At 53.9% G+C, this 57,671-nt stretch carries 48 protein-coding genes and 3 pseudogenes (1 of these 51 running past the window's edge); 36 read left to right on the top strand and 15 right to left on the bottom strand.

From position 1 onward, the window contains the following. From topA to acnA, 6 genes are all read left to right on the top strand, one after another. Positions 1-1,604 carry the 3' portion of a type I DNA topoisomerase gene (gene topA, locus EHN07_RS14190; protein ID WP_124024744.1) on the top strand. Its footprint begins 994 nt before the window's first position, so only the last 1,604 of its 2,598 coding nucleotides appear in the window; its start codon lies beyond the left edge, outside the window; its stop codon occupies positions 1,602-1,604. Positions 1,605-1,793: 189 nt separating this feature from the next. Continuing rightward, positions 1,794-2,768 (top strand): HTH-type transcriptional regulator CysB, encoded by a 975-nt coding sequence (gene cysB, locus EHN07_RS14185; protein WP_124024743.1) that lies wholly within the window; start codon positions 1,794-1,796, stop codon positions 2,766-2,768. Between the two features lie 317 nt (positions 2,769-3,085). Next, on the top strand, positions 3,086-3,247 hold the full coding sequence (locus EHN07_RS14180; protein WP_124024742.1) for a YmiA family putative membrane protein: 162 nt from the start codon (positions 3,086-3,088) through the stop codon (positions 3,245-3,247). A gap of 2 nt (positions 3,248-3,249) precedes the next feature. Then, positions 3,250-3,420: a hypothetical protein gene (locus EHN07_RS20490; protein WP_167467312.1), complete on the top strand. Its 171-nt coding sequence runs from the start codon at positions 3,250-3,252 to the stop codon at positions 3,418-3,420. 162 nt (positions 3,421-3,582) lie between these two features. Then, the gene (gene ymiC / locus EHN07_RS20780; RefSeq protein WP_279630500.1) at positions 3,583-3,681 is read left to right on the top strand and encodes a small membrane protein YmiC; all 99 of its coding nucleotides are present in this window, start codon (positions 3,583-3,585) and stop codon (positions 3,679-3,681) included. 180 nt (positions 3,682-3,861) lie between these two features. After that, entirely contained in the window at positions 3,862-6,537 is a 2,676-nt protein-coding gene (acnA, locus tag EHN07_RS14175; protein ID WP_124024741.1) for an aconitate hydratase AcnA, read from the top strand. 36 nt (positions 6,538-6,573) lie between these two features. On the opposite strand, the gene ribA is transcribed toward acnA, so the two are convergent. Then, positions 6,574-7,167, bottom strand: coding sequence for a GTP cyclohydrolase II (gene ribA, locus EHN07_RS14170; protein WP_124024740.1), 594 nt, complete (start codon positions 7,165-7,167; stop codon positions 6,574-6,576). 206 nt (positions 7,168-7,373) lie between these two features. On the opposite strand from ribA, the gene pgpB reads away from it, so the two are divergent. The 5 genes from pgpB to yciH all read left to right on the top strand — a co-directional run bounded on the left by pgpB (position 7,374) and on the right by yciH (position 11,018). After that, entirely contained in the window at positions 7,374-8,138 is a 765-nt protein-coding gene (pgpB, locus tag EHN07_RS14165; protein WP_124024739.1) for a phosphatidylglycerophosphatase B, read from the top strand. A gap of 140 nt (positions 8,139-8,278) precedes the next feature. Next, the gene (locus EHN07_RS14160) at positions 8,279-8,584 is read left to right on the top strand and encodes a LapA family protein (protein ID WP_124024738.1); all 306 of its coding nucleotides are present in this window, start codon (positions 8,279-8,281) and stop codon (positions 8,582-8,584) included. Between the two features lie 6 nt (positions 8,585-8,590). Beyond that, a complete protein-coding gene (gene lapB, locus EHN07_RS14155; RefSeq protein WP_124024737.1) occupies positions 8,591-9,760 on the top strand; it encodes a lipopolysaccharide assembly protein LapB in 1,170 nt (389 codons plus the stop codon). Between the two features lie 194 nt (positions 9,761-9,954). Next, positions 9,955-10,692 (top strand): orotidine-5'-phosphate decarboxylase, encoded by a 738-nt coding sequence (gene pyrF, locus EHN07_RS14150; RefSeq protein WP_124024736.1) that lies wholly within the window; start codon positions 9,955-9,957, stop codon positions 10,690-10,692. Next, positions 10,692-11,018, top strand: a complete 327-nt coding sequence (gene yciH / locus EHN07_RS14145) for a stress response translation initiation inhibitor YciH (protein ID WP_124024752.1) — start codon at positions 10,692-10,694, stop codon at positions 11,016-11,018. The genes pyrF and yciH overlap by 1 nt, the downstream gene beginning before the upstream one ends. A 202-nt stretch (positions 11,019-11,220) precedes the next feature. On the opposite strand, the gene EHN07_RS14140 is transcribed toward yciH, so the two are convergent. After that, positions 11,221-11,526, bottom strand: coding sequence for a hypothetical protein (locus tag EHN07_RS14140; protein ID WP_124024735.1), 306 nt, complete (start codon positions 11,524-11,526; stop codon positions 11,221-11,223). A gap of 190 nt (positions 11,527-11,716) precedes the next feature. Here EHN07_RS14140 and EHN07_RS20695 point away from each other — a divergent pair. Next, positions 11,717-11,958, top strand: a pseudogene (locus tag EHN07_RS20695) (acyl-CoA thioesterase); the annotation flags it as partial. A gap of 45 nt (positions 11,959-12,003) precedes the next feature. Here the strand turns inward: EHN07_RS20695 and EHN07_RS14135 are convergent. From EHN07_RS14135 to EHN07_RS14120, 4 genes and pseudogenes are all read right to left on the bottom strand, one after another. After that, positions 12,004-12,147: pseudogene (locus tag EHN07_RS14135) on the bottom strand (aldehyde dehydrogenase family protein); the annotation flags it as partial. Positions 12,148-12,230: 83 nt separating this feature from the next. Continuing rightward, positions 12,231-14,360 carry a virulence factor SrfC family protein gene (locus EHN07_RS14130; protein ID WP_124024734.1) on the bottom strand — a complete coding sequence of 710 codons (2,130 nt, stop codon included), beginning with the start codon at positions 14,358-14,360 and terminating at the stop codon, positions 12,231-12,233. Further along, on the bottom strand, positions 14,357-17,329 hold the full coding sequence (locus EHN07_RS14125; RefSeq protein ID WP_124024733.1) for a virulence factor SrfB: 2,973 nt from the start codon (positions 17,327-17,329) through the stop codon (positions 14,357-14,359). The genes EHN07_RS14130 and EHN07_RS14125 overlap by 4 nt, the downstream gene beginning before the upstream one ends. A gap of 3 nt (positions 17,330-17,332) precedes the next feature. After that, a complete protein-coding gene (locus EHN07_RS14120) occupies positions 17,333-18,637 on the bottom strand; it encodes an SrfA family protein (protein WP_124024732.1) in 1,305 nt (434 codons plus the stop codon). Positions 18,638-19,090: 453 nt separating this feature from the next. Between EHN07_RS14120 and EHN07_RS14115 the strand changes: the two genes are divergently transcribed. From EHN07_RS14115 to EHN07_RS14060, 12 genes are all read left to right on the top strand, one after another. Next, positions 19,091-19,591, top strand: a complete 501-nt coding sequence (locus tag EHN07_RS14115; RefSeq protein WP_208646998.1) for a GNAT family N-acetyltransferase — start codon at positions 19,091-19,093, stop codon at positions 19,589-19,591. A gap of 3 nt (positions 19,592-19,594) precedes the next feature. Next, positions 19,595-20,365 carry an alpha/beta fold hydrolase gene (locus EHN07_RS14110; RefSeq protein WP_124024731.1) on the top strand — a complete coding sequence of 257 codons (771 nt, stop codon included), beginning with the start codon at positions 19,595-19,597 and terminating at the stop codon, positions 20,363-20,365. A gap of 51 nt (positions 20,366-20,416) precedes the next feature. Next, positions 20,417-20,650, top strand: coding sequence for a DUF2526 family protein (locus EHN07_RS14105; RefSeq protein WP_124024730.1), 234 nt, complete (start codon positions 20,417-20,419; stop codon positions 20,648-20,650). Between the two features lie 235 nt (positions 20,651-20,885). Continuing rightward, complete coding sequence (atzF, locus tag EHN07_RS14100; RefSeq protein ID WP_124024729.1) at positions 20,886-22,682, top strand: allophanate hydrolase; 1,797 nt, start codon at positions 20,886-20,888, stop codon at positions 22,680-22,682. 10 nt (positions 22,683-22,692) lie between these two features. Beyond that, positions 22,693-26,313 (top strand): urea carboxylase, encoded by a 3,621-nt coding sequence (gene uca / locus EHN07_RS14095; RefSeq protein WP_124024728.1) that lies wholly within the window; start codon positions 22,693-22,695, stop codon positions 26,311-26,313. After that, positions 26,310-26,990: a GntR family transcriptional regulator gene (locus EHN07_RS14090; RefSeq protein WP_124024727.1), complete on the top strand. Its 681-nt coding sequence runs from the start codon at positions 26,310-26,312 to the stop codon at positions 26,988-26,990. Before uca ends, EHN07_RS14090 begins: the two co-directional genes overlap by 4 nt. A 21-nt stretch (positions 26,991-27,011) precedes the next feature. Continuing rightward, positions 27,012-28,283 (top strand): urea ABC transporter substrate-binding protein, encoded by a 1,272-nt coding sequence (gene urtA / locus EHN07_RS14085; RefSeq protein WP_124024726.1) that lies wholly within the window; start codon positions 27,012-27,014, stop codon positions 28,281-28,283. Positions 28,284-28,339: 56 nt separating this feature from the next. Beyond that, positions 28,340-29,905 carry an urea ABC transporter permease subunit UrtB gene (gene urtB / locus EHN07_RS14080; RefSeq protein WP_124024725.1) on the top strand — a complete coding sequence of 522 codons (1,566 nt, stop codon included), beginning with the start codon at positions 28,340-28,342 and terminating at the stop codon, positions 29,903-29,905. Continuing rightward, positions 29,905-30,978, top strand: a complete 1,074-nt coding sequence (gene urtC / locus EHN07_RS14075; protein WP_124024724.1) for an urea ABC transporter permease subunit UrtC — start codon at positions 29,905-29,907, stop codon at positions 30,976-30,978. Before urtB ends, urtC begins: the two co-directional genes overlap by 1 nt. After that, positions 30,978-31,775: an urea ABC transporter ATP-binding protein UrtD gene (gene urtD / locus EHN07_RS14070; RefSeq protein WP_124024750.1), complete on the top strand. Its 798-nt coding sequence runs from the start codon at positions 30,978-30,980 to the stop codon at positions 31,773-31,775. Before urtC ends, urtD begins: the two co-directional genes overlap by 1 nt. A 49-nt stretch (positions 31,776-31,824) precedes the next feature. Next, on the top strand, positions 31,825-32,523 hold the full coding sequence (gene urtE / locus EHN07_RS14065; protein ID WP_124024723.1) for an urea ABC transporter ATP-binding subunit UrtE: 699 nt from the start codon (positions 31,825-31,827) through the stop codon (positions 32,521-32,523). Between the two features lie 86 nt (positions 32,524-32,609). Next, positions 32,610-33,782, top strand: a complete 1,173-nt coding sequence (locus EHN07_RS14060) for a GNAT family N-acetyltransferase (protein ID WP_244202406.1) — start codon at positions 32,610-32,612, stop codon at positions 33,780-33,782. A gap of 3 nt (positions 33,783-33,785) precedes the next feature. Here the strand turns inward: EHN07_RS14060 and EHN07_RS14055 are convergent, their stop codons facing one another. After that, a complete protein-coding gene (locus EHN07_RS14055) occupies positions 33,786-34,991 on the bottom strand; it encodes an MFS transporter (RefSeq protein WP_124024721.1) in 1,206 nt (401 codons plus the stop codon). Between the two features lie 187 nt (positions 34,992-35,178). Between EHN07_RS14055 and eamA the strand changes: the two genes are divergently transcribed. After that, the gene (eamA, locus tag EHN07_RS14050) at positions 35,179-36,072 is read left to right on the top strand and encodes an O-acetylserine/cysteine exporter (protein WP_124024720.1); all 894 of its coding nucleotides are present in this window, start codon (positions 35,179-35,181) and stop codon (positions 36,070-36,072) included. A gap of 37 nt (positions 36,073-36,109) precedes the next feature. On the opposite strand, the gene marB is transcribed toward eamA, so the two are convergent. From marB to EHN07_RS14030, 4 genes are all read right to left on the bottom strand, one after another. Then, complete coding sequence (gene marB / locus EHN07_RS14045) at positions 36,110-36,325, bottom strand: multiple antibiotic resistance regulatory protein MarB (protein ID WP_124024719.1); 216 nt, start codon at positions 36,323-36,325, stop codon at positions 36,110-36,112. Positions 36,326-36,376: 51 nt separating this feature from the next. Further along, on the bottom strand, positions 36,377-36,751 hold the full coding sequence (gene marA / locus EHN07_RS14040) for an MDR efflux pump AcrAB transcriptional activator MarA (protein WP_124024718.1): 375 nt from the start codon (positions 36,749-36,751) through the stop codon (positions 36,377-36,379). 20 nt (positions 36,752-36,771) lie between these two features. Then, a complete protein-coding gene (marR, locus tag EHN07_RS14035) occupies positions 36,772-37,206 on the bottom strand; it encodes a multiple antibiotic resistance transcriptional regulator MarR (RefSeq protein ID WP_124024717.1) in 435 nt (144 codons plus the stop codon). Positions 37,207-37,494: 288 nt separating this feature from the next. Continuing rightward, on the bottom strand, positions 37,495-38,688 hold the full coding sequence (locus EHN07_RS14030) for a sugar transporter (protein WP_124024716.1): 1,194 nt from the start codon (positions 38,686-38,688) through the stop codon (positions 37,495-37,497). Positions 38,689-38,852: 164 nt separating this feature from the next. On the opposite strand from EHN07_RS14030, the gene EHN07_RS14025 reads away from it, so the two are divergent. From EHN07_RS14025 to EHN07_RS14010, 4 genes are all read left to right on the top strand, one after another. Then, the gene (locus EHN07_RS14025) at positions 38,853-39,647 is read left to right on the top strand and encodes a PhzF family phenazine biosynthesis protein (protein ID WP_124024715.1); all 795 of its coding nucleotides are present in this window, start codon (positions 38,853-38,855) and stop codon (positions 39,645-39,647) included. Between the two features lie 157 nt (positions 39,648-39,804). Next, positions 39,805-40,731: a glutaminase B gene (gene glsB / locus EHN07_RS14020; RefSeq protein ID WP_124024714.1), complete on the top strand. Its 927-nt coding sequence runs from the start codon at positions 39,805-39,807 to the stop codon at positions 40,729-40,731. Between the two features lie 150 nt (positions 40,732-40,881). Beyond that, positions 40,882-42,300: a GGDEF domain-containing protein gene (locus EHN07_RS14015; protein WP_244202405.1), complete on the top strand. Its 1,419-nt coding sequence runs from the start codon at positions 40,882-40,884 to the stop codon at positions 42,298-42,300. Between the two features lie 168 nt (positions 42,301-42,468). Continuing rightward, positions 42,469-43,920: a tagaturonate reductase gene (locus tag EHN07_RS14010; protein ID WP_124024712.1), complete on the top strand. Its 1,452-nt coding sequence runs from the start codon at positions 42,469-42,471 to the stop codon at positions 43,918-43,920. A gap of 81 nt (positions 43,921-44,001) precedes the next feature. Here EHN07_RS14010 and dsbG read toward each other — a convergent pair whose 3' ends face one another. Next, positions 44,002-44,772 (bottom strand): thiol:disulfide interchange protein DsbG, encoded by a 771-nt coding sequence (dsbG, locus tag EHN07_RS14005; protein WP_124024711.1) that lies wholly within the window; start codon positions 44,770-44,772, stop codon positions 44,002-44,004. A gap of 143 nt (positions 44,773-44,915) precedes the next feature. Between dsbG and EHN07_RS14000 the strand changes: the two genes are divergently transcribed. From EHN07_RS14000 to EHN07_RS13990, 3 genes are all read left to right on the top strand, one after another. Then, positions 44,916-45,197 carry a VF530 family protein gene (locus EHN07_RS14000; protein ID WP_124024710.1) on the top strand — a complete coding sequence of 94 codons (282 nt, stop codon included), beginning with the start codon at positions 44,916-44,918 and terminating at the stop codon, positions 45,195-45,197. A gap of 129 nt (positions 45,198-45,326) precedes the next feature. Further along, positions 45,327-45,602, top strand: a complete 276-nt coding sequence (locus tag EHN07_RS13995) for a hypothetical protein (RefSeq protein ID WP_124024709.1) — start codon at positions 45,327-45,329, stop codon at positions 45,600-45,602. A gap of 306 nt (positions 45,603-45,908) precedes the next feature. Further along, complete coding sequence (locus tag EHN07_RS13990) at positions 45,909-46,361, top strand: SgcJ/EcaC family oxidoreductase (protein WP_124024708.1); 453 nt, start codon at positions 45,909-45,911, stop codon at positions 46,359-46,361. 67 nt (positions 46,362-46,428) lie between these two features. Here the strand turns inward: EHN07_RS13990 and arsC are convergent, their stop codons facing one another. The 3 genes from arsC to EHN07_RS13975 are packed head-to-tail and all read right to left on the bottom strand — an operon-like array spanning position 46,429 to position 48,527. Continuing rightward, positions 46,429-46,857, bottom strand: coding sequence for a glutaredoxin-dependent arsenate reductase (arsC, locus tag EHN07_RS13985; protein ID WP_124024707.1), 429 nt, complete (start codon positions 46,855-46,857; stop codon positions 46,429-46,431). 12 nt (positions 46,858-46,869) lie between these two features. Beyond that, entirely contained in the window at positions 46,870-48,159 is a 1,290-nt protein-coding gene (locus EHN07_RS13980; protein WP_124024749.1) for an arsenic transporter, read from the bottom strand. 47 nt (positions 48,160-48,206) lie between these two features. Continuing rightward, positions 48,207-48,527, bottom strand: a complete 321-nt coding sequence (locus EHN07_RS13975; RefSeq protein ID WP_124024706.1) for a metalloregulator ArsR/SmtB family transcription factor — start codon at positions 48,525-48,527, stop codon at positions 48,207-48,209. A gap of 884 nt (positions 48,528-49,411) precedes the next feature. Between EHN07_RS13975 and EHN07_RS13970 the strand changes: the two are divergent. The 4 genes and pseudogenes from EHN07_RS13970 to EHN07_RS13955 form a co-directional block, all read left to right on the top strand. Further along, a pseudogene (locus tag EHN07_RS13970) lies at positions 49,412-53,062 on the top strand (peroxidase family protein); the annotation flags it as partial. A 10-nt stretch (positions 53,063-53,072) separates the two neighbouring features. After that, positions 53,073-54,812, top strand: a complete 1,740-nt coding sequence (locus tag EHN07_RS13965) for a type I secretion system permease/ATPase (protein WP_124024705.1) — start codon at positions 53,073-53,075, stop codon at positions 54,810-54,812. Positions 54,813-54,814: 2 nt separating this feature from the next. Then, positions 54,815-56,149, top strand: coding sequence for an HlyD family type I secretion periplasmic adaptor subunit (locus EHN07_RS13960; protein ID WP_124024704.1), 1,335 nt, complete (start codon positions 54,815-54,817; stop codon positions 56,147-56,149). A 159-nt stretch (positions 56,150-56,308) separates the two neighbouring features. After that, positions 56,309-57,631 carry a glycoside hydrolase family 10-like protein gene (locus EHN07_RS13955; protein ID WP_425267191.1) on the top strand — a complete coding sequence of 441 codons (1,323 nt, stop codon included), beginning with the start codon at positions 56,309-56,311 and terminating at the stop codon, positions 57,629-57,631. The last annotated feature ends 40 nt before the right edge of the window (positions 57,632-57,671 follow it).

Below are 57,671 nucleotides of genomic sequence, written 5' to 3'. Positions count from 1 at the left end.
TGAGTATGGTGCGTGGCTATATCGAAGAGAGTTTCGGTAAGAAGTATCTTCCGCCAGCGGCTAATCAGTACTCCAGCAAAGAAAACTCTCAGGAAGCGCACGAAGCGATTCGTCCATCTGATGTGAGTGTCGTTGCTGATTCGCTGAAAGATATGGAAGCCGATGCGCAGAAACTTTACCAGTTGATCTGGCGTCAGTTCGTGGCGTGTCAGATGACGCCTGCGCAATACGATTCCACCACCTTAACGGTGCAAGCGGGTGACTTCCGCCTGAAAACGCGCGGTCGTACGCTGCGCTTCGATGGCTGGACTAAAGTCATGCCTGCGCTGCGCAAAGGCGATGAAGACCGTACATTACCTGCCGTTGAGCAAGGTGATGAACTGGCTCTGGTTGAGATCATTCCAGGGCAGCATTTCACTAAACCACCGGCTCGTTTTAGCGAAGCCTCGTTGGTTAAAGAACTGGAAAAACGCGGCATTGGCCGTCCGTCTACCTATGCGTCGATCATTTCCACCATCCAGGATCGTGGCTATGTGCGGGTAGAAAACCGCCGCTTCTACGCTGAAAAAATGGGTGAAATTGTTACCGATCGCCTGGAAGAGAACTTCCGCGAGCTGATGAACTACGATTTCACCGCGCAGATGGAAAGCAGCCTTGACCAGGTGGCCAATAATCAGGCCGAGTGGAAAGGGGTGCTGGATAACTTCTTTAGCGATTTCAGCGAACAGCTTGGTAAAGCTGAGCTGGATCCGGAAGAGGGCGGTATGCGTCCAAACCAGATGGTTCTGACCAGTATCGATTGCCCGACCTGCGGTCGTGAAATGGGAATTCGTACCGCCAGTACCGGTGTGTTCCTGGGGTGCTCCGGCTACGCATTGCCAGTTAAAGAACGCTGCAAAACCACCATCAACCTGGTGCCGGAAAACGAAGTTCTCAACGTGCTGGAAGGCGATGACGCGGAAACCAACGCGCTGCGCGCCAAACGCCGCTGTGCTAAATGTGGCACCGCGATGGACAGCTACCTTATCGATCCAAAACGTAAGCTTCACGTTTGCGGTAATAACCCGACCTGTGACGGTTACGAAATCGAAGAGGGCGAGTTCCGCATCAAGGGTTATGACGGCCCAATCGTTGAGTGTGAAAAATGTGGTTCTGAAATGCACCTGAAAATGGGGCGTTTCGGTAAGTACATGGCCTGTACCAATGACGATTGCAAAAATACCCGTAAGATCCTGCGCAATGGCGAAGTGGCGCCTCCTAAGGAAGATCCGGTTCCATTGCCAGAGTTGCCTTGCGAAAAGTCAGACGCTTACTTCGTGCTGCGTGATGGTGCGGCAGGTGTGTTCCTTGCGGCAAACACCTTCCCTAAATCTCGTGAAACGCGTGCGCCGCTGGTGGAAGAGCTGTACCGCTTCCGTGACCGTCTGCCAGAGAAACTACGTTATCTGGCCGATGCGCCGCAGCAGGATGCTGAAGGCAATAAAGCGGTAGTGCGCTTTAGCCGCAAGACTAAGCAGCAGTATGTTTCGTCTGAAAAAGAGGGCAAAGCCACCGGCTGGTCAGCATTCTTTGTTGATGGCAAGTGGGTTGAAGGGAAGAAATAATTTTCCTTAAGCTAACGGGCCGGGGCAACTGCTCCGGCTTTTTTGTGAGCGCTTATATAACCTGATTATTATTTTTTCTTTCAAACTATACATAGATGATATAACTGATATAGTGGCTGCAGATATTTCACCTTGCCTGAATCCCTGTCACCACGCGTGTCGGGGCTGTTTTTACCGGGATGGAACGCCATGAAACTACAGCAGCTTCGTTATATCGTCGAGGTGGTCAACCACAACCTCAACGTCTCGTCGACGGCAGAGGGGCTTTACACTTCTCAACCGGGGATCAGTAAACAGGTTCGTATGCTGGAAGACGAACTGGGGATTCAGATCTTTGCGCGTAGCGGCAAACACCTGACCCAGGTGACGCCTGCCGGTCAGGAAATTATTCGCATCGCCCGCGAAGTGCTGTCGAAAGTCGAGGCCATTAAATCGGTGGCCGGTGAGCATACCTGGCCTGATAAAGGCTCCCTGTATGTCGCGACAACCCATACCCAGGCGCGTTATGCGCTGCCAAATGTGATTAAAGGCTTTATTGAACGCTATCCGCGTGTCTCTTTGCATATGCATCAGGGATCGCCTACGCAAATCGCTGAAGCAGTTTCTAAGGGCAATGCCGATTTTGCCATTGCCACCGAAGCGCTGCACCTGTACGACGATTTAGTGATGTTACCGTGCTACCACTGGAACCGCTCGATTGTCGTCACGCCCGATCATCCGCTGGCCTCGAAAGAATCCGTCTCGATTGAAGAGCTGGCGCAGTATCCGCTGGTGACCTACACCTTTGGCTTCACGGGGCGTTCCGAACTCGATACCGCTTTTAATCGCGCGGGCTTAACGCCGCGTATTGTCTTCACCGCAACCGATGCTGATGTGATTAAAACCTACGTCCGTCTGGGGTTAGGCGTTGGGGTTATTGCCAGCATGGCAGTCGATCCGGTAGCCGATCCCGATCTGGTTCGCATTGAAGCACAGGGTGTTTTCAGCCACAGCACGACGAAAATCGGTTTCCGCCGCAGCACCTTCCTGCGCAGCTACATGTATGATTTTATTCAGCGTTTCGCCCCACACCTGACGCGAGATGTGGTCGACACCGCCGTGGCATTGCGCTCGAACGAAGATATTGAAGCGATGTTTAAAGATATTAAATTACCTGAGAAATAATATCGCCAGGTATCTTTCCTGTGGGAAAGATACCTTTTCTCATTCGTATAAAGAATTCGCTTTATTCCCCGCCAAATTAATTACCCGCACCAGTTTTAATTACCCATATCAATAAGATGGTTAATCTGTCGCAATTAAGCGACAAACGTAGATAATAATTAACCAATCTGCAAATTTAGCGTTTCAATTATTTATTTGAGGTCAAAAGATTAAATCTTTTCGTGCCGTCGGGAAGCAATTTCGCTGGCTTTTGTACTAGAGTTTCTTTAGGATTAATCCCAGCTGGCGATTAATTATACCGATTGTTTTTAGATTTTATGATAAGTGGTGCCGATTGTATGAGGTTAGCAATGCCTTCAGGAAGTACAGAATCGCAAAAGGAAGCAGGGCTTAAACGCAAAGCCTGGATGGCGGTATTTCTGGTGTCAGGCCTGTTCTGGCTGGTTGTTGCCGTGGCTGCCTGGCATTTCTGGGGGTAGCGATGACAACGCTGAACCAGGCACCAACGCCGAAAACGGAAGGTTTGCAGGAAGAAGAACCACAGCCAGAGGCGAAATCTGGTACCGTTCAGGTCCCCGAGTCGTGGCAGCTGACAGCGCAACAAAAAGATTTTATCGAGCTGTTTTCCACAGACGATGATATAAAAAAATAAGCATGATTTTTATTTACCGTTATTTAACTTGCGGTCAATCACACTTTTTATTCAAGCGGATAATCAACACGCTCTTTAAGTAATCACTACACGCGGCAATACTCAAACCGACTGATTAATGATTCAGTCATAGTGTTTACCACCAAATAAAGAGAGTGGCCTATGAATACTCACTGTAGCGTCAAGTACTGGTCGTGGCTGACGGCATTTACCGTTTCGTTTGCCTTCTGGGGGCAAATGCTCTGGCTGCTGGCGCGCTAATTATTCCCGCTACCCTGGCCGCCTGGTCGGGGTAGCATTCAAGATAGGTCCTCCCGTTTCCACTCCCGATTTACCTCTTTGAGTTGTTATCAAATCGTTACGACATCTTTGTGTTATCTTTAATACTGTCCCCGATCTTAGTCAGGGATACCGCTATCCTAAGAAATTTAAGGAGGAGCTATGTCGTTAACCCTACGAGAAGCCAGTAAGGACACGTTACAGGCGCTGGGTAAAACCTATCATTATTACAGTTTGCCGCTGGCTGCAAAGGAGCTTGGGGAGATCACCCGTTTGCCCAAGTCGCTAAAAGTGCTGCTCGAAAACCTGCTGCGCTGGCAGGATGAGGAGTCCGTAACTCAGGATGATATTCATGCCCTGGCAGGCTGGCTTAAAGATGCCCATGCCGAACGCGAGATTGCCTATCGTCCGGCCCGCGTGCTGATGCAGGATTTTACCGGCGTGCCGGCGGTGGTGGATCTAGCCGCCATGCGTGAAGCGGTAAAACGGCTGGGCGGCGATGTTGCTAAAGTTAACCCGCTCTCCCCGGTAGACCTCGTTATTGACCATTCTGTTACCGTTGACCATTTCGGCGATGACGATGCGTTCGAAGAGAACGTTCGCCTGGAGATGGAGCGCAACCACGAGCGTTACGTCTTCCTGCGCTGGGGGCAGCAAGCCTTCAGCCGCTTTAGCGTCGTGCCGCCGGGTACCGGGATCTGCCACCAGGTAAACCTTGAGTATCTCGGGAAAGCGGTGTGGAGCGAAATGCAGGGCGATGAGCTGGTGGCTTACCCTGACACGCTGGTGGGCACCGATTCCCACACCACGATGATCAATGGCCTCGGCGTATTAGGCTGGGGCGTTGGGGGCATTGAAGCTGAGGCGGCGATGCTTGGCCAGCCCGTTTCGATGCTGATCCCGGACGTCGTCGGCTTTAAGCTTGATGGCAAACTGCGCGAAGGCATCACGGCAACCGATCTGGTGCTGACGGTCACGCAAATGCTGCGTAAACATGGGGTGGTGGGCAAGTTTGTTGAGTTCTATGGCGATGGGCTGGACGCGTTGCCGCTGGCTGACCGTGCGACTATTGCCAATATGGCACCTGAATATGGCGCAACCTGCGGTTTCTTCCCGATCGATGCCGTGACGCTGGACTATATGCGCCTGAGCGGACGCACTGAAGATCAGGTTGCGCTGGTTGAAGCCTATGCAAAAGCGCAGGGCATGTGGCGAAACACCGGCGATGAGCCGGTATTCACCAGCATGCTGGCGTTAGATATGAATACGGTCGAAGCCAGCCTGGCCGGGCCGAAACGCCCGCAGGATCGCGTTGCGCTGGGAGATGTGCCAAAAGCGTTTAACGCCAGTAATGAGCTGGAACTTAATACGGCTCATAAAGATCGCGCCCCGGTTGATTACATCATGGGCGGACGTGAATACCAGTTGCCTGATGGCGCGGTGGTGATCTCCGCCATCACCTCCTGTACCAACACCTCGAACCCCAGCGTTCTGATGGCGGCGGGCCTGCTGGCGAAAAAAGCGGTAACACTGGGTCTGAAGCGCCAGCCGTGGGTGAAAGCCTCACTGGCGCCGGGTTCAAAAGTGGTTTCGGATTATCTGGCGAAAGCGCGTCTGACGCCCTATCTTGACGAGCTGGGTTTTAACCTGGTGGGCTACGGGTGTACCACCTGCATTGGTAACTCGGGGCCGCTGCCCGAGCCTATCGAAAATGCGATCAAGAAAGGGGATCTTACCGTTGGCGCGGTCCTGTCCGGAAACCGTAACTTTGAAGGGCGTATTCACCCGCTGGTGAAAACTAACTGGCTGGCGTCACCGCCGCTGGTGGTGGCTTATGCGCTCGCCGGAAATATGAACGTTAATCTCACCACCGATCCTCTTGGGCACGATCGCAAAGGCGACCCGGTTTATCTGAAAGATATCTGGCCGAGCAGCCAGGAGATTGCCCGCGCGGTCGCGCAGGTTTCCACGGAAATGTTCCATAAGGAGTATGCCGAGGTCTTTGAGGGGACGCCTGAATGGCAGAACATTGAGATCGATCGCTCAGATACCTATGGCTGGCAGAGCGACTCCACCTATATTCGGCTATCGCCATTCTTTGATGATATGGAAGCCACGCCGAAACCGTTGCAGGATATCCATGGCGCGCGCGTGCTGGCGATGCTTGGCGATTCGGTCACCACTGACCATATTTCCCCCGCCGGGAGCATCAAGCCCGATAGCCCGGCTGGCCGTTATCTGCAAAATCATGGCGTTGAGCGCAAAGACTTTAATTCCTATGGTTCGCGCCGGGGTAACCATGAGGTGATGATGCGTGGCACCTTCGCCAATATTCGTATCCGTAATGAAATGGTGCCTGGCGTAGAAGGGGGAATGACGCGGCTGTTGCCGGGTAACGAAGTTACCTCCATTTATGACGCAGCAATGAAATATCGCGATAAAGGGATTGCGCTCGCGGTGTTTGCCGGCAAAGAGTATGGCTCAGGTTCCAGCCGTGACTGGGCGGCGAAAGGGCCGCGTTTGCTTGGGGTCCGTGTGGTTATTGCTGAGTCATTTGAGCGTATCCACCGTTCCAATCTGATAGGGATGGGGATCCTGCCGCTGGAGTTCCCGCTGGGGGTGACGCGAAAAACGCTGGGGCTGACCGGTGAGGAGCTTGTTGATATCAGCGGGCTGAACGACCTGACGCCTGCGGCGACGGTTCCGGTTTCATTAACCTTTGCGGACGGGAGAAAAGAGGTGGTGGAGTGCCGGTGCCGCATTGATACCGGCAATGAGCTGACGTACTTTAAAAATGACGGCATCCTGCATTATGTTATTCGCAATATGCTGAACTAGCGAAAATTCTCCCCCAGCGATGGGGGAGAATACCCCTTAATCTTCCGACAGCAAATGCCCCATCTTAGCGGCTTTGGTGTCCAGATAATGGGCGTTTTTCGGGTTGCGCCCGACGATCAGCGGCACACGCTCAACGATGTTAATTCCCGCTTCGCTGAGGATCTCCACCTTACGCGGGTTATTGGTCAGCAGACGCACGCCATCAACGCCCAGTAATTTAAACATATCGGCACACAGGGTGAAATCACGCTCATCGGCGGCAAAACCAAGCTGATGATTAGCTTCAACCGTATCGTAGCCTTTATCCTGCAGCGCGTAGGCGCGAATTTTATTCAGCAGGCCAATGTTGCGCCCCTCCTGGCGGTGATACAACAGCACGCCGCAGCCTTGTTCGGCAATCTGCGTAAGCGCCGCCTCAAGCTGAAAGCCGCAATCGCAGCGCAGGCTAAACAGGGCGTCGCCCGTCAGGCACTCAGAATGTACGCGTGCCAGAACAGCATCATTCCCGCTAATCTCACCAAAAACCAAAGCCACGTGATCCTGGCCGGTTGCCAGTTCTTCAAAGCCCACCATCAGGAAGTCGCCCCATGGGGTTGGCAGTTTGGCTTCTGCCACACGTTTAAGCTGCATGTGATTCTCCAGGTACTTATCGTGGCACTCAGCGTGCCTGCCAGCGGTCTGGCTTGTTAAATTATTACAGGCTATTTTGCCACAATGGCGGGCACTTCACCTAATTGACTGACGTGCGTCTATTTTTACGCTTCGTGAAACATCACGTTTTCCCATCGGTGCGCTATTCAGGTATTCTTGCTGCTCAAATTGCATAAGGATAAGTGATGCGGGCAATAGCGAAGCGAACGACAATGGGGGCCGGGCTGCTGTTAATCATGCCGTTAGCCGTATGGGTTTCCGGGTGGCAATGGGTGCCTGGCGGGCACGGTGGCTGGCTTAAAATGATGTACTGGGTGACGGAAACCGTGACTAAACCCTGGGGCATCATCACTCATGTTTTGCTATGCGGCTGGTTTTTATGGTGCCTGCGATTTCGCTTAAAAGCCGCGCTGATGCTGTTTGCCATTCTCGGCGGCGCTATTCTTATCGGGCAGGGCGTTAAATCGGTCATTAAAGACAAAGTTCAGGAACCGCGTCCTTTCGTGGTGTGGCTTGAAAAAACACAGCATATTCCGACAGATGAGTTCTACAATTTAAAACGTAAACAGCGTAGCGAACTGGTTAAAAGCCAGCTTGCCACGCGCGCTGAAGTGCCCGGCTGGCTACGACAACACTGGCAAAAAGAGACCGGCTTTGCGTTTCCGTCAGGGCACACGATGTTTGCTGCAAGCTGGGCATTACTCGGTGTTGGACTGCTGTGGCCGCGCAGACGCACCTGGGCGATTGCGGTGTTATTGGTCTGGGCAACCGGCGTGATGGGGAGCCGGTTAGTGCTCGGCATGCACTGGCCGCGCGATCTGGTAGTGGCAACCCTTATCTCGTGGGTGTTGATCACCGTGGCAACCTGGCTTGCGCAAAAACTGTGCGGCCCGCTGTCGCCGCCGCCGCAAGAAGTTGACGAAATAGCCGAACGGGATGCCGAACCTTGAGATTATTGATTTAATCCCCATTTCTTATCAACTGGACGGCGCTAATGGATTCCCCGAACTGCCGGGAAATGGTAGCTTATACCGTTGGAAAAGCATTAGCGCATAATTTAGTCGCGTAAGACCACATGACGGGAAGCAATGTGAAATACTTATTCATTTTCTTACTGGTGCTAGCGATTTTTGTGATTTCTGTCACTTTGGGCGCGCAAAACGATCGGGTAGTCAATTTCAACTATCTGCTGGCACAAGGCGAATACCGCGTTTCCACCTTACTGGCGACTCTTTTTGCCGCAGGTTTTTTACTGGGCTGGCTGATTTGCGGCCTGTTCTGGCTGCGTATGCGTGTGCTACTGGCGCGTGCCGACCGTAAGATTAAGCGTCTTGAGCAGCAAATAGCTGCTGGCTCTGAGACCACCACAGTCGCAGTACCGGCTGTGAAGGAATAACCTGCGATGCTGGAATTGTTGTTTCTGCTGCTTCCTGTTGCTGCCGCTTACGGCTGGTATATGGGGCGCAGAAGCGCGCAACAGGATAAACAACAAGAGGCCAACCGCCTGTCGCGTGACTACGTGGCAGGGGTGAACTTCTTATTGTCAAACCAGCAGGATAAAGCCGTCGACCTGTTCCTTGATATGCTCAAGGAAGATACCAGCACCGTTGAAGCCCACCTTACGCTGGGTAACTTGTTCCGTTCTCGCGGTGAAGTGGACCGCGCCATCCGAATTCACCAGTCGTTAATGGAAAGTGCCTCGTTAAGCTACGAGCAGCGCTTGCTGGCTGTGCAACAGCTGGGTCGTGACTATATGGCCGCGGGGTTGTATGACCGGGCTGAAGATATGTTTGCCCAACTGATTGATGAAACCGATTTTCGCATTGGCGCGCTGCAACAGCTGCTGCTGATCCATCAGGCCACCAGCGACTGGCAAAAAGCCATTGAAGTGGCAGAACGCCTGGTGAAGCTTGGTAAAGATAAGCAGCGTACCGAAATTGCCCATTTCTATTGTGAACAAGCGGTGCAGCTGATGGGCAGCGACGATCTGGATCGTGCGATGTCGTTGCTAAAGAAGGGCGCGGCGGCAGATAAAAACTGTGCCCGAGTCTCTATCATGATGGGCCGTATTTTCATGGCGCGTCACGAATACGCTAAGGCCGTTGAGTCACTACAGCGCGTTATCGATCAGGATAGCGCGCTGGTTAGCGAAACGCTGGAAATGCTCCAGACCTGCTATCAACAGCTGGATAAAACTGAGGAGTGGGAAGCGTTCTTAAAACGCTGCGTGGAAGAGAATACCGGTGCGGGCGCCGAGCTGATGCTGGCCGAGATCCTTGAGCAAAAACAGGGAGCTGAAGTCGCACAGGTCTATATTAACCGCCAGCTCCAGCGTCATCCGACTATGCGTGTCTTCCATCGCCTGATGGATTATCACCTGCAGGACGCAGAAGAAGGGCGTGCGAAAGAGAGCCTGATGGTGCTGCGCGATATGGTTGGCGAGCAGGTGCGTACAAAGCCGCGTTATCGTTGCCAGAAATGCGGCTTCACCGCTTTTACCCTTTACTGGCACTGCCCATCCTGCCGGGCATGGTCAACGATTAAGCCCATTCGTGGCCTGGACGGGCAGTAAAGCCTGTCTTTAAAAAAAAAGCCGCGCATTAGTTACAACATACTATTAGGTTTTATATCAGACATCCCTCGGCACCGAGTCGTTTATGTCTGCCAGAGTGCAATGGCGCCTGTAATTTTGCGTGCCCCGCGGGTAGAATGCTTGCCGTTTGTCTTACTGCGTTGCAATGCCGCCCAACATCAGAAGGTTTAGCCATGAATTCAACTGCGTCATCCTCCTCCCGTGTTGCCACCGATTCTCCCGTTGTCGTCGCACTTGATTACGATAATCGTGACAAGGCTTTAGCATTCATCGACCGTATCGACCCGCGTGATTGCCGCCTGAAAGTAGGCAAAGAGATGTTTACGCTGTTCGGGCCGCAGCTGGTGCGTGACATCCAGCAGCGTGGTTTTGATGTTTTTCTCGATTTAAAATTTCACGATATTCCGAATACCACCGCACATGCGGTTGCCGCTGCGGCTGAGCTGGGCGTATGGATGGTAAACGTGCATGCCAGCGGCGGGGCGCGCATGATGAGTGCTGCACGTGAAGCGCTGCTGCCATTTGGTCAGGATGCGCCGCTGCTGATTGCGGTCACGGTTTTGACCAGCATGGAGGCGAGCGATCTGGCCGATCTCGGTATTACCGCCACGCCTGCTGAATATGCAGAACGCCTGGCGCGTTTGACGCAAAACTGCGGTTTAGATGGTGTGGTATGTTCGGCACATGAAGCGGTACGTTTTAAAAGCGCGCTGGGACAGGCCTTTAAACTTATTACTCCGGGTATCCGCCCTGCGGGAAGTGATGCCGGCGATCAGCGCCGTATCATGACGCCACAGCAGGCGCAGAGCGCCGGAGTGGACTATATGGTCATTGGGCGTCCGATCACCCAATCGGCTAACCCGGCTGAGACATTGCGTGAAATTCGCGCATCTTTACAGCAGGGGGCATGATGAAAGACGACAACAGCCGCCTGGTTTACTCAACGGATAGCGGGCGTATCGATGAGCCTGAAGCCGTTGTCGCCCGCCCTAAAGGTGATGGCATAGTACGCATCCAACGTCAGACCAGCGGCCGCAAAGGCAAGGGCGTGTGCCTGATTACCGGTATCGATGCTGATGACGCAGAGCTTGCGAAGCTCGCCGCCGAGCTGAAGAAAAAATGTGGCTGCGGAGGGGCGTTAAAAGACGGCGTTATTGAGATTCAGGGCGATAAACGCGATCTGATTAAAGCGCTGCTGGAAGCTAAAGGCATGAAAGTGAAATTAGCAGGCGGTTGATGGCATTAAGGTAGCCCAATATATTCAGGCTCGATAAGTGGCGCCTGGGTCTGAAGAACTCAACCTGGAGAGCGCCATAGAGCTTTCAGCTATACGCTTGCGGTATTTAAACTTACAGGTTGGTGATTATACCTAATAAATTTTAAGGTTCAGGATAGTATCCCGCTAATTCGAATAATAAATTAGCGGGATAAAGTGAGCCTTAAAATTGCGCAGAGAATAATGAGCCTTCAATTTCCCAGTGGGTTGAATTTTCACTCCAAACTAGCTCAATAAACTCTTCATCTCGGATTGTAATTGTTATTTTTGCCTTTACGGGTTCAGGTTGATTACTAGTTTCATAATAGTAACACTTTGAATTATCAGGATTCGCAAGATCACAGTGCAGATCATGCCTACCATATAGGGGAGTTTTAGCAGAAATGATGAGAACCTCACCTGCGAGTCTGCCCGTTCCCTGATAACGCTCTTTCATTCCAACGCGGCTAATATTAAATATTCCTATCATAACTTCTCACCGATTTCCGTATTCCCAGTTGGTGCCAAAAGCGTCACCCGGTGCTTATACATACTTCACCCGCACCATGCTACCCTGGCTGTAACTTTGCCATCTAATGGCTTTGCTTGCATGTTAAATACTACACCAGTTTTTTTCATCTTCACTAGACATTCCAGTCATCAGTTTTTGAAGTTACTTTGCAAAACTGGGGCGCACCTGGGATCAAGGCCGAAAGCGACCGGTTATTTACCGGGAAAAACGTCGAACAGCCAGACGGTGGTAATGAACTCCACCATTGATGCGGGTTATGACTCGTTGTCGCCATGAGGCAGCGCGGCCACTACCGCGCGACCTTTTAGCGGCAATAACGCTGCGGATCGCAATCTTGATGATATGAACTTCAATCGTTTGTGGGAATACAATAACCGTTGGATTAAGTAAATCTGTAAGGTGGATAGCGTGAACTATCCACCTTTGTCACTTTCGTCAGAATGGCAGTGGCCACGGTTGCGTCTGCATAGTTATCCAGCGTAGTTCGGTAAATTCGCGCACTCCTGCAAGGCCACCAAAACGCCCATAGCCTGAGTCTTTTACGCCGCCGAAAGGCATCTGCGCTTCATCGTGTAGTGAGAAATCGCTTCTTTTCCAGCAAATTTAGCCGCATTACACCCCATAGATAGTGGGTGCCACGACACTTATCCAGCCCATAAAACTTAACGAGCCAATAGCTGCTTCAGCTTTGTTCGCTGCTCAGCGCTCACATCCTGCGGATGGTGATAGTCAATATTCTCTAAGGCACGGGTGTAGAGCGCTACCAGCCAGTCGTAGACATACAGCGTGTTGCCGCGGGTGGGCTGGTCGCCTAAACGCGCCAGCCGTGCGTGTGCAGTCGCCTGCTTTTGCGGTGCAAATACCGTTGCCCCTTTGTTCACCCGGCTTGCCGGGCGTAAAGCGGGATCAACATGGGCATAGCCCAGCCAGCTTACAAAATCGCCTAATACCGCACTTGCGCAGGTAATTTCCTGTGCCATGCTGCCGCTGCCGTGGCGCAAAGCGGCTTCCAGTTGCTCAGGCAGGTTCAGGCGATAGCTGGCAACAATCAACAGCTGACAAAGCGCCTGGCGCTGCTTGTTATCCAGCCCGGAAAAATGGGCCGCTTCGCGGTGTGTGGCTAACTGGCGTAGATGGTTAATCCACAGCAGATGCACCACGCGGCCAAAGCTAGCCTGGCTGCGCGGGCTGTGGTCATGGTGGTCAACGTCGGCGAACAGGTCGATATCCAGCGTAAATCCGGCAGGCTGTTGGTGGCGCTGTTGTTGATAGCTCACCCAGCGTTGTTGTAGCGTATGGCGTTCCGGCAGCAGGCTGGCCAGCAGTTCACCATGCTGTGCGGCGTGGGATTGCAGCGCGCGCACTAACTCTTCGGCATCTGCCCGTGCGCGTTCCGGAGTGATATTTTCGCCGTCGGTGATATGGCTGAACAGCGCGCTGATTTCCGTATTCAGCGCGGCCTGCAACATCTCAATGTGCAGCGCACGCTGTGCCGGAACCAGCGCATCGCCCAGCCATTCCAGCAAACGTTGCATATTGCGGCTGTCCAGCGCCTGCAATGTCCCCCAGCGCTTACCCGGCAGGCCGATGATGCGCTGCACGCTCTCATCAAGATTAGCACCGTTAAAACGGGCATCGCGCGGCGTGATCGCCCAGATCAAACCCGGCGTGGCGGCGTTGCTGGCCTGAGTTTGATCCACCCAGCGCGCCAGCATTTTACCTGTCGCATTGACTTCCCGACGCTCGGTTACCGCATTGCACAGCAGCAATTTATCGGGTTGCAGGGACCGGGCGTAATCGTCAAGTTGTGTGAGCGGAATATCTACCACATCGACCAGTGCCAGACGCGGCTGATAGTTGAGCGAAAGCGTGATTTCGGCGCATAACAGCTGCAAATCTTGCTGCGCCAGGCTGACCTGAGTGGCTATCTGTTGGTTTATCAGCGGGCAAACCATCACCTCGGCGCTGATTTCCGCGCCTTCTGGCGTGGTGGGGATCAAAAAACCTTCCACGGGCAGCAGGAAAGTATCCACCAGCAGGCTGGCAGGGGCCAGAACCTGCGTCGCGTGGCCCAAATGATGCAAGGTTTCAGCAAGGCGCAGCCAGCTGGCGGTGAGCGCGGCGTTGTCGCCCCACAGCGGGGCCAGCAGCGCGGCCTGGTCGGCACGGCTAAGCCACGGCAGCAATTCAGCCATTTGCTGCCACAGCGTACTATCCAGGTGATGCTGACGACGCACGACTTGCTGATAAGTTTGCGCAATAGCGGCCAGCTGCGCCAACCCAGGCTGCGGCTGTGCCTGGCGCTTCGTCTGGAGTTCTTTGAGTTTTGCTGCCAGCACATCAGGTTGAGCGACACGGGCTGCAGGCGCGGCGTGATACTGACGTATCAGGCGCTGGGCCAGGCTGCCTGCGTGGTGCAAGGTGATAAACAGCGGATAATGCTGTGCAACCGGCAATTCCCGGCGAGTAAAACGCACGGCAACGGCAGGCGCATGGCCGGGGTTAATGTGCGTCAGGTAATCCAACACTTTGTCGCCGAGCATAATCTCGATGCGTTGATGATTATCGCCCAGCAGCGTAGTCAGCAGATGGTGCTTACCGGCTACCGAATGGCCATACAGGCCAAGGGTGAGTGGTTGTTCCGCCTGTAAGTCAAGTTGCTGCTGACGCTGTTGAAGCGCAGCCAGCTTGTACAGCAGCCCATCGGCTTCGTTTTCTAGCCGTGGGGCAGCGTGACGCGTCTGTTGTACCCACTCCACTAAGGGGAGCAGCGTTGAGGTTAATGGATTCATTTTTGATACAGGCTCCCGCTGTCGATCCAGTAATGGCTGGCACCGCTATAGCTTCCTGCCAGGGTGTTTAATTTGAAACTCAGCTGGCTGAGCGGCACTTTACTGCCGTCCTGCAGCCAGGCTTCCGCCAGCACAAAGGCGTCGGCTTCGCGGGTTTGCTGCAGGCGCACGTTCAGTACCCCTTCACCGGCAATCTCTTTTGCCAGCTGCGGCGAGTTAATCGCCAGCGTATATAAGGGGGTTGCAGGCCAGCGGGCGTCCTCAAGCTGACGGAAACCGAGGCAGGCATTGCCACGCAGCGGGAAATGCAGGCGGGTGTCGAGGGTGGCTTTTGGATCGTCGAGATCGATATCGCGATACCAGACGTTGTTATCAGCCAGCATATTGTTGCCATCAAGCATGCCCAGATAACGCACCGTGGAGTACGCCTGAATATCGGAGGCTTTAAAATTAAAGCCCGGCAGACGCAGATCCATAGCCAGACTACACAGCATGGCGCCCACGGCCGCGGTGGATTTCGGGTTGCCGATGCGGCCTTGCTGGCTAAACGGATACCACTCGTGGGTCTGATAGTTATCCAGCCAGACGATGCGGTTTACCGGTACTGGCTGCTGGTAGCGCAGCAGCGCCTGTACGCCTGGCAGGCAGCCCGGCCGCCCGGTGACCAGCAGTACATCGCAGCAGTAGTGATTTATCACCTCGCACAAGGCCTGTAGCGGCGCGGTCAGGGTGAACTGCCCGGCAAGCAGTGCCTCCTGTAATGCTGCCAGCTCAACGTGCAGCGGCACGCTGAACAGATCGAACGCCGGGGCGTCAGCAGGCAGCGCGTGCTGCACCGCCTGTTGAACATAATTCATCACGTTATCGGTTGGGCGCTGGGTGAGCAACTCGCCAAAGGTGGCTTCAAGCGTGGCATGGCGATCCTCAGGATCGCTGTTCTCCCAGTACGACAGCACCGCGTGGCCGAGCGGGATAAACAGTTGCAGCGCAGTTTGCTGGCGCAGGGTGCCGCGCGTGTCCATGCGCCCGGACTCGCCAAACAATGTGGTCATAAGCCCTGAGGTATCAGCCACGCCTGCCCGGTGAATTTGTGCCTGAAGAGCCGGAAGCACGCAGCGCTGGATCACATCCAGCAAAATGTCATCACCGGCCACTTTAAAGCCTTCACGGAACAGCAGGCGCGGGGTGATTTTCACATTGCTGCCCACGCCGTCATCAAGATGATATTGCACGATCGCCATATCGGTCGTGCCGCCGCCAATATCAATGGAGGCGACGCGCAGCGTTCTGCCCGGCTGTTCGCCGGCGGCTAACTGGCGATCGGGGCGAGCAAGGCGGTTAAAGAGGTTCCCCGTCTGTCCGGCAGAGTTAACCAGCGCTTCGTTATACAACCACACCAGCTGGCCGCAGGTGGCTTCGTCCCACTCCATCTGAACATCCGGCACCGGAACCACGCTTTTCTGGAAATCCCGCTCGCTGTTAAAACCGTCATCGACCGGGTGCCATTCCATCGCTTTCCACACCAGACCCACCGCTTCCTGCATGCGCTGGCGGAAGATTTCACGCTCTTGTTTTGGCATCGCTGACGGTAACGTGAGGATGAGATGGCGTAGCTGGCGTGGCGCATTAGGATGGCCCATGCTCTGGCGCGAACCAACGCTGTTAATCTGCATCAGCGCCTGCGCCAGCAGCTCACACAGCATTAACGTCATCAACGAGCTGCGGCTGTACTGCGGTGAGAACACCGGCAGGCGCTCCTCCAGCGGCAGGGCATAGAGCGGTTGCCCGTCGTCATTCATCAGGTTCATTAAGGGGTAAGCGGTCGCCAGCGGTTCACGCTGCGTTTTCGCGCCCATCTGGCTGAAACGCCAGTCCTGAGCGGCAGGCGTTTCGTCCCACAGATAGCGGCGCGGGCTGGAAATGCCGCTTGCGCCTTCGGTACCCAGACGGGTGGATGCCATGCGCCGTGCTTCATCACCAACGCGGACGATCGATGGCCAGACAAATGCATCGTCACGGCCGCTTTCTACCGAGAAATGCTGCTTGCCGAATCGGGCTTCCGAGAACTCAAGGCGGCTGGTGAACATCGCCTGGTTAATGGTTTGCGGCTCGCTGAGCGAGCGAATTTGCAGTTCGGCAGTCTGACGCAGGCCGTCGTTGGCTGCGCCATGATCTTCAATCAGTACGCCGCAGGTATGGGTATTGCCCACGTCGAGCACCAGATCGACCGGGATCGCCGGTGCCTGCAGCGTGGCGGTAACAATTTTCACCTCCGGCAGCGAAAGCTGCGCGCCGAGCATCTCGATAATATTGAGATAGTGCGCCTGATACTCGAAGGTTTTCAGCGCGTTGCTGATTTCGCGTTCGCTTCTGGATTCATGGCGCGTGGCAAACTGGCTGAACACTTCACGCAGCCAGCCATCGACCCAGGTCTGATCGATAAAATCGTGAATCTCTTCGTTGTGCCAGGCAAGGGAAAATCGCGCGCCGTTACGCACGTCGCTTTGCGTGGGCGTGAGATGGGCTGCCGGGTGGTCATCGGTAAGGATTTTGGTATCAAGTGCGATAGTAACGCGCACGGTGTTGCCAGCCGAATCAGGCGTATCAAGGCTGCGGATCTGTACCCGCGCCCAGTTGTCCGGGCCGCCAACAAAAGTGCGCGGCGGGTTAAAGCGCAGAAACGGCAGCGGCAGCCAGGTTTTATCCAGCAGTTTTAGCGAATGGCCCAGCGTAACAGTGCTTTCCGGTTTCACCACTTCGGGGGCGGCACCCTGAGCGCCAGGCAGGGTAAATTTGCCCGGCACAATATCGTAATCAAGACGCAGCAGCGGGCCGTTTGCCGTTTTACGCACGAAGCGCCCGGTATGGGGAGCGTTTGGCTGCGGGGCGAGGCCAAAATCCAGAAACTGAATACCGCTGTCTTTGATGAGCGTCACGCTCGGCTTATAGGGATAGAGAGTGGCAAGCATCGATTAATCATCCACTTTTTTAAACGTCACAGGGACAACGGTGTCATTCGCGTAGCGCCCGCTGCACTCGGCCACGCCGTTCTCGCCAGGTTTGCAGGATATTTCCGGCAGCGGATAACGCGAGCCGTCGCTGCAACGCGCATTGCCGCGGGTTTTGATCATCAGCGTGCCCGATTGCATTAATCCTGAGAAGACTTCCGCTTTGCAGGCGATGTTGTCGCCATGCACCAGGCGCACGCTGCCTTTGTTACTGGCAATCTGATAACGCAGCGTCGGCGGCTTGCCGGTGATGGCGTCTTGTACGTTGATGGTCACGCGCCAGCTGCCGTTAAGGAATTTAGTTGAGCCAATCTTTAGCGAGTCAGGCGGTAAAATCAGCGCGCCTTTTGATACAGCAGCAACAGGCGCAGAGTCCACGGCGACAGGCTCTGGCTGAGGTACCGGCGGTTCAACCACCTCCGCCAGCGCCACCGGCAGGGTGGAAACATGAGCCACCGGCTCTGCCTGAAGGGCCGCAGGGGCAATAGCCTGCGGTTTAGCGGCAACTTGCGCCACGGGTTCGGCATGCGGAGCCGAAACCAGGTAATAAGTGAGCGGGGCGGCAATACCGGCAATAGCGACTGTGGCAGCCGGCAACAACCAGCGTTTTGTTTTTTTGGCCGGTTTACTTTCTGGAACAGCTTCCGCAAGCGGCACCTCAATTGGCGGGGGCGCAGGCGTTTGCACCGCCACGGAACAGAGCGGCTCATCCGGTTCACTTAACACCAGGACCGGCGGCGCGGTGGGTGGTGGTTCCGGCAGACGTTCGATAACCGGTTCGTGTTCTTCGTCGTTCCGCAAACAGTCCAGCGGATCGGGGCGGGCGTTGCTGTTGAGCGTGACAAAGCCCCAGAAGGTGAGCACCGGTTTGCCATCGATCAGATAAACATGCTGGCTGCCGGGAAACTGCAACGCGTTGGCGAGCAGCGAACCAAAAAGCTGAATGGCGGTTTTTTCTGCCTGCTGGCAGCGCTGGCTCAGCGAGGCGACGTTGGCCCGGCAATTATCGAGATAGCGCAGGGCATTTTTGCGTTGCTCTTCACTTGCTGCCGCCCAGCTGACAACGGTCCCTTCGTATGGCGCATACCAGTCAACCCGGTCGCCCTCATCGTTGGGCTGAGGGATCGCGAGGCTCGCGACCACCGCCTGTTGTCTACGTAGCCGTAACGTTTCGCGAATTTGTAGCGCTGAGTCAAACACCGTCTGCCCGTTTTCGCCAAGCGAAAGGAAGTCATCAAGGCAGCCGCTGCGCAATAATGTTTTTGCCACGTCTCATCCATCCTGCTGTTTCGGCTCCGCATGAGCCATCTTCACGCTTGCCACTCTACTGCAACTTTGCCCAACTAAACGGCGGAAGAGACGGGTGTTTTTTCTAATTCTCGGGCGATTGCACTTAAGTCTTCGGGGGAGAACTCTGTTTTGTGCTGATGATTAGCGTTCACAAGAAGCCAAAAGGGTGTTGAATAATTGTCGTTATTACTGGTCCAGACGAGACAATCGCCTTAGGGATGAGGTACTCGGTTGCGGTGGTGTCAAAAGTGACTTTAATGCCGCATGCTGGTGAATGATAAAACTTTCTATGCCACTCGTAGCAATGTGAAGGGTTACAGTATTAGCTTCAACGGCAGCAATTTCTTAAAATAGAAATTGAATGCATTATGGTTGATGCCTACCGGAATGCGTAGTATGACCTACCGGACCTGTCAAAGACAAGGATGAGAAATGATTACGTTCAAGCCCATGTTAAGCCATGATTTTTTGGCCTTTGTTGATTATTTTGTTGTGGATTATGCAACTGATATCGCCAGTAATTATCAGTTACCTCAGGCGGAAGCTCTGCTCCAGGCCCGTCGAGAAATCGATGCCAGTTTACCTGACGGTGAAAAGACGGCTGGGCAGGTTGTCGTATGTATTACACAGACCCACTTGGGTGAAGAACAACATATTGGATATCTGTGGTACAAACTGGACTATAAACTGAGATCTGCTTACATCAACGACTTTTATCTCTTTCCCCAATTCCGTGGTTGCGGATGGGGTAGTGAAGCGATGAAATCTCTGGAAGCGTTGCTTATTCAGGAAGGATTTAAGCAGATTAAACTCCGGGTGGCGGCTGATAATCAGCAAGCAATGCGGATCTACGAATCTAACGGTTTTGGCGTTACCGGCATTAATATGAATAAAATACTGGGTACATCGTTTCAGACGCCTTCGAAGGATTAAAGTATGGAAACCTTTTTCTCCACGGTAGCAAAATGCTGCGTGCGCTGGCTGGATCTCCCAGGAACAGGAACACCAATGCTGTTTGTTCATGGTCTTGGATGTGCCTCTTCTTATGAATACCCTCGCGTAGTTGTCGATAAAAACTTTGCCGGAAGAAGGGCAATTCTTCTCGATCTCCCAGGCTACGGCTACAGTGAAAAACCCGACGACTTCAGCTATTCCATTGCGCAGCAGGCGGCAGTGATTGTCGAGCTGATTTCTCATCTCCAACTGACAGCGTTATTTATCTATGGCCACAGTATGGGGGGAAGTATCTGCATTGAGGCTGCACAACGCTTAACAGACAAGTTATGCGGGCTGATTATCTCGGAACCGAATTTCCATCCCGGGGGCGGTTTTTTCAGTCAGCAGATCTGCAGCACTGGCGAACGGGATTACGTAGCAACGCTTCACCACGCGATGATCGATGCAGAAAGTGGGCCGTGGGCGGGAAGTTTAGCGGCCGCCGCACCTTATGCGGTGTGGCGGGGCGCGAATAACTTGATCTCCGGGAACCACTGGCTGGAAATGTTTGCCCGGTTGAAAAAACCACAAGCGCTTATCTTTGGTGAGAGATCTTTACCTGATGATGACTTTACGCAAATTCAAACCATGAGCATTACGACAACGGTTTTACCCGACTGCGGGCACTGCATGTCATGGGAAAACCCTTCAGCATTAGCTGGTGCTTTGGCGGCATTCTGCGAAAAACATGACGGTCTACAAAATTATTGATTCCTGGCCTGAAAAGGTTAGGGTGGCGGCACGAAAACTAAGGAGAAAGCGATGGCACACCTTGAAGAAGTTATTGCACGCGTAGACGCGGCGGTGGCAGAAAATGTTATTGAACAGATGAATGAACTGCTGATTGAGTTGAGCGATGATTGCGAACTGAGCCGTGAAGATCGCTATGCGCAACAGCAGCGTTTGCGGGCGGCGATTGTACAAAAAGGGCACCATCATAAAGCGGATGCCGAGCAGCGTCGTGAAAGTTTAACCAAAGGCGGTAAGATTATTTAAACCAGGGCGGAAATTCCGCCTTATTTCTTTACGCAAGTATTATAAGAAAACAATATGGCATTGTTTATCTGCACCGTCCTGAGGAAATAAATTTAAATAGCGCGCTAAAGTAGTGCAATTAACTATTTAAAAAACTCATTATTATTTAAATATCATTTATTATCAATAGCATAAATATTTGGCACGCTTAGTGCTTTATCTGTCTCATCTTGTATACCAGATGGGATTCCAGTTTATGGCAGTAGCAACTTTGTCTGAATGGGTCGCGAGCTACAGCCTGCACCCGCAACAGCTTGTGGCGGCATATCAGCAGCTGGATGCAGAGATATCCCGCGATGATAACGCCTGGATATATATTGCAAGACATGACGAAATCCACGCGCAATTAACCACAATTTTCCAGATGATTAATTCTGGTGAAAAACAAACCGCCGACTTTCCTTTATTAGGCGTGCCTTTTGCGGTGAAAGATAATATTGATGTCGCCGGGATGCCCACCAGCGCCGCATGTCCTGCTTTTAGCTATCGGGCAGACAAAGATGCGACGGTTATTGCGCGCCTGAAAGCGGCTGGCGCCATTGTGGTGGGTAAAACCAACCTGGATCAGTTTGCCACCGGGCTTGTCGGCACGCGCTCACCCTTTGGCGCGGTAAAAAACACCTTTAATCCGGACTATGTCAGCGGCGGCTCCAGTTCAGGTTCAGCATCGGTGGTGGCGCGTGGGCTGGTTTGCTTCGCGCTTGGTACCGATACCGCAGGCTCCGGGCGCGTACCCGCGGCTTTTAACAATATTGTTGGCCTGAAACCGACCAAAGGGTGGCTTTCCACCGTGGGTGTGGTGCCAGCCTGCCGTTTGAATGACTGCGTTTCAGTATTCGCCTTAACCGTGGAAGATGCAGAAACAGTGGCAACAGTGGCGGGCGGATACGATCTGCAAGATCCGTATTCCCGCAAAAACCCGCAGACCGCACCCGCGCGTTTTCATCAAAAGCCGCGTTTCGCCATTCCCGACCAGCCTGAATTTTTTGGCGATACGCTCAGCGCGACGGCTTTTGCCAAAACGCTACAGCGCCTGGAGCAGCAGGGCGCAGAACTGGTGCCGATTGATTTCACTGCTTTTAGCCAACTTGCCGAACAGCTCTATCAAGGCGCGTGGGTGGCCGAACGTACCGTTGCGGTGGGTAAGATTTTAAAAAATCAGCCGCAGGCGATGGACCCAACCGTGCGCGACATCGTGGCAAGCGGCCTGAATTACAGCGCTTGCGATGCCTGGCAGGCGGAATATACGCGTGCGGAGCTGGCACAGAAAATTAACGCGCAGCTCGGTGAATTTGATGCGCTGGTGGTGCCCACCTCGCCAACCATTCACACCCTTGCTGAAATGGCGCAGCAGCCGGTGCGCTACAACTCGCAGTTTGGCACCTATACCAACTTCACCAACCTGGCCGATCTTTGTGCGCTGGCGTTGCCGGGGGATTTCCGCGCCGACGGTTTGCCTGCCGGTATCACGCTTATCGCCCCTGCATGGCACGACCAGGCGCTTAGCCACTTTGGCAAAGGCTGGCAGCAGGCGCTAAACCTGCCGCTGGGCGCCACCGATAAAACGCTACCTGCGGGCGCTGCCGAAAAAACATCTGCAAGCCATGTGCGCGTTGCAGTTGTCGGCGCACATCTGCGCGGCATGCCGCTTAACCACCAGCTCACCGCCCGTAATGCGATATTTATCGAAGAGTCTCGCACCGCTGCGAATTACCGCCTTTACGCGCTTGCCAATACGCAACCGCCAAAACCAGGCCTTGCCAGAAGCGAGGCCGGGCAGCCGATTGCCGTGGAGCTATGGGATATCCCCCTGGCTCGTTTTGGTGAGTTTGTAGCGGAGATCCCGGCACCGCTCGGGATCGGCACCCTGACGCTTGAGGATGGACGCCATGTGAAAGGGTTTATTTGCGAATCCGCAGCCCTGCATGACGCCACGGATATTACCGCGTGGGGTGGCTGGAAAGCCTGGCTTACCCGCCACCATAGCACCTGAGGAGACGATCATGTTTAGCTCTGTATTGATAGCAAACCGCGGTGAAATTGCCGTTCGAGCGATTAAAACGCTGAAAAAAATGGGGATCGCCAGCGTTGCGGTCTACTCCGAACCCGACGCCAATGCGCAACACGTCATCGATGCCGATATTGCCATTGCGCTGGGCGGCGAAAAAGCGGCCGACAGCTATCTTGATTGCGACAAAATCATCGCGGCAGCGCTGGCCTGCGGGGCGCAGGCGATCTTTCCCGGCTACGGTTTTTTGTCGGAACGCGCCGAATTTGCTCAGGCCTGTGCTGATAACGGACTGGTGTTTATTGGCCCAACCGCCGGACAAATCCGCGACTTTGGCCTGAAACACCGCGCCCGCGAACTGGCATTTAAAGCCGACGTGCCGATGACGCCAGGCACCGGCCTGCTGCTGACGCTGCAGGAAGCGCAGCTGGCGGCAGCGGAAATGGGGTATCCGGTGATGCTGAAAACCACCGCAGGGGGCGGCGGTATTGGGCTGACACGCTGTGAAAATGAAGCGGAGCTGGTTGAGGCCTGGTCGAGCGTAAAACGTCTGGGCCAGCATTTTTTTAGCGACGACGGCGTGTTTATCGAGCGTTTTGTCGATCGCGCCCGCCATCTCGAAGTGCAGATTTTTGGCGATGGCAAAGGCAAAGTGGTGGCCCTGGGGGAGCGAGACTGTTCGCTGCAGCGTCGTAACCAGAAAGTTGTTGAAGAGACACCCGCGCCGAACCTGCCACAAGCCACGCGTGAAGCGATTCACGCCGCCGCCATCGCGTTGGGCGAATCGGTGAATTACCGCAGCGCGGGCACGGTGGAGTTTATCTACGATGCGGCGCGTGACGCCTTCTATTTCCTTGAGGTGAACACCCGCCTGCAGGTGGAGCATCCGGTAACGGAGATGGTCACCGGGCTGGATCTAATTGAGTGCATGATCAACGTTGCCGCAGGCGTGACGCTTGACTGGCAGCGGCTGGCGCAAGCGCCAAAAGGCGCATCCATTGAAGTACGGATTTACGCGGAAGATGCTGTGAAAAACTTTAAGCCTTGCCCTGGCGTGTTGACCGACGTTTACTTCCCGCAAGATGTGCGTGTTGACGGCTGGGTAAGCACCGGCAGTGAAGTTAGCGCCTTCTACGATCCGATGATCGCCAAAGTGATCGTTTATGGCGACGATCGTCAGCAGGCGTTAAGTAAACTGAACACGGCGCTTGCCGCCACGCGTTTACACGGTATTGCCACCAACCTCGATTACCTGCGCCAAATCGTTCAGCTGGCTGAATTCAGGGCGGGAGTCATGTGGACACGCCTGCTTGATAGCGTGGTTTATCAGGCTCAGGCCATCGAAGTGCTGGAGCCCGGCACCTGGAGCAGCGTGCAGGACAGCCCGGGCCGTCTCGGTTACTGGGATATCGGCGTGCCGCCATCTGGCCCCATGGACGATTTCGCGTTTCGCCTCGCCAACCGTATTGTCGGCAACCATCCATCCGCGGCCGGGCTGGAATTCACCCTGCAGGGGCCAACGCTTCGTTTCCATAGTGCGGCGACCATCGCATTAACCGGTGCGGATTGCCCGGCAACGCTTGATGATGAAGCCGTTCCTTACTGGCAACCGGTGGTTGTTAAAGCTGGCCAGACGCTGAAACTGGGCCGCGCCACGTCCGGTTGCCGTACCTATCTGGCGGTGCGTAATGGCATTGATGTGCCGGTGTATCTCGGCAGCCGTTCGACTTTTGCTCTCGGGCAATTTGGCGGCCACGCCGGGCGCACCTTGCGCGTGGCGGATGTGCTGGCTATTTCCCAGCCGTGTTTACCCGCCTGCACCACACCGGCCCCGATTTCCCTGCCGCAAACCCCGGAACCGGCGGTTATCCCGCAGTACAGCGACGTCTGGGAGATTGGCGTGCTGTACGGGCCGCATGGCGCACCGGATTTCTTTACCCCGGAATCCATGCAGAGCTTCTTTGAGGCCGAATGGCAGGTTCACTACAACTCCAACCGCCTCGGCGTGCGGTTAGTTGGCCCGAAACCGGAGTGGGCGCGTGCCGACGGCGGCGAGGCGGGGCTGCATCCTTCCAACGTGCATGACTGCGAATATGCCATTGGCGCGGTGAACTTTACCGGTGATTTCCCGGTGATCCTGACGCGCGACGGCCCAAGCCTCGGCGGCTTTGTCTGCCCGGTGACGATTGCCAAAGCCGAACAGTGGAAAGTCGGGCAGGTGAAGCCAGGGGACCGCATTCGCTTCCATGCCATCACTTTTGAACATGCCCAGTCGCTGGAGATTGCTCAGGACGTGGCCGTGACCAACCTTTTGCACGTGTTAACGCTGCCGGATTTGCACCCGTCAATTGCGCCGACCACCACCTCCAGTGCGGCGATCCTCGCCGGGCTTGAGGCACAGGGTGATTTACCCGCCGTAGTTTATCGCCAGGCGGGCGATAACTATGTGCTGATTGAATACGGCGACAACGTGCTGGATCTGGCATTGCGTCTGCGCATTTACCTGCTGATGCAGGCCATCAAACAGGCCGGTGTGAATGGCATTGAAGAGCTGTCGCCTGGCGTGCGTTCCCTGCAGGTGCGCTACGACGGCCAGCGTATTTCCCAGTCGCAGCTGCTCTGTTTACTGCTTGGGCTGGAAAAGCAGCTCGGTGATGTCACGAAACTTAAAATCCCTTCGCGCATTGTGCATTTGCCGATGGCCTTTGAAGACAGTGCCACTCTTGCCGCCGTGGAGCGTTACCAGCAAACCGTGCGCGCTGATGCCCCCTGGCTGCCGAATAACGTTGATTTCATTCAGCGCACCAACGGGCTGGCGCACCGCGACGAGGTGCAACAAATCTTGTTCGATGCCAGCTATTTGATTCTCGGCCTCGGGGATGTGTACCTCGGCGCCCCTTGCGCCGTCCCGCTCGACCCGCGCCACCGCTTGCTGAGCTCCAAATACAACCCGGCGCGCACCTGGACTGCCGAAGGCACCGTCGGCATTGGCGGCATGTATATGTGCATCTACGGTATGGACTCGCCGGGAGGATACCAGCTGGTGGGACGCACCTTACCTATCTGGAACAAGTTCCTCAAGAACGAGCAGTTTGGCGATGAGCCGTGGCTGCTGAAGTTCTTTGACCAGGTGCGTTTCTATCCGGTGACAGAAGACGAACTTACTGAATTCCGCAGCGCATTTCGCGCAGGACGCGCGCAGATTCGTATTGAAGAGGTGGAATTTGATTTCGCTGTTTACAACGCGTTTCTGCGTGATAACGCCGACGATATTGCCGCATTCCGCACCCGCCAGCGTCTGGCGTTTGAGCGGGAAGTGGCGAACTGGAAAGAGCAGGAGAACGCTGCCGTGGCCAGCGCGATGTCGGCTGAACAAGAGGTGGTTGAGGAGCAGGAGGGCCATTTAGTGAGCGCGGATTTGAACGGCAATATCTGGAAGATCCTCGTCGAAGCTGGGCAGGCCGTGAAGCAGGGCGAACCGCTGGTGGTGGTGGAAGCGATGAAGATGGAGCTGCTGGTTTGCGCCCCGTGCGACGGCACCGTTATCCGCATCAGCTGCCAGCAAGGCCGTCCGGTTGGGCCGGGTGATGCACTGTTGTGGCTGGACGCGGTGTGAATAAGAAACCCGAGGGCGTTGCCGAGCGTATCTACCGCTCGCTCAAGCAGGAGATCTTTGATTTCCAGTTGCTGCCAGGCGAGCGCTTTAGCGAAAACGATATCGCGCTGCGCATGGACGCAAGCCGGACACCGGTGCGCCAGGCGCTGTATGCGCTGGAGCAGGAGGGGTATGTCGAAGTGCAGCCACGCAGCGGCTGGCAGATTAAAGCCGTGGATTTCGATCATCTGGAGGCGCTTTACGATCTGCGCATCGTGCTGGAGCTGGAGGCGGTAAAACGGCTGTGCGCCTTGCCTGCTGAAGTGCATCCGATGCCGTTGCAGGCGCTCAGGCAGTTCTGGATTGATGCGCCGCAGCTGCCGGATGGCGTTCAGGTTGCGGGTCACGATGAGATTTTTCATATGACGCTGGTTGAAACGGCAGGCAACCCGGAAATGGCGCGGGTACACCGGGAAATTACCGAAAAGATTCGCATTGTCCGGCGGCTGGACTTCACCAAACGGCCGCGCGTCAGTGCCACTTATCTTGAACATGGGCAGATACTGCTCGCCATTTTGAACCGTCAGCTTCAGGAGGCACAAAGCTGCTTATACGACCATATTGCCGCAAGTCAGAAAGAGGTTCGGCAGATTACTCTCCACATGCTTCATCAGGCGAAACATGGGGTTATCCGTTAATACACTTTGGGAGTGAAGACTATGCACCGTCGTACATTTGTTAAAGCTTTTGCACTTTCCGCGTCCGTTATCAGCATGGGGTTGGCCTTTAGCGTGCAGGCGGCCGACACCATCAAGGTGGGGATTATGCACTCGCTCTCCGGCACTATGGCTATCTCTGAAACGCCGCTCAAAGATGTAGCGCTGATGACCATTGCCGAAATTAACGCCAAAGGTGGGGTGTTGGGCAAACAGCTCGAACCGGTGGTGGTTGACCCGGCATCTAACTGGCCCCTATTCGCCGAAAAAGCGCGTCAGCTGCTGAGCCAGGATAAAACAGCGGTGGTGTTTGGCTGCTGGACGTCAGTTTCGCGCAAATCCGTCTTGCCGGTATTTGAAGAGCTTAACGGCCTGCTGTTCTACCCGGTGCAGTACGAAGGGGAAGAGATGTCGCCAAACGTCTTCTATACCGGTGCGGCACCGAACCAGCAGGCGATTCCGGCGGTGGAATATCTGATGAGCGAAGACGGCGGGGCGGCGAAACGCTACTTTCTGCTGGGGACCGATTACGTTTATCCGCGCACCACCAACAAAATTCTGCGCGCGTTCCTGCACGCCAAAGGCGTTCAGGATAAAGACATCGCCGAGGTTTATACCCCGTTTGGCTACAGCGATTACCAGACCATCGTTGCCGATATCAAGAAGTTCTCCGCTGGCGGCAAAACCGCGGTGATCTCCACCATCAACGGTGATTCTAACGTGCCGTTCTACAAAGAGCTGGCAAATCAGGGGGTGAAAGCCACCGATGTGCCGGTAGTGGCATTCTCGGTGGGCGAAGAGGAACTGCGCGGTATCGATACCAGGCCATTGGTCGGCAACCTGGCAGCATGGAACTATTTTGAGTCCGTGGATAACCCAACCAACAAAACATTTGTCGCCCAATGGAAAGCCTATGCCAAAGCGCACAAGCTGCCGAATGCTGACACCGTGGTAACCAACGATCCGATGGAAGCGACGTACGTCGGTATTCATATGTGGGCGCAGGCGGTAGAGAAAGCGGGCACCACCGATGTGGACAAGGTACGGGCGGCGATGGCCGGGCAGACCTTTACCGCACCGTCGGGCTTTACGCTGACGATGGATGCCACCAACCACCATCTACATAAGCCGGTGATGATTGGCGAAATCGAAGGCAACGGTCAGTTCAACGTCGTGTGGCAGACCGAGACACCGGTTCGCGCCCAGCCATGGAGCCCGTTCATCGCTGGCAACGACAAGAAGTCCAAAGAGCCTGTGAAGACGGCGAGTCACTAACTCGAGCAATTCCCTCACCTTCAAGGGTGAGGGAATAATAACTAAAGGAGACGCCCATGAAACTCATGCGCTGGCTGCTGATAGCCGCCTGGGGGCTTTCGTGTTTCGCCCGTGCCGGAGACGCCGAAGATTTTGCGGCGGCAAACCGCACTCAGCAGGCCAAACTGCTACAAAGCTGGGCCACCACACCGGATGTCAGACGCCTTCCGTTACTAAACGCGCTGGTGCAGGAAAACCTGGTGGTGGATGAACAGCGGCACCCATTCGCACAAAACGGTTCCACGCTTACGCCGCCAGGGGAAGCAAAAGCGGCTGTGGGCGAGGTGAAGAAAGTCCGTCTGACTAACCGGCTACGCATTCTTGCAGGCAGCGCGCTCGCCAGCCATCAATTATTAAGTGACAACGTCACTCAGCGTTTGCAGGCGGCGCGATCTTTACAGCGTGATGCGCCGCCGGATTTGTTGCCATTGTTACAACAAAGGCTGACTGCCGAACAAAATGATGATGTGCGCGCGGCACTGGAAGGGGCAGCTGCGCGTCTGCAACTCACCAACAGCGAGGCTGAAGTGCGCCTGAACGCGGTGGCGTTGCTCAGCCATTCTGCTGCCCCGGAGACACAGGCGTTACTTAAACCGCTAACCGACCCACAAATCGAATCTGACCCACAGGTGCGTCAAGCTGCCGCGGAAGGATTGCAAAAAATTCAGCACCGTTTATGGCTGGGTGATGTTCTCGGGCAGGCGTTTATGGGGCTTTCGCTGGGATCAATTTTACTGCTGGCCGCGCTCGGGCTGGCGATAACTTACGGTTTGCTCGGCGTCATTAATATGGCGCATGGCGAAATGCTGATGCTAGGCGCGTACTCCGCGTGGCTGGTGCAAAGCACTTTTCAGCACTATGCCCCGGCGTGGCTGACGTTCTACCCGGTTGTGGCGCTGCCGGTGGCGTTTGCCATCACCGCGACAATCGGAATGGCGCTGGAGCGCACGGTAATTCGCCATCTGTATGGTCGCCCGCTGGAAACGCTGCTGGCAACCTGGGGCATCAGCCTGATGCTGATTCAGGGGGTACGTATGGCGTTTGGCGCACAAAACATGGAGGTGGCCAACCCCGCGTGGCTTTCTGGTGGAATACAGGTGTTACCGAATCTGATCCTGCCGTGGAACCGCCTGGTGGTGATCGGTTTTGTGCTGCTGGTGCTGCTGCTGACCTGGCTGCTGCTCAATAAAACCCGACTGGGGATGAATGTGCGGGCGGTAACGCAAAACCGCGCCATGGCGGCCTGCTGCGGTGTGCCAACCGGACGCGTGGATATGCTGGCGTTCGGCCTCGGTTCCGGTATTGCCGGGCTGGGCGGCGTGGCGCTATCGCAGCTGGGAAACGTTGGTCCGGAACTGGGGCAAGGCTACATCATTGATTCATTCCTGGTGGTGGTGCTGGGCGGCGTGGGGCAGCTGGCGGGCAGCGTGGCCGCAGCATTCGGGCTGGGTATCTTTAACAAAATTCTCGAGCCACAGATTGGCGCGGTGCTGGGAAAAATCCTTATCCTGGTGCTGATTATTCTGTTTATCCAGAAGCGCCCGCAGGGGCTGTTTGCGATGAAAGGGAGGGTAATTGACTGATGAGCCAGCCGCTAACGTTAACCTTAACCCGTAAAGCGCCACGTTTTTATGCCGCGCTGGGGTTACTTCTTGTGGTGCTGATGCTGACGTTGCCGTTTTTAACCCTGCTACCGGCCAGCCACCCCTTGAGCCTTTCTACCTACACGCTGACGCTGGTCGGCAAGATCCTTTGCTATGCGGTTGTTGCTATTGCGCTGGATTTAGTATGGGGCTATGCCGGCCTGCTATCTCTGGGACACGGCATTTTCTTCGCCCTTGGCGGCTATGCCATGGGGATGTACCTGATGCGTCAGGCCGCAGGCGACGGGCTGCCGGCGTTTATGTCGTTTCTCTCCTGGGATCACCTGCCGTGGTTCTGGTGGGGCACTCAGCATTTTGCCTGGGCGCTGGCGCTGATTGTGCTGGTGCCGGGGCTGCTGGCGCTGCTGTTTGGCTTCTTTGCCTTCCGCTCAAAAATTAAAGGGGTCTATTTTTCAATTATGACCCAGGCGCTGACCTATGCCGGGATGCTGCTGTTCTTTCGTAATGAAACGGGTTTTGGCGGCAACAACGGTTTTACCGGTTTTACCACGCTGCTGGGGATGCCGATCGCCGCGACCGGCACGCGTATTGGGCTGTTTATCGCCACGGTGTTGCTGCTGATCGTTTCGCTTGGCCTTGGTTTCGCGCTGGCCCGCAGCAAGTTTGGCCGCGTGCTGACGGCGGTGCGCGATGCGGAAAACCGGCTGGTGTTCTGCGGCTACGATCCAAAGGGGTTCAAACTGCTGGTCTGGACGTTATCCGCCGTATTGTGCGGGCTGGCGGGAGCGCTGTATGTGCCGCAGGTGGGGATTATTAACCCCGGAGAAATGTCACCGACTAACTCGATTGAGGCGGCAATCTGGGTGGCGCTGGGCGGGCGTGGCACGCTGATCGGCCCGATCCTTGGCGCAGGGCTGGTTAACGGCGCAAAAAGCTACTTCACTATGGCGGTGCCGGAGTACTGGCAGCTCTTCCTCGGGCTGATTTTTATCATCGTCACGCTGTTTTTACCGCGCGGGGTGATTGGCCTGCTGCGTAAGGGAGAAAAATGATGCTACCAGGCGAACCGCTGTTTACCCGCCAGCATGAGGCCGACCGTTTTCGCGATCGCACCGATCCGGTGCTGATGCTGGAGAAAATTAACGTCAGCTTTGACGGTTTTCAGGCGCTGACCGATCTGTCGCTGAATATTGGCGTGGGGGAGTTACGCTGCGTAATTGGCCCGAACGGCGCGGGAAAAACCACCTTAATGGATGTGATCACCGGCAAAACCAGGCCGCAGAGCGGCAGGGCGTTTTACGATCAGTCGACGGATTTACTGCTGTTAGAACCGGCGGATATCGCAAGATACGGCATCGGACGGAAATTCCAGAAACCGACGGTATTTGAGGCGCTGACGGTGTTTGAAAACCTGGAAATTGCGCAAAAAGCTGATAAGTCGGTGTGGGCGAGCCTGCGGGCAACACTCAGCTCAGAGCAGCGCGACCGTATTGATGACATGTTGGTCACGCTGCGGTTAAGCGGCGAGCGCAACCGTAAAGCCGGGCTGCTTTCCCACGGGCAAAAGCAGTTTCTGGAGATCGGTATGCTGCTGGTACAGGAACCGCACCTGCTACTGCTGGATGAACCCGCCGCCGGCATGACCGATGCGGAAACTGAGTATACCGCCGAGCTGTTTCGCAGTCTGGCCGGTAAGCATTCGTTGATGGTGGTGGAGCACGATATGGGGTTTGTGGAAACCATCGCCGATCGCGTCACGGTGCTGCATCAGGGGCAGGTGCTGGCGGAAGGCTCGCTGCGCGAAGTGCAGGCCAATGAGCAGGTGATTGAAGTGTATTTAGGGCGCTGAAGTTGTGGTGGCACAGGGCAGGCTTTCCTGCCTCGAAAGGGAGATGAAAATGTTACAAGTCAACGAGCTAAACCAATATTACGGCGGTAGCCATATTCTGCGCGGTATCTCCTTTGAGGCCAGAATCGGCGAAGTCACCTGCCTGCTGGGGCGCAACGGCGTGGGTAAAAGCACGCTGCTGAAATGCCTGATGGGGCTGATCCCGGCCAAATCGGGCAGCGTAAGCTGGCAGCAAAGCAATATCACCAGCCGCAAACCGCACCAGCGGGTGCAGGCTGGCATCGCCTATGTGCCGCAGGGGCGCGAGATTTTTCCGCGTCTGACGGTAGAAGAAAACCTGCTGATGGGGCTTGCCCGTTTTGCCGGAAGGGACGCCAGGGCGGTGCCGGAAGAGATTTATCAGCTTTTCCCGGTGCTTAAAGAGATGAAGCAGCGGCGCGGCGGCGATCTGTCCGGCGGGCAACAACAGCAGCTGGCAATTGGCCGCGCGCTGGCCTGTAAACCGCAACTGCTGATTCTGGATGAGCCGACCGAAGGCATTCAGCCGTCGGTGATTAAGGAGATAGGCGTGGTAATTAGCCGTCTTGCAGCCAAAGGGGATATGGCGATTTTGCTGGTGGAGCAGTTCTATGATTTTGCCGCTGAGCTTGCGGACAACTACCTGGTGATGTCGCGCGGCACGATTATTCAGCGTGGCGCAGGAACGAATATGGAGAGCGAAGGAGTGCGTAGGCTGGTGGCGATTTAAGCCGAAAAGCCATCGGGTTCTTTTTGTCAGGCCATGAGTTGTTTATATTCAGGCTACGAACTTGTCACTCTTTGCCGAGGCCTGAATTGACTATCAATGAACATCAACAACCCGTGGGTCAGGCGCTGCCCGACTGGCAGCCTTGCCCACGCCCGCAGCGTATCGTGCTGGAGGGGCGCTTTTGCCGCCTCGAACCGCTGAGCCACATTCATATAGATCCCCTTTGGGCCGCCTGGAACACGGCAGAAGGCGATCGCGGCTGGACCTATCTGCCCGTCGGCCCCTTTGCTTGCGCGCAACAATTTGCGGAGTTTATCGAAAACGCCGCGCAGAGCGGCGATCCGCTGTACTATGCGGTTGTTGATAGCGCCAGCGGCAATGCCCTGGGGACTCTGTCGCTAATGCGTATCGACCCGGCAAACGGCGTGGTGGAAGTGGGTTATGTGATGTATACCCCATTGTTACAGCGCACGGTGCAGGCGACCGAAGCCCACTATCTGCTGATGAAGTACGCCTTTGAGCTGGGCTATCGTCGCTATGAGTGGAAATGCGACAGCGTAAACGGCCCGTCACGTCATGCGGCGGTTCGCCTTGGCTTCCGTTATGAAGGGCTATTTCGCCAGGCGGTGGTTTATAAACAGCGCACCCGCGATACTGCATGGTTCTCAATTCTTGATAGCGAATGGCCGTTGATTCAGCAGTCGTTTGTCCGTTGGCTGTCTGCGGAGAATATGCCGGAAGGCGTGCAGAAGCAGGGATTAGCACAGATTCGCGCAGGCCTGATGAGCCGGCGCCCGGGCGCTACCCGGAGCGCAGTTGAGGTCCGGGCGCTGGAAGCGGAAGATTATGCGCAGTGGTCAGAACTATGGCAGGGTTATCTGGCGTTTTATCAGGCACAGATTAGTGACGTTGTCACACGGCTAACCTGGCAACGGATGCTGGATGCGGCAGAGCCGATGTTCGCGCTGGGGGCGTTTGACGAGCAGGGTAAGATGACTGGAATCGTACATATGGTTTACCACCGGGGCACCTGGTCGGCGGAGGATCGCTGCTATCTGGAAGATCTCTTTACCGCGCCGGAAACTCGCGGTAAAGGCGTGGGGCGGGCACTGATTGAAGCGGTTTATCAACATGCGCAGGCCCAAGGCTGCGGGCGGGTTTACTGGCATACCCATGAAACCAATGCGGCAGGCCAGGCGTTATACGACAAGTTAGCGGACAAGCCTGGCTTTATTCAGTATCGCAAAAATTTGTCCTGAGGTTTAAAGGATGGCGCGATCCGCTGGTTTCACCGCCATCCCTTTTACCATCATCAGATAGGCCAGCGCTATCGCCAGCATCAGCACCACAAACAGCATATGCGCTGGGAACCAGGTCAACATCAGGCCGGTAAGCAGCGGGTTGCAGGCGCCGCCTAGCCAGCCCAGCTGTTGCGCAGAAAAATAGCTGGCCTTCAGCCCCGCGGGGGCAATGTTATCCACCAGCATATATTCACCCGGCGCAAAAATAAGCTCACCCAGGGTGAACACCGCAGCGGAGATCCCCCACAGCCACAGATTGCTGTCGGAAATCATAAAGCCCGCCAGCCCGGCGATAAAAAACAGCGTGCCGTAGCCCATCAGCTTTTTGATGTTATCCGGGCGTATCCGTTTACCGACCAGATACTGGAACATCACCACCACAATGGCGTTTACCGGCAGTACCACGCCCACCACTTTTTGCGCTAGTTCGGAATCCGAAATCGCCAGCGCATACTGCGATAAACAGGCAGCATAAGAGCCAAACACCAGCGAGCCAAGGAAGGATGAAAGCGTGAAATAAAGCAGCGCCTTATCTTTGAACATCTGGCGCCCGGAGAGCGCCACACCGGAGCCGGAATACGCCAGGCTGAACGGTACGCGCTGCACGTAGCGGGCGATCATGATAAACGGAACGATCGCCGTCAGCCCGGATAACCAGAACGGCAGATTAGTACTGTAGAGCACCGCCAGCGTGCCAATCGGTGGGCCAACCGTCCAGCCGATATTGGCGCAGGTATAGTTGAGCGAGAAAACTTTCGGCTTCTGGTGAATTTCCAGCACGTCCGAAAAATAGCCCTTCAGCACCGTAGCAAACACCGAGTAGGCGCAGTTAATCAGTGAATAAAACAGCACCACCAGAACGGCGCTATTAACTAACGGGATCGCCACGAAACCAGCGAGGAAGATAATTATCGACAGCAGCATATAGAGCTTTTTGTCGAACTTATCCGCCAGAATGCCAAACCACAGGCTAAACACCACCCCGGCAGTGAGGGCGACAGTCAACGCGATGCCGATATCTTTTAGCGGCATTGCGTACTGCCGCGCGAGATAGATAGTCATAAACGGCAGCGTCAAACCACGCCCGACGGTGAGGAGCAAGGAAGAGAGCAGTAAAACGCTGATGGAGAGTTGCTTGCCAGAAAAACGCCCGATCGAAGAAACCATGTTATCGTTTTGTTTTTAGAGTGGATTTGTTGAGAGCGTCAGATTTAGCACGAAGATTGAATAAAGTATAGGTTGCAAATATGTTAAGTTTCGTTCTGTGTCAGCGGATCTAACAGGCGAACTGTGCCAGTTTATGCGTCGGGCATAGCTTAATATTTAACATAAATGCAATAAACAGGGGCAGGGTATGACGCGTAAAGATGGACTGCTGGCGCTGCTGGTGGTGGTAGTGTGGGGGCTGAACTTTGTCGCTATCAAAATGGGGCTGCATAATATGCCGCCGCTGCTGCTGGCGGGGCTGCGTTTTCTGCTGGTCGCCTTTCCCGCGCTACTGTTTGTTTCCCGCCCGAAAATTCCTTTTCGCCTGCTGGCCGCCTACGGCCTGACGATAAGTTTTGGGCAGTTTGCGTTTCTGTTTAGCGCGATTAAGTTTGGTATGCCCGCAGGTCTTGCTTCGCTGGTGCTGCAGGCTCAGGCATTTTTCACGATAATTCTCGGCGCGCTGGCCTTACAGGAGCACCTGCAGGGTAAGCAGCTGGCGGGGATTTTGCTTGCGGCTTGCGGTGTACTGGTGCTGATTGAAGGCAGCCTCGGCGGGCAACACGTAGCGCTGCTGGGCTTTATGCTGACGCTGGCGGCGGCGTTAAGCTGGGCATGCGGCAATATCTTCAATAAAAAGATCATGCAGCTTGCCGCCCGCCCACCCATTATGTCGCTGGTGGTGTGGAGCGCACTGATTCCGGTGCTGCCGTTTTTTGCCGCCAGTTTTCTGCTTGATGGCCCGGCATTGATGTGGCAAAGCCTGATCGCCATCGATCTGACGACTATTCTGTCGCTCATCTATCTGGCGTTTGTGGCCACGATTGTCGGTTACGGTATCTGGGGTAGTTTGCTGGGGCGTTATGAAACCTGGCGTGTTGCGCCGTTATCGTTACTGGTACCGGTGGTAGGGATGGCAAGTGCCGCATGGCTACTGGGCGAAACGCTCTCTTTCACGCAGTTAGCCGGCGCCGCGCTAATTATGGGTGGGTTGTTGATTAACGTTTTTGGTCTGCGGCTAAGGCGGGCGGTAGTCAGTTAATACGGGCGGGTAGCGATACCCGCCAGCGTGAATATCATCAGTTCGTGCTTTGATGGTAATAAGGCGTACCCAGCAACTCTGACTTATCGCCAATAGTGCGATGGGGGCCGCCTTCGGCAGGATTATCCGGGCAGGGGATCATCATGCCGCCATGATTGCTCCGGGCGGCGTTAAAGTCGCCGGGTTGCTTGCCCAGAGCGTTAGCGGAAGCCAGAATCAATAGCAGACTTGCCGCGCCGATAAAACCTTTCATAAATCCTCGATGTCTGTTGTCACAGACGGTTGCATAGCATTGGTGAATCTCTTAATGATTTAGCGGGTGAATATACTTTCCTTCGCCGCCTGAACACGCCACGCGATAGCGGTGAGGAGGCACAGAGAAGTAATTTTTAAACGTGCGGGTAAGCGTCTGCTGTGACTCAAACCCATAACGCTCGGCTAAATAGAGGATCGGCTCATTGCTTTCTTTCAGCTTGAGGGCGATCTCGGTCAGTTTGCGATGGCGAATGTACTGGCCTAATGAATGGCCGGTCTCTTTTTTAAACATCCTTTGCAGGTGCCACTTCGAGTAGCCGGAACGCTGTGAAACCTTCTCCAGCGACAGAGGGTTCTCCAGGTTCTCTTCTATCCAGTCCAATATGCTTTGAATCGTTATCGAGTCATTATTCCGTCTGGACATTGTTCCACCTCTTATCAGGTTTACGGTAATACCTTTGTTAACAGCTGATAAAGCGTTTCGACTTCATCGTTTGTCAGGTTTTTTATCAGTTCTTGATGCAGGGTTTGCCCCAAAAGAGTGCGGCATTTTTCACACAGCGTTTTCCCCTCGGGAGTGAGGCGGATCAGCACCCCGCGTTTGTCATGGGGATTAGGCAAACGCTCGACCCACCCTTTGCACAGCAAGCGGTCTAACATGCGGGTTAACGCACCGGGGTCGACAGAAAGCGATTTCTTTAGCTCCATAGGGGTAATGCACTTTTCGCGATAGATGGTGCAGAGCACTTTAAACTGCGCCGCTGTCACCTCCAGTGGCGAAAGGTTTTCGTTGAGCAGGCGTTCCTTATACTGGTTAACCATATAGATCAGCTGCCCGAGCGGGATCATTTCGTTAAACAGATCGTTTGAGTTTTTCACTATGGTTGCCCAGGCAAGTATATTTAATCACGCAGGATATTATTGCTCGGGCAACCATAAGTCAACGTGATGGATCGCCAATGCCACGAATGGCTAAAACGGTTCAGTTTTTAACATTGATATCATTGCGCTAACGTCAATGGGGGAGCCTGACTGCTATATTCGCAGCGCTAAAAGGGGGGACAGGATGAGCGATGATTGAATTGATGAAGGCTATTGGACTTTATTACTCGATTCCCGGCGCGGTAAGTTGAACAAGGGGCGTATATTGTTTTGCCCCTTCGCTCTTTAGTGGCTGTGCTGTTCTTCAAGCGAGACCGGCCAGCGGCGAAAAATCAGCACTGAGCCGATCAGCGCGCAGAGTGCCGGCACGGCGCCTACCAGCCCGATATTCGCCATAGAGAAATGCAGGCTTACCTGGTTTCCCAGCAGCGCACCGGCACCGATCCCAAGATTAAAAATGCCTGAGAACAGCGCCATCGACACATCGGTGGCGTCAGGGGCCAGCGCCAGCACCTTCACCTGTATTCCAAGCGTAATAATCATGATCGCGATCCCCCAGAACAGGCTTAAAATCGTCAGATCCATGGCGCTTTGCGCCGCCGGGAGCAGCAATACCAGGCTGAGCACTAATAAACCAATGGCGCCGCTGACCAGGGTTGACGAGTGGCGGTTACCCAGCTTGCCAAACATTAGGCTGCCGATAATTCCCGCGCCGCCGAGCACCAGCAGCAGGAAAGTCGCCATACTGGCGCTAAGGCCCGCAATGTGTTGCACAAAAGGTTCAATATAGCTGTAGGCGGTGTAATGTGCGGTGACAACAATGGCGACCAGGGCATACAGGCTGACCAGCGCCGGGCGTTTGAACAGCAACGGCAAACTTTTCAGCGAACCTGAATGTTCGCTGGGTAATTTGGGCAGCAGTTTGATGACGCACAACAGCGTCAGCGCTGCGATAATGCCGATGGCGAAGAAGGTAGTGCGCCAGCCAAAATACTGTCCAACCACGCGCCCCAGCGGCAAACCTAACACCATCGCCAGCGCCGTCCCTGTGGCTATCAGACTCAGCGCCTGGGCCTTTTTACCCGCCGGAGCCATACGAATCGCCAGCGAAGCGGTAATCGACCAGAAGATGGCGTGCGCAAAGGCGATACCGATGCGGCTTATCACCAGCACGGTGAAATTCCAGGCGACGAACGAAAGCACATGACTTGCGATAAACAGGGTGAAAATGCAGATTAATAGCCGCTTACGCTCAACCTGGCTGGTTAACAACATAAACGGCAATGACATCAGCGCCACTACCCAGGCGTAAATGGTCAGCATGATGCCTACTTCTGCGGTTTGCATTCCAAAGCTGTTGGCGATATCAGAAAGTAAACCTACCGGGACAAATTCGGTGGTATTAAAAATAAAAGCGGCAACCGCGAGCGTAACGACGCGTAACCACGCCGTTTTGCGTGAGACGTTATTGATAGTCATAGTAAGGTTTCGCGTTGGTCAATAAGATCCGGAGAGCGGGCGATGATAAAACCATCGATCCCGCCATACAACTTGTTTTGTGATTTAACTCTCATTTTTTTATGTCGCTCATCAGGCCACGCATGGCACGATAGCGGTGATTGAACGCCCCGGGAGAAGAAACGATGCAGCAAATTGATTTTTATATGGTAGATGCCTTTAGCGATACGACTTTCGGCGGCAATGCTGCGGCAGTGTGCCCGCTCACGGAGTGGTTGCCGGATGAAACTTTACTGGCGATGACGCGCCAGCATAATCAGTCGGAAACGGCATTTTTCATCACGACGGATGAGGGGTTTGAACTGCGGTGGTTCACTACGCAGGGGGAGATAACGCTATGTGGGCACGCCACGCTTGCCACCGCCTATGTGATTTTTGAGTATCTCAATTACCCGGAAACCGCGATCCACTTTGCGACCCGATTTTTCGGGCCACTAACCGTTACGCGTAATGGCGACTGGTTGACGCTGGATTTCCCGGCCACCGCCAGCGAGCCTGTGGAACCACCGCCGCTGCTGCTTGATTGCCTGGGGATTAGCGATTATCAGCAGGTACGCCTTGGGCGCACCTATACCGTGGTGCTGGAAAACCAGCGCCAGGTTGAGGCGGTTACCCCGGATATTCAACTGATGCTGAAACTGAACCAAAAGGTCTGTATCACGGCACCGGCAGAGCTCGCAGGCTATGACTTTGTCAGCCGTTTCTTCTCACCGGCGGCGGCAATAACCGAAGACCCCGTCACCGGGTCAACGCACACCATGCTGATCCCCTATTGGGCGCAACGGCTGGGTAAAACGCAGATGCTGGCGCGGCAGGTTTCCCAGCGAGGGGGCGATATTCGCTGCCAGCTGGTTGGTGACAGGGTGCTGATGTCGGGCCAGGCTACGACCTATTTAGTAGGAAAAGTGTTGCTGCGCTAAGAATTTATATGGCTGATTTAACACCGTCTGAGGAACTGGCGGCACCACTCAAATGTGGTGAAGTTCACCTTATCGATCCTGTAAAGTTTTCAACTGCCTGCGGGGGAGCGCCTCTGCTATACTCGCGCCCTTAAAGCCCGCCGGACAGGAGTTTGTGGTGCCAGTTGTACTTAATAACCCATTGCTGGAAGATATTCTTACCCAGATACGGCCATTAATTGGCCGCGGGAAAGTGGCAGATTATATTCCGGTGCTGGCCGAAATCCCCGGTAACAAGCTGGGGATCGCGGTTTGTACCGTTGAGGGGGAAGTCTTTAGCGCAGGAGATGCGACAGAGCGCTTCTCGATCCAGTCGATCTCGAAAGTGCTGAGCCTGACGCTCGCCATGGCGCGTTATGAAGAGCACGAAATCTGGCAGCGCGTGGGTAAGGAGCCGTCCGGGCAGCCGTTTAACTCGTTACTCCAGCTGGAGCTGGAACAGGGTAAGCCGCGTAACCCGTTTATTAATGCCGGTGCGCTGGTGGTTTGCGATATGTTGCAGACGCGGCTGAGCGCGCCGAAACAGCGTATGCTCGAAGTGGTGCGTATGCTGGCGGAACAACCCGATCTGGGGTATGACGCGCGGGTGGCAAAATCCGAGCTTGAACATTCCGCCCGTAATGCGGCAATTGCCTGGCTGATGAAGTCCTTTGGTAATTTCGATAACGACGTGATGACCGTATTACATAATTACTTCCATTACTGTGCATTGAAAATGAGCTGCGCCGAGCTGGCAAAAACCTTTCTGTTTCTGGCCAATCAGGGGCGGGCATTGCATCTTGATGAACCGATAATTACCGCCCTACAGGCGCGCCAGATTAATGCCCTGATGGTGACCAGCGGGATGTATGACGGCGCGGGTGAATTTGCTTATCGCGTCGGGATGCCGGGTAAATCGGGGGTCGGCGGGGGGATTATTGCCGTGGTGCCGCAGGAGATGTCTATTGCGGTCTGGTGCCCGGAGCTGGATTCATCGGGTAACTCGCTTGCCGGAACGGCAGCGCTGGAGATTCTGGCGCAGCGCATCGGCCGCTCAATCTTCTGAATTTCATTGTCAGCTTGCACCCGGGGAGCCTGGTAAGACTCTTTATGCTAAGCTGAATTTTATTTTTTGCACTCCTCCCGTTGCATTATTTTATTGCGCAGTGCATGCATAAATATGAGTTAAAATAGCATGTCCAGACAAGCTCGATTGATGTTTTTTTCGCCTGAAAAACGGCTGGCTAACGCCATTATTCTATTTGTCATTACTACACTGTTTTACTTCTTTGGCGCATCGCTGCGCCTGATTGACGAGCTGTCGCTGTTCTGGCCGTTAAACGCGGTGCTGGCAGCGGTATTTGTGCGCAATCCGTTTCTGAATCGTGCGGCCTATTATTTTATCGCCTGCGGCGCGATGGTGCTTTTTGATGCGATGACCACGCGCTGGGGGTGGCAATCGCTGGTAATAAATCTCTCTAATATGGTGTTTATTATTATCATGGCGCGGCTATTGCTGCGTTATTCACGCGCCAGGGATGAAAATAATTGGGCGGTGAACGCTTTTAATCTTTTCTATTTTTGCCTTATTGCCTCGGTGCTCAGCTCTTTGGTGGGTTCAATTGGCTTCATGGGCCCCTCCGGGGATTATCGTCAGTTTCTCCCGCTATTTGCCGACTGGTTTAGCGAACAGTTCTCGACGGGCGTGTTGATGATGCCACTCCTGCTGATGGCAAAATGGCCGCAGTGGAGTAAGTGGCCTGCGTTTCATCTGTCAACACTCTACCCGCTGGCGGGAACGATCGTTTCGGTGCTGGCTTCGATGGTGATTGGTGGGGCAGGAAGCCTGACGTTCCCATTGCCCGCGCTTATCTGGTGCGCCATTCGCTACCCGCTGCCAATTACCGCGTTGATTACTTTTTTAACCGGCGGCATAGAGATAACTCTGGTCGCCCATTCGATGGTGGAGATGCATCACAACCACCCGCTGGTGGTGAATGAGATGTTCTCGGCCCGTCTGGGGATTGCCACCATGGCGATTTGCCCGCTGATTGTCTCGGTCAGCGTGGATGCGATTAAGCGGCTGATCCAACAAACGTCCCTCAGAGCAGATTACGACTACCTGACCGGTGTTTATTCGCGTTCTGGTCTGTATGAGGCGCTGAAGATCAAGGCCCCGTTAATGCATAAACCGGCACAAAAGCTGTGCGTGATGCTGCTGGATATTGACTACTTCAAGCGCATTAACGACAGTTTCGGCCATGAGTGCGGAGACGTCGTGTTAAGCGCATTTGCGGCGCAGCTGAGCAAAGTGGTTGGCGATAATGGGCTGGTCGCGCGCCTGGGTGGGGAGGAGTTTGTTGTGGTTTGCAGCACCGATAGCGAAGAACAGGGCTACGGAATAGCCGAAAAAATTCGCCAGAGCACAGAGCTCACGGCATTTCGTTATCAGCAGCAAACGTTATTTATCACCGTCAGTATTGGCCTTGCGGCCATGACACCCGAAAAACAGACGCTGCACGATGCCTTTAACTCATTGCTGGCGGAAGCGGATAAGTATCTCTACCTCTCGAAGCGCAATGGACGCAATCAGACCAGTAACGCAGCCGTTGAGGAGCTGACGATCGATAGCTAATTCTGGTGCCAGAGTGGCGATAAAGGGTTGTTCTACCAAAATTAGCGTTAAAAAAAATTGGTATAACAACTCTAACTTGATCAAAACGGGGTTTCACTTCCTTGAGTTCTGATAATTTGAGCGGGATATTTGTGGTCGTTCATCCTGTACTCACCAAGGAACAACATAGTGAAAACACTTAATCGTCATGATTTCCCTGGCGCTCAATATCCTGAACGTATTATCCAGTTTGGTGAAGGCAACTTCCTGCGTGCTTTTATTGACTGGCAAATCGATTTACTCAATGAACATACGGATTTGAATGCGGGCGTCGTTATCGTACGTCCAATCGACAGCGCTTTCCCGCCGTCGTTGTCTACCCAGGATGGGCTTTACACTACGGTAATCCGTGGTCTGAACGAGCAGGGCGAGGCGGTAAGCGATGCGCGTCTGATCCGTTCCGTAACCCGCGAAATCAACGTTTATCAAGAATATGAAGCGTACCTGAAACTGGCTCATAACCCAGATATGCGTTTCGTGTTCTCTAACACCACTGAAGCTGGCATTAGCTACCACGCGGGCGACAAATTTGAAGATGCGCCAGCGGTAAGCTACCCGGCGAAACTGACTCGTTTGCTGTTCGAACGTTTCAGCCACTTCAACGGCGCGCTGGACAAAGGTTGGGTAATCGTTCCCTGTGAGCTGATCGATTACAACGGTGACGCGCTGCAGGAACTGGTGCTGCGTTACGCACAAGAGTGGGAGCTGCCAGCAGCCTTCATTCAATGGCTGAACGAAGCTAATACTTTCTGTTCTACGCTGGTGGACCGTATCGTTACCGGTTACCCACGTGACGAAGCGGCAGATATCGAAAAATCTTTGGGTTACAAAGATAGCTTCCTGGCTGCGGCAGAGCACTTCTACCTGTTTGTTATCCAGGGCCCGGCGTCTCTGGCGCAAGAGCTGCGTCTGGATAAATATCCGCTGAACGTGCTGATCGTAGATGATATCAAGCCTTATAAAGAGCGTAAGGTTGCGATCCTCAACGGTGCTCACACCGCTCTGGTGCCGGTTGCTTATCTTGCCGGTCTGAACACCGTAGGTGAGTCCATGAATGACGCTGAGGTTTGTGGCTTCGTGGAAAAAACTATCGCTGAAGAGATCATTCCGGTACTGGATTTGCCGCGCGACGAGCTGCAGTCATTTGCTCAGGCCGTTACCAGCCGCTTCCAGAACCCGTATATTCAGCACCAGCTGTTGTCTATTGCGCTCAACGGGATGACCAAATTCCGTACCCGTATTCTGCCGCAATTGCTGGCGGGCCAGCAGGCGACCGGTACTTTGCCTGCACGTCTGACTTTCGCTCTGGCGGCGCTGATCGCTTTCTATAAGGGCGAGCGTAACAATGAAAGCTATCCGTTGCAGGATGACGAGCACTGGCTGGTGCGTTATCAGCAGCTGTGGACTTCACTCGGCGACAAGCAGATCACCGAGCAGCAGCTGGTTGAAGCGGTACTGAGCGACAGCGATCACTGGGGTCAGGATCTGACTCAGGTTTCCGGTCTGGTGGCGAAGGTTAGCGAAGATTTGCAGCTGATCCTGACGCAGGGTATGCGTGCGGCGGTAGCTCGTTACTGCTAATTTTGCCTGAATAAGCCAGAAGAATAGGGTGCCCCCGGGTTTTGCTCAGGGGCACTTTTTTTTGGTGACAACGTCACCAGGTCATGGCTGATTTTCGTCGCCCATGATCACTTTCATGGTTTTCTCGTCCGGTAGCCCCTGGTGCTGCTGCAGGCGTCCCTCTTTATTCCGATAGTAAACAGAAGGCGTGGCCGTGCCACCGAGTTCATCCATCAACGCCAGGTTCTCCGCCAGCGCTTTAGTGATTTCAGGCTTAATAGCCGATGGAATTTTCAGCGCCATTTTACCTTTGCTGTTTTCATATTCCGCCAGCGTTTGCGCCGGATCGTCCGCCATCATGATCGCCGCTGCCTTTTGGCCACTGTCCGGACGCAGCATGCCAACCATCAACACCCGCAGCTGCACTTTTCCTGATTGTAGCCACGGCTGCGCATTGTGCCAAAACTGAGTGCAGTAAGGGCAGTAAGGATCGGCAAAAGCATAAACCACCCGCGGAGCATCCGCTTTGCCAGCCGCTATCCAGCGATGTTGCCCGAGCTTTTGCCACATTTCTTTGGCCATCGGCGCATAAACCCATTTCTCCACCTGGGCATCGCTCAGGTTTTTCCCGGCGGCATCCACCAGGTTCCCCATGATGGCGTGCTGTTTATCCGGTGTCAGAAACACCGTCGTACCTTGCCCCTGAAACTGCATGACATAGCCCGGGAGATCGCCTGGCCCTTTAAATTCACCTTTCAGCTCAAAGCCTTGCTGCTCAAGCGCGGTAATCGGAGCCGGGAGATGAGTTTCAGCCGCCAGCGCCGGGGCGCTGGTGAGCAAGCCAAGCGACAGGGCCCATACTGCATGTTTCATTAACCAGTCCTTATCATTTCTCTGATGAAGATATGCCCGGTCAGGCTACATGTCATACGCCCGTAAGGAAAGTTCATCCTTTAGAAAGATGAGGCGGCGATATTTTGCTATCGTATGCACAATTATTCAGACTTACCGGACGCATGATGACTCACTCCTCAAAAGACCCGCTACACGGCATAACGCTTGAAGCGATAGTGAATGCTTTAGTTGCGCATTTTGGCTGGGAAAAACTGGCAAAACTTATCAATATTAACTGCTTTAAAAGTGACCCGAGCGTGAAGTCCAGCCTCAAGTTTTTGCGCCGTACCCCGTGGGCGCGCAAGGAAGTCGAAGATCTGTATATCGATATGGTAGAAACCGCAAAAGAGCGTCCCGCCTATAGCCCGTGGGCCAACTGGCAAAGTAAGAAAGGGCAGGAGTAAATAAGCCACCGTGGGGCGAAATGATGCGCCACAATCTGGCAAAATTTCTCCCTGTTTTGATGCAGTTAACCTTATTGCGGGTAAAAATATCATAGCCTGTTTCATATCATGTTCGCAGGAGGAACAGATATGGAAAAATACGTCTTCTATTACAAAGAGTTGGCCACCAAAGTGTTTGCCAAAAGCGCGTTATCTAAAGATGACATCCGGCAGCTAAAGGAAGAGGGGTTCAAAAAATACCCGCTGGAATTTGCGGCTGAGAATAAGCAGGATGCCATCAAAAAGCTTAACGAAAATAGCCGTGAGAATTTTGACGAGCTCAGTCAGTTTTCAGGAAATATTCTGCTTTTGGTGATCGTTATGTTAATCACCATGGCACTCATTTATCTATTTCCCTTACGCTGAACGATGGCTTTTTCTGACAGGGCAGCCATCTGCCGGGTAGTTAACAGACGTTATCAACGAAGATCATAAATCAGCCCACCTGGCAGAGGGGGCTGAGTGAATCGCGCTAAGATTTTTCCCGTTCGCTGCTCACTTACTCGTACCATAACAATCGCTTAGCTCATTAAATAATCTAATTTCAATTCAAGTCATTCCGCACGGTGAGTTATAGTAAAGCAATGTAACTATTCTTAAGTTAAATTGCTTACCCTTACTAATACTGGTATTTCTGTTTGCAGGAAAAACTGTGTAATCAAAGGGATAAATATGAACAAGTTATTAGGTATCGTCGGTTCACTGGTGTTATTTTCAGGCTCAGCAATGGCAGCAACGGCTCCTGACTGCGTCAAAGTCGATAAGGCTCAAATCGAAGGGCTGTTCGATAAATGGAATGATTCACTACAGACCGGCGATGCACATAAAGTCGCAAATAATTATCTGAGCGACGCGGTACTGTTACCAACCGTCTCCAATAAAGTGCGCCTGACTGACGCCGAACGTGTTGATTATTTCGAACACTTCCTGGAGAAAAAACCGTTTGGCAAAATTGATAGCCGCACCGTGCGTCTGGGCTGTAACAAGGCGGTTGATGCAGGCACTTACACCTTTACCTTCGCAGATAAGTCAACGGTGTCGGCACGTTATACCTTCACTTATGCCTGGGATGGCAAAGAGTGGAAAATTTCTACGCACCACTCTTCGGCAATGCCAGAAGCATAAGCAACGAATTATCAGTTGCTCAGCATTTCAAATTAGCCCCCATAATTGGGGGCTTTCTGTTGCCAGCTTATTTCTTGATGGGTTTACCCTCGGCATCAACCACGCGTTCACCATCTTCTTTGCTGAATTCACCTCGCTGTGCATCTGGCAAAATACCTAACACCAGCTCTGATGGTCGACATAGCCGGGAGCCCTGCGGGGTAACGACAATCGGTCGGTTAATCAGAATAGGGTGCTGCAACATCAAATCGATCAGCCGAGCGTCACTGAAATTATCATCTGCCAGCGCTAATTGTTCATAAGGCTCGACGTTCTTACGCAGCAGTTCACGAACCGGGATCCCCATATCGGCAATCAGTTTCACCAGTTCTGCACGGGTGGGCGGCGTTTCCAGATACAGAATCACGTTGGGTTCGGTGCCGCTGTTACGAATTAGCTCCAGCGTGTTGCGTGATGTCCCGCACGCGGGGTTGTGATAGATAGTTACATTGCTCATATCAGAATCTCATTACAGTGTAAAAGTCAGACGCAGCGCAAGCGCTGCCAGCGTGACAAAAAGCACCGGGATAGTCATAACAATGCCCACCCGGAAATAATATCCCCAGCTAATCGTCATATTTTTTTGCGCCAAAACGTGTAGCCAAAGAAGCGTTGCGAGGCTGCCAATCGGCGTAATTTTTGGCCCCAGATCGCAGCCGATCGCGTTGGCATAAATCATCGCTTTTTTGATGATGCCGGTCGCGGTGCTGCCATCAATCGATAGCGCTCCCACCAGGACAGTGGGCATATTGTTCATTACGGATGACAGGAAGGCCGTCAGGAACCCTGTCGCCAGCGTTGCCGTCCACAATCCTTGCTCTGCAAGCTGGTTAAGCAGGGCGGAAAGGTAGTGGGTCAACCCGGCATTACGTAAGCCGTAGACCACCAGATACATCCCCAGCGAGAAGATCACGATTTGCCAGGGGGCGCCACGCAGTACCTTGCCGGTGTTGATAGCATGGCCTTTCTTCGCTACAGCAAACAAAACTAACGCCCCCACGGCGGCGACCAGGCTGACCGGTACCCCAAGCGGCTCCAGTGCAAAGAACCCCACCAGCAGCAAAACCAGAATCAGCCAGCCGGTTTTAAACGTATTCACATCGCGGATGGCATCTTTTGGCTGTTTTAATCGGGAAACGTCATAAACGGCGGGAATATCTTTACGGAAAAAGAGATGTAGCATCACCAGCGTGGTCGCAATAGCGGCAAGATTGACCGGCACCATGACTGCTGCATATTCTGTGAACCCAAGCTTAAAGAAATCAGCCGAGACGATATTCACCAGATTCGAGACTATTAGCGGCAGGCTGGCCGTATCAGCGATAAAACCTGCTGCCATCACAAAAGCCAGGGTTGCGCTCTGGCTGAATCCCAGAGCCAGCAGCATTGCAATCACGATAGGTGTCAGAATCAGTGCGGCACCATCATTGGCGAACAAGGCGGCGACCATCGCTCCCAGCAGAACAATCCAGGTAAACAGCAGCCGACCACGCCCATTCCTCCAACGAGCAACATGCAGCGCGGCCCATTCAAAAAAGCCGGATTCATCAAGCAGCAGGCTGATAATGATCACCGCGATAAAGGTGGCGGTCGCATTCCAGACTATCTGCCAGACCACCGGAATATCACCTAAGTGAACCACGCCCGTCAGCAATGCCAGGCCTGCGCCCAGCGCGGCGCTCCAGCCAATTCCCAGCCCCCTGGGCTGCCAGATAACCAGAACGAGAGTGAGCAAGAAAATAGCCCCAGCCAGTACCATCATAAAACTCCAGTTATATTTGTTTTTTCGAATATGTTCTTATGTGCTTAACAAGAACTGGCTGAAGCCCGGCCCAGTTTACTACGGATGTTTTCACGCTCACTATTCCAGGCTGCATCGATGATGAGCGCCGCCCATGCTGGCATATGCGGCGACAGGCGATAATGCACCCATTTTCCTTCACGGCGATCGATGACCAGCTCAGCCTCGCGTAACAGAGCCATATGGCGTGATATTTTGGGTTGAGATTCCACCGTTGCTGCACAGATATCGCAGACACACAGCTCTCCGGATTCTCTGAGCAGCATCACAATGTTCAAACGGGTTTCATCGGCAAGCAGTTTAAAAAGTTGAACAGGCTGGAGCATGTTGAACCTCGATATCAATTAACAATGCATATGTTAATTCATATATAAATGTCTTTAAAGCATACTTTCAGGGCGAAGGATTTTTAGGCGGTTGATTTCTTTCACGGTGTACAGCCATAGAAAACTCCTCATCAGGAAAAGCGAGTCGTTGACCAGACATATAGGTCTGAAAACTATAGCCTGGCCATTCGTGTTATGAGCCACAAATAGACATTAGCATTGAGCCTCCGTGATTTTGGTGCGCATAATGTATATTATGTTAAATTTAGTTTAAGCTACAAACTCCAGTGGTTGGTCCCGGCTGCAAGCATCAGCCAGCCACTGGCGTTCCCCCCTTCCATTTTCAATAGATGCTTTTCGTTGAAAATCTGGCCTTACAGAAAAATCGCACTTACATTCTGAGGCGCATTTCGGGCTATTCCTGTCAGCAGCCAAACGCCAGCCTGCGTGGCAAACTTCGAGCTGTGATTCTGCACTACCGTGATCGGTTAAGAAAAAAGATCGATAAAACCGTATCAGCCATTAGAGCAAATTTTAATTTTTTCATAACTCATAAAAAAGTATGAGTGTAGTAATGCAAAGAAAAACCATAGTTAGGATCATAACAAAAATGTAATGTGAGATTGCCCCTTCAAAAAAGACAAGCACCATTACCGTTTTTCATTCCATTTGCCTTGAATGCATTCGCAAATTCAAAGGGCTGAGGCCGCCTGCAGCTTGTTTAAATAACTTTCTGAGTGAGATGAATAAACTTATCCCGCTAAGTATTACCGGGAGAGTAACTCTAAACAGGTAGCCAATATTTAAAATGGATTTTTGCACTGTATCCGCAAGCAGGTAGTTCGTGTTGTTACATACAGTTCATTGCCCTGCCTGTTTTTTAACGACAGGTCGGTAACGAAATTGACGAATTTATTACCGATGCCCTGCGTAACAACCTTATTGGGCTACCGCTAGATTTAGGTGCGTTGAACATTGCCCGCGGCCGTGAAACCGGCATGCCAACGCTCAACCAGGCCCGTGAGCAGTTCCATGCGTTAAGCGGCAATAGCGAACTACGGCCTTATACCAGCTGGGCTGATTTTACGACGTACCTGAAAAACCCGGCCTCCATCATCAACTTTATGGCGGCCTACGGCCAGCACGAGTCGATTCTGGGCGCTACTACGCTTGAAGAGAAACGCGCGGCGGTAAACTTCTTGCTGTTTGGTGATGGCAGCACCCCGCCTCCGGCTGACGCGCTCGATTTCTTTAACAGTACCGGAACATGGGCAACCAAAGAGTCTGGCCTGAATATGGTCGATTTCTGGATCGGTGGCCTCGCGGAACGCAAGAACGAGTTTGGTGGAATGCTGGGTTCCACCTTTAACTTTGTCTTTGAAACACAAATGGAAATGCTGCAAGACGGCGATCGTTTCTACTATCTGAGCCGTGTTCAGGGGATGAACATGCTCAACGAGCTGGAAGCAAACTCGTTTTCCGCCCTGGTGATGCGCAATAGCGACCTGGGTGAAAATGGTTCGTCGCACCTGCCCGCGAATCTGTTTGGCACGCCAGACCATATTTTCGAAGTCAATCGCGCGTTGCAAACGGAAGCCGATCCGACCTGGGGTAACCCGCTGAAAGATTTGCTCACCCCGCTGCTGGTGAGAAAAGATGCCACTCAGGATGTGAACGGTGATGGTGCGGCAGACGGTGGGTATATCAAATATACCGGTGATGGGCATGTGGTACTCGGCGGTTCTGCCGGTAACGATACGCTAATTGGTAGTAAAGGAATCGACAGTCTGTGGGGAGATGGCGGCGACGATCGTCTGGATGGTGGCGATGAGGCCGACGTGGTTCACGGCGGCGACGGCAATGACATTATTACCGATACCGGTACGCCAGTCGGAGATGCTGATTTCCTGCATGGTGATGCGGGGCATGATGTCATCTTTTCCGGTAACGGTAACGATCTGGTGTTCGGCGGCAGCGGCAGTGATTTTGTGGTAGTCGGCGAAGATGCACAGGAGGTCTTTTCCGGGCGGGATAATGACTTTGCGCTGGGTGGTTCGGGCGCTGACTTCCTGCTGGGTAATGAGGGCGACGACTGGCTGGAAGGCGGTGACGGCTTCGATACGCTTGCCGGTGATAACTCCGAGTTGTTCTTCAACAGCACCATTATTGGTCATGACGTGCTGAACGGCCAGGGCAACGATACCGACTACGATGGCGAAGCCGGTGACGACATCATGGTTCAGGGGGCGGGTATCCAGCGCAATAACGGGATGTCGGGTTTCGACTGGGCAATCCATAAAGGCGACCCGAACGGTGCAAATTCCGATCTCGGTATTCCAATTTTCGTTAACCAGCAGGAGTTTATTCTGCGAGACCGCTTCGACCTGGTTGAAGGGTTGTCGGGATGGAAACACAACGATGTGTTAACGGGGACCGAGCAGCCCATTGGTACCGCGCCGGTTCAGGGCACCCCGCTCTCCAATAATCTTACCCAGGAAGGCGCCGACAGAATTAACGGACTGCAGGCGATCCTCGGTGTGGAACACTCTTCTAACCCTGACGCCGTGCTGTTTAACCCGGATGATGGCAGCGATATTTTACTTGGCGGCGGCGGCAGCGATCGCATTACTGGTAAAGCAGGCAATGACATCATTGATGGTGACGCATGGCTGAACGTAAGGATTGCGGTCAGCGGGCTACCGGGTATTACCAGCGTAGACAGTATCAACGAGCTGAAATCGTACATGCTGGCGGGCACCTTAAAACCCGATCGGCTTGCTATTGTGCGCGAAATCCACCACGAAGGTGATGGTTCGGAAACTGATGTTGCGGTGTACCGCGACATCAGCAGCAACTACGCCTTTAGCCGTATGGCGGATGGTAGCCTGCGTGTTGATCATGCAACACCCGATGCCGCACTGAACCTGGATGATGGTATCGACCGCCTGCTGAACATCGAAAAACTCGAGTTCGGTAACGGTGAACAGCTGTGGGTGACCGCGCAACAGGCAACGGGCAATCTCACCATCAATAACCCTTCTCCATCGGTGGGCGATCTCCTGCGTGTCGATCTGGCTAATTTGGCGGATGGCAACGGTATCGCGGCCAATACCGCTATCACGCTGACCTGGCAGGCGCTAGTGGGCGGCGAATGGCGGGACCAGGCAACCGGCGTGGAATTCAGAGTGCCGGGAGCCATCCAGGGGGCACCGCTGCGGGTAGTTGCCAGCTTCAACGATCGTATGGGGGATGCGGAAAAAGTGCTTTCTGCACAAACCCAGCCGGTAATGATACGGGACCAGCCGACTAGCGGTGCGCCGGTCATTAACGATCTGACGCCAACCGAAAGCCTGATGCTTACCGCGGTAGTTTCGAGTATCGCTGATGCTGACGGCCTGAGCGGCGGTAATTTTAGCTATCAATGGCGCATGAGCACGGCGACCGGATTCGTCAATATTGCCGGAGCCACTGCGGCTACCTTTACACCGGGCCAGGGGATGGTCGGCAGGAATTTGCAGGTGGTGGTTACCGTGGTTGACGATGAAGGTAATGCCCCTGTTGTTCTGACTTCAACCACGACCCAACCGGTTGGCGACCTTATGGTTGGCAGCAACGCAGGGAACGTATTTGTTGGAACGACATGGAGTGACATCCTGCGTGGCGAAGGCGGCAGTGATACTCTGCTTGGACGTGCAGGCGACGATCTGTTGGTCGGTGGCGCAGGTAACGACAGCCTGTTAGGTGAGGCAGGACAAGATACTCTCCAGGGGGATGCGGGCAACGACACCCTCAATGGTGGCCTCGGTGCCGATAGCATGGCTGGCGGTATCGGAAATGATACCTATCTCGTGGATAGTGCTGGAGACATTGTGCTTGAAGGCCTTAATGCCGGGCGGGATGTCGTTGAAACCGGCCTCAGCAGTTACGACCTGAGCGACAATGTTGAAGAACTGCTCTTCACCGGGCAAGGCAGTTTCATCGGTACCGGTAATGACCTTGCCAACATTATTACCAGCGGTAACGGTAATGATTTCTTATTCGGCATGGGCGGAAACGATCGGCTGTCGGGCGGGTTGGGTAATGACCTCCTGGACGGCGGTGACGGTAACGATACCCTGCTGGGAGGGAACGGTAACGACGCGATGATTGGTGGCGCGGGTGACGATACCCTTACTGCCGGTACCGGTGCGGACATACTTAACGGCGAGACTGGCAACGACATTATGGATGGCGGCACCGGAAATGACATCTTCGCCTTCAGCGCAAGCTTTGGCCAGGACCGCATCAACGGTTTCGATAGTAATGCGAATGGCGGGCAGGATTATCTCGATCTGAGTTTGCTGGGCATCACCTCGGTTAATTTCGCCAGTAGCGTCGGGATCGCGGCAAACGGTGGCAATACCCTTGTTACCGTCGGTACCGATGTCATTACGTTAGTGGGCGTGAATTCAACCACCGTGAATATGGGTGATTTTATCCTCGAAATACCGTCTGCCTTTGCCGTTAACAACGGTAATAGCGAACTTATCGCATAAGGAGAAGCACATGTCGCGCCAGCCTATGCCTGCGGCACTGAAGAGTGCCTTAAAGGGGATAAAACCCACCTTTATTACGCTGCTGTTTTTTAGCTGTGTGATAAATATGCTTATGCTGGCGCCGGCAATCTATATGTTGCAGGTCTATGACCGCGTTCTGGTGAGCAAAAACACCACGACGTTGCTGATGCTAACGTTACTGATTGTTGGATTATATATTGTTATTGCCATGATCGAGTCTGCCCGTTCAAGCGTCATGGTAAGGCTGGGTAACCGACTGGATGTGAAATTAAGCCAGCCGATCTTTAATGCGGCCTTTAAGCGTAAGGTGGCGACCGGCGATAATAACCCCGCCCAGGCGCTGGCCGAGCTGGATCAAATTCGTCAGTTCCTGTCCGGTAATAGCCTGTTTGCACTACTGGATATTCCCTGGACACCGGTATATCTGTTTATTGCTTTTATTGTTCACCCGCTGCTGGGTTATCTCTCTGCCGGAGGGATAATCATATTATTTATTCTGACGCTGGTTTCTGAAATTTCAACCAAGCGCCCTATTCAGCAGGCCCATGCGCTGACCATCAATAACGCCAGTAAACTCAACAAACAGTTACAAAACTCCGATGCCATTGAAGCGATGGGCATGCTCTCCAGCCTGAAACAGAACTGGCAGGAGCAGCATAGCAAGGTACTGATATTACAAACCCAGATCGCCGATAAAACCGCAGGGTTAAGTAGCCTGAGCCGCTTTGTACGCGTGTTGCTACAATCCATTGCACTTGGAGCCGGCGCCTTACTGGTGATCGGGGGCCAGATTACCCCGGGGCTGATGATTGCCGCTTCCATCATTCTTGGGCGCGTTCTTAATCCGGTGGAACAAATCATCGGTAGCTGGAAGCAGTTTGTGCAATTTCGTAGCGCGTGGCACCAGCTATCAACGCTGCTGAAGGAGTACCCGGCACCGAAAGAGATCCTGACGCTGCCGCGCCCGAAAGGCAATATCAGCGTCGAAGCGGTTTTCGCTGCGGCACCCGGCCAGCAATCCCCTTTATTGCGCAATATCTCATTCCACCTCGAGCAAGGTGAGGTGCTGGGTATTATTGGTCCTTCCGCCTCAGGTAAAACCTCGCTGGCTAAGCTGCTGGTTGGCGTCTGGAAGCCGTTATCCGGTAAGGTACGCCTGGACGGGGCGGATATTTGTCAGTGGGACAAAGAGTTACTTGGTCCTACCATCGGCTATCTTCCGCAAGATGTGGAGCTGTTTGATGGCAGTATTGCGCAAAACATCGCCCGCTTTGCAAAAAACGACAGCGAACTTATCGTCGCAGCGGCGACGCTGGCAGGGGTACACGAAATGATCTTACGCCTCCCCCAGGGCTATGACACACCGCTTGGCGCGGGTGGGCATCAGCTATCCGGCGGGCAGCGGCAGCGCATTGGGCTGGCGCGGGCGGTCTACAACAAACCCGTATTTATCGTTCTGGATGAACCTAATGCCAACCTGGATGACGCGGGTGAATTTGCCCTTATCAAGGCGATTAATACGCTACGCACGCAAGGCCAGACCACCGTAATTATCTCGCACCGCCCGACGCTGCTCGGGGTGGTCAACAAGGTATTACTCCTTAATGAAGGAGCCATGCAGGAGTTCGGAACCCGTGACCAGGTTTTTGCTAATCTACGCCAGGCCAACATCTTAAAACCGGTGGCAACCTCTGCGTCATCAAGTCATGAACAGCAACGCGAGGCCTGATAATGAAAAAGAATAACACTACTGAAGCGGTCCCCGGTTCCGGTAGCGTGGATACCAAAATCTGGCCACCGATACTGCGCGGAATAATCGTTATTGTGCTCGGCGTTGGGGGCTTCTTACTATGGGCGGTACAAGCGCCTCTGGATGCGGGTGTGGTTGCTGATGGTACGGTGACAGTTTCGAGCAACCGTAAAACTATCCAGCATCTAAGCGGTGGGCGAGTAACCGATATCTTTATCAAAGAGGGGGACGCCGTTAAAAAAAACCAGGTTCTGGTAAGGCTGGATAAGATGCAGCTTGAAATGCGCTACAGCGGATTAAACGCGCAATATATTTCAGCAAAGAGCGTGGAAGATCGTCTACTGGCAGAGCGAGACGGCCGGGAAAACATTGCCTTTGATCGGACCCTGACGCAGCAATTTGCCGATAATAAACGGCTGGCAGAAGTCAGAAACTTGCAGGCTAAATTATTTGATACGCGCCGCAGGACAATTCAGGATGAGTTATCCATGATTCAGGAAACCCTGGATGGCCTGGTGGGGCAAACCGAGAATTTGAATAAAATAAAGGGCTACCACGACCGTCAATTCAGCCTGATTAACCGCGAGCTGGGTGCCATCAGAGCGCTCAGCGAGAAAAATTATTACCCCAAAGCGCAATTGCTGGTGCTGGAACGTGAGGCGGCAGAAATATCCGGCAGCGTCTCAGAAGACATCCTTAACATTGCCAAACTGAAATCACAGCAAAATGAGTTGAAAATTAAAGCCTACCAGGTGCGCCATCAATACCTGCGGGAAGTGGAATCTGAGCTTACCGAGAAGCAAAAAGAGGTTGCCATGCTGGAGGATGAGCTGGCGTCGACGCGCCATGAGCTGGGCAATACGGAGATCCGCTCGCCCATCGATGGTATCGTGCTGGATGTTAAAGTGAGCACGATAGGCGGTGTCATTCAGCCGGGGGAACATCTAATGGATATTGTTGCTGCCGGCCAGCCCCTGCAAATTGACGCCAAAATTCCGGTGCACGCCATTGATAAACTGGCTCCCGGGCTGACGGTTGACGTGCTATTCCCTGCCCTCAACCATGCTTTATTACCGTCAGTTCCGGCTCAGGTGCTAACGATTTCAGCCGACCGTTTAATGGATGAGGTGACACAGCAGCCCTACTATCTTGCTGAAGTTCTGGTGTCTACAGAGGGGCAGCATCTGCTGGGTGACTACAAAATTAAAGCCGGGATGCCGGCGAGTGTGACCATAAAAACGGGCGAGCGGACATTGCTAAGCTATCTTTTCAAACCGTTAATCGCCCGCCTGGAGCGGGCATTTAAAGAATACTGATGCCCCGGCTGTATGGCAAGTGAACATGAGGTCACTCGCCAGCCTTAATTCAGCCATATCCCCTGCCTGATTTGCCATTAACCTAATTTGTATCATTGACTTAAATTCGAATCAGAAGAGAATATTTCGTTCTGGCTAAACCCTGACATTCTGGAGTCTATCATTAGCACTTCTCGTTGCTTTGCGCTCGCAGCTAAAGTGAAAACCTTAGGCTGCCTGGTTGCCGCTGCTCTGCTACTTGCCAGCTGCGCTTCTAAGCCGCCGGTTTCCCTGGTTACCCCGGTGGCTAAGCCACTACCGCTCAAACCACTGCAGCATCAGGAGCCGGTTCGCGGCGTCTGGCTGACCACGGTTTCGCGCCTGGACTGGCCGCCTGTGGCATCGGTGAATATCAGCAATGCCGCCAGCCGTATCCGGCAGCAGCAGGCAGCGCTGAAGCATAAACTGGATAACCTGAAAAGCCTCGGTATCAACACCGTATTTTTCCAGGTTAAGCCGGATGGCACCGCGCTGTGGGCTTCAAAAATCCTGCCATGGTCAGATACGCTGACCGGTAAAATTGGCGCAGATCCGGGCTACGATCCGTTACAGTTTATGCTTGATGAAGCGCATAAGCGCGGGATTAAAGTTCACGCCTGGTTTAACCCCTATCGCGTTTCGACCAACACCAAACCATCGACCGTTGCTGAATTAAACCGCACTTTGTCAGACCGGCCACCAAGCGTATTTGTGCTGCACCGCGACTGGATCCGCACCTCTGGAGAGCGTTTTGTGCTCGACCCCGGCATCCCGGAAGTTCGGGACTGGATAACCAGCATTGTGGCTGAAGTCGTTTCGCGTTATGCCGTAGACGGTGTGCAATTTGATGACTATTTTTATACGGAAACCCCCGCTTCGCGCATCAATGACAGCGAGACATTCCAGCAATATGGTCAGGGCTTTGCTGCAAAGGCGGACTGGCGACGAAATAACACCGAACAGCTCATTGAACAGGTTTCACGGACTATCAAGCAGTTGAAACCTGAGGTTGAATTTGGCGTCAGCCCTGCTGGGGTCTGGCGTAATCGTTCATTCGATCCTGCTGGTTCTGATACCCGAGGCGCTGCGGCCTACGATGAATCTTTTGCCGACACCCGCAAATGGGTACAGCAAGGTCTGCTGGATTATATAGCCCCCCAGCTGTACTGGCCCTTCGCACGCGATGCGGCACGTTATGATGTGCTGGCAAAATGGTGGGCGGATGTGGTGCGGCCCACGCATACGCGCCTCTATATTGGCGTTGCGCTGTATAAAGTCGGTGAGTTTTCCAAAAAAGAGCCGGACTGGACGATAAACGGCGGCGTGCCGGAGTTGAAAAAACAGCTCGATCTGAATGAATCACTGCCGCAAATCAACGGCACGATTTTGTTCCGTGAAGATCATCTTAATCAGCCGCAGACTCAGGAAGCAGTCCGCTATCTGAGGAGTCGCTGGGGGAATTAAGCTGATAACCACAAAGAAGGAAAAACCACGCTTTTTCCTT

Origin of the sequence: Buttiauxella warmboldiae (assembly GCF_003818135.1) — a bacterium.
Classification (GTDB): domain Bacteria; phylum Pseudomonadota; class Gammaproteobacteria; order Enterobacterales; family Enterobacteriaceae; genus Buttiauxella; species Buttiauxella warmboldiae.
This window is presented reverse-complemented; position numbering and strand designations above follow the sequence as displayed.

What these genes read in the sequence shown, in the direction of transcription:
- cysB (WP_124024743.1), top strand. Translation starts at nt 1,794, where the DNA reads ATGAAACTACAGCAGCTTCGTTATATCGTCGAGGTGGTCAACCACAAC.
- EHN07_RS14180 (WP_124024742.1), top strand. Translation starts at nt 3,086, where the DNA reads ATGATAAGTGGTGCCGATTGTATGAGGTTAGCAATGCCTTCAGGAAGT.
- EHN07_RS20490 (WP_167467312.1), top strand. Translation starts at nt 3,250, where the DNA reads ATGACAACGCTGAACCAGGCACCAACGCCGAAAACGGAAGGTTTGCAG.
- ymiC (WP_279630500.1), top strand. Translation starts at nt 3,583, where the DNA reads ATGAATACTCACTGTAGCGTCAAGTACTGGTCGTGGCTGACGGCATTT.
- acnA (WP_124024741.1), top strand. Translation starts at nt 3,862, where the DNA reads ATGTCGTTAACCCTACGAGAAGCCAGTAAGGACACGTTACAGGCGCTG.
- ribA (WP_124024740.1), bottom strand. Translation starts at nt 7,167, where the DNA reads ATGCAGCTTAAACGTGTGGCAGAAGCCAAACTGCCAACCCCATGGGGC.
- pgpB (WP_124024739.1), top strand. Translation starts at nt 7,374, where the DNA reads ATGCGGGCAATAGCGAAGCGAACGACAATGGGGGCCGGGCTGCTGTTA.
- lapB (WP_124024737.1), top strand. Translation starts at nt 8,591, where the DNA reads ATGCTGGAATTGTTGTTTCTGCTGCTTCCTGTTGCTGCCGCTTACGGC.
- pyrF (WP_124024736.1), top strand. Translation starts at nt 9,955, where the DNA reads ATGAATTCAACTGCGTCATCCTCCTCCCGTGTTGCCACCGATTCTCCC.
- yciH (WP_124024752.1), top strand. Translation starts at nt 10,692, where the DNA reads ATGAAAGACGACAACAGCCGCCTGGTTTACTCAACGGATAGCGGGCGT.
- EHN07_RS14140 (WP_124024735.1), bottom strand. Translation starts at nt 11,526, where the DNA reads ATGATAGGAATATTTAATATTAGCCGCGTTGGAATGAAAGAGCGTTAT.
- EHN07_RS14130 (WP_124024734.1), bottom strand. Translation starts at nt 14,360, where the DNA reads ATGAATCCATTAACCTCAACGCTGCTCCCCTTAGTGGAGTGGGTACAA.
- EHN07_RS14125 (WP_124024733.1), bottom strand. Translation starts at nt 17,329, where the DNA reads ATGCTTGCCACTCTCTATCCCTATAAGCCGAGCGTGACGCTCATCAAA.
- EHN07_RS14115 (WP_208646998.1), top strand. Translation starts at nt 19,091, where the DNA reads ATGATTACGTTCAAGCCCATGTTAAGCCATGATTTTTTGGCCTTTGTT.
- EHN07_RS14110 (WP_124024731.1), top strand. Translation starts at nt 19,595, where the DNA reads ATGGAAACCTTTTTCTCCACGGTAGCAAAATGCTGCGTGCGCTGGCTG.
- EHN07_RS14105 (WP_124024730.1), top strand. Translation starts at nt 20,417, where the DNA reads ATGGCACACCTTGAAGAAGTTATTGCACGCGTAGACGCGGCGGTGGCA.
- atzF (WP_124024729.1), top strand. Translation starts at nt 20,886, where the DNA reads ATGGCAGTAGCAACTTTGTCTGAATGGGTCGCGAGCTACAGCCTGCAC.
- uca (WP_124024728.1), top strand. Translation starts at nt 22,693, where the DNA reads ATGTTTAGCTCTGTATTGATAGCAAACCGCGGTGAAATTGCCGTTCGA.
- urtA (WP_124024726.1), top strand. Translation starts at nt 27,012, where the DNA reads ATGCACCGTCGTACATTTGTTAAAGCTTTTGCACTTTCCGCGTCCGTT.
- urtB (WP_124024725.1), top strand. Translation starts at nt 28,340, where the DNA reads ATGAAACTCATGCGCTGGCTGCTGATAGCCGCCTGGGGGCTTTCGTGT.
- urtC (WP_124024724.1), top strand. Translation starts at nt 29,905, where the DNA reads ATGAGCCAGCCGCTAACGTTAACCTTAACCCGTAAAGCGCCACGTTTT.
- urtD (WP_124024750.1), top strand. Translation starts at nt 30,978, where the DNA reads ATGCTACCAGGCGAACCGCTGTTTACCCGCCAGCATGAGGCCGACCGT.
- urtE (WP_124024723.1), top strand. Translation starts at nt 31,825, where the DNA reads ATGTTACAAGTCAACGAGCTAAACCAATATTACGGCGGTAGCCATATT.
- EHN07_RS14055 (WP_124024721.1), bottom strand. Translation starts at nt 34,991, where the DNA reads ATGGTTTCTTCGATCGGGCGTTTTTCTGGCAAGCAACTCTCCATCAGC.
- eamA (WP_124024720.1), top strand. Translation starts at nt 35,179, where the DNA reads ATGACGCGTAAAGATGGACTGCTGGCGCTGCTGGTGGTGGTAGTGTGG.
- marB (WP_124024719.1), bottom strand. Translation starts at nt 36,325, where the DNA reads ATGAAAGGTTTTATCGGCGCGGCAAGTCTGCTATTGATTCTGGCTTCC.
- marA (WP_124024718.1), bottom strand. Translation starts at nt 36,751, where the DNA reads ATGTCCAGACGGAATAATGACTCGATAACGATTCAAAGCATATTGGAC.
- EHN07_RS14030 (WP_124024716.1), bottom strand. Translation starts at nt 38,688, where the DNA reads ATGACTATCAATAACGTCTCACGCAAAACGGCGTGGTTACGCGTCGTT.
- EHN07_RS14025 (WP_124024715.1), top strand. Translation starts at nt 38,853, where the DNA reads ATGCAGCAAATTGATTTTTATATGGTAGATGCCTTTAGCGATACGACT.
- EHN07_RS14015 (WP_244202405.1), top strand. Translation starts at nt 40,882, where the DNA reads ATGTTTTTTTCGCCTGAAAAACGGCTGGCTAACGCCATTATTCTATTT.
- dsbG (WP_124024711.1), bottom strand. Translation starts at nt 44,772, where the DNA reads ATGAAACATGCAGTATGGGCCCTGTCGCTTGGCTTGCTCACCAGCGCC.
- EHN07_RS14000 (WP_124024710.1), top strand. Translation starts at nt 44,916, where the DNA reads ATGATGACTCACTCCTCAAAAGACCCGCTACACGGCATAACGCTTGAA.
- EHN07_RS13995 (WP_124024709.1), top strand. Translation starts at nt 45,327, where the DNA reads ATGGAAAAATACGTCTTCTATTACAAAGAGTTGGCCACCAAAGTGTTT.
- EHN07_RS13990 (WP_124024708.1), top strand. Translation starts at nt 45,909, where the DNA reads ATGAACAAGTTATTAGGTATCGTCGGTTCACTGGTGTTATTTTCAGGC.
- arsC (WP_124024707.1), bottom strand. Translation starts at nt 46,857, where the DNA reads ATGAGCAATGTAACTATCTATCACAACCCCGCGTGCGGGACATCACGC.
- EHN07_RS13980 (WP_124024749.1), bottom strand. Translation starts at nt 48,159, where the DNA reads ATGGTACTGGCTGGGGCTATTTTCTTGCTCACTCTCGTTCTGGTTATC.
- EHN07_RS13975 (WP_124024706.1), bottom strand. Translation starts at nt 48,527, where the DNA reads ATGCTCCAGCCTGTTCAACTTTTTAAACTGCTTGCCGATGAAACCCGT.
- EHN07_RS13965 (WP_124024705.1), top strand. Translation starts at nt 53,073, where the DNA reads ATGTCGCGCCAGCCTATGCCTGCGGCACTGAAGAGTGCCTTAAAGGGG.
- EHN07_RS13960 (WP_124024704.1), top strand. Translation starts at nt 54,815, where the DNA reads ATGAAAAAGAATAACACTACTGAAGCGGTCCCCGGTTCCGGTAGCGTG.